The organism is Streptomyces sp. NPDC023157 (genome assembly GCF_055560575.1).
On sequence record NZ_JBVHIL010000006.1, the window covers coordinates 291,586 to 349,256 of the forward strand.

Sequence of the window (57,671 nt, forward strand, 5' to 3'; positions counted from 1 at the left end):
CGCCGCCCCCCCCCCCCCCCCCCCCCCGCCGCGGGGGGCGGGGGGGGGGGGGGGGGGGGCCCCCCCCCCCCCCCCCCCCCCCCCCCCCCGCCCGGGTCGTGCTGGGGATGCGGAGGATCAGCCGTTGGCCGACTCGACCTGCGGGGCCTTCTCCTTCTTCATCGCGGTGATGGTGTCCAGCATGCCCTGGTGGAACTCCTGCCGGGTCATGTCGGTCCCGTACTTCTTGAACATCTCGACGCCCTGGCGGACGCTGACGATGTCACCGATGTCGGTCTCACCGACGAAGAACTGGGAGCCGGGAATCGCCGCCTGGGCGCCACCCTCCAGGTATCCCTGCTCGAACCCTTCCGCCATGCCCACGAACCCGTAGTGCACGTTCGACCAGACGTCGTAGAAGGCCTCGTCCTCGCCGCCGGGGACCGTGAAGTAGTAGTCCGACGACGTCGACAGGTTCATCATGTCCTTGAGCTTGGGCTTGTGGTCCCAGTCGGCGCCGGCGTGGACCTTGTACGCCCACATGGTCGAGGCCTTGGCCATGGAGAACGGGAGCCAGCTCTCGTTCGCGTCCTTGATCCGCTGGAAGTCCCCGGACCGCAGGTTCCGCATGATCTCGTCGTACATGTAGTCCTCGGCGATCTTCCAGCGCGCCGGGCCCAGGGGACGTGAGGCGGCCTTCTCCTTGGCCACGCGCACGGCCTTGTGGGCCGCGTTCCACGCCTTCTTCGCCTCCGACATGTGGTTGGGACCCGAGCCCTCACGACGCGGGGTGCGGTTCCAGACACCCGCGGCGTCCGCGGCTTCCTCCATCTGCTGCGCGTGTCCGGCGCAGTAGTCCCAGATGCAGTTGTTGGAGTTGTCGCCGATGACACCGTCGGTGTCGCCGCCGACTCCCGCGCAGACTCCGTCCTTGCCGCCGCCGGGCGAGCCGTGCAGGCACTGCCGGCCGTCCGGGTCGGAGTTGGTCACGGGGTTGTTGTCCGCGTACGCGTAGCCGTTCCAGCTCTGCGGGTCGGCGCTGTTGAACAGCGGGTCGGTGCTGATGAACCGGCCCGCGGTGGGCAGGTACTGGCGAGCGCCGAGGTTGGTCAGGCCCGTCGTGGTGTCCTTGGTGCCGCCCACGAAGCCCTTGTCGCCGGCCCACGCCGACGGCTGGCTACCGCGTGCGTTGCCGAACGGGTCGGTGGAGCGCCGGGTGGCCGCCAGCGTCGACAGGTCGATGCTGAGACCGTTGGTTCCGTGGTGGTCGGCGATCTGGACGACGAACGCCCCGGCGGCGGTGCCCGCCCCGGTGCGGACGATGGTCATGCCGCCGGGCACGGGGTAGTAGCGGGTGCCGGTCTGCGTCTTGTTGACGGAGGCGGTGTCCACGGTCAGCTCGTCGGTGCCGAGGCTGATCGTGGTCTTGCCCGGGTTGCGGCGGACCAGCTGGTTGCCGTCCGCGTCGTAGACGTAGCTCGTCCTGGTGTCGGGGACGGTCCACTTCTGTCCGGCGGGCACCGTGGTGGCGCAGTCGCCGAGGACGAGGTCGGTGCCGTCGGTGGTGACGTCGCCGGGGACGGCGAGGCAGCGGCCGGAGGCGGGGTTGTAGAAGGTGGAGTCGGTGCGGGCCGTCCAGGTCTGGGCGCCGCCGCCGTCACAGGGCTGGATCTGGATCGGGGAGCCGGCCGCGGTTCCCATGGCCTGCAGGCACTTGTCGGCGTTCGACAGCCGGTCGCCGGCGGTGGCGAACCGCTGGCCCGCGCCGGTGTTGCAGGTGTAGATCTGCACCGGGTTGCCGTTGGTGGAGCTGCCGCCCTGCATGTCCATGCACTTGCCGCCGATGCCCTTGATCTGGGTGGCGGTGGTCAGCGAGGTCAGCTTGCCCTCGCTGTTCCAGTTCAGGCTGCTGGTGCCGGCCTTGCCGGCGCGGAAGGACGTGGTGTTGCCGACCGCGTCGTACTGGAAGGTGTCGTTGTTGGTCGTCGTGCCCGTCTTGGCGGTCGCCGTGAGCAGGGCGTGCGGTCCGCCCGTGCCGCCGCCCGTGGTGGGCGCGTTGGAGGGCGTGTTGACGGTGCCGGGAGCGTTGAACGTCTGGGTGGTGGTCACGTCCTTGGTGGTGTCCCCGGCCGGGTCGTGGCTGACCTGACGGGTGCGGTTGCCGGTGAGGTCGTAGCCGTAGTCCTGCCAGTACGGTGCCGGGCCGCCGATGTTCGCGGTGGTCGGCGTGGTCGTGGCGCAGCCGCCCTGGTCCTGGGTCTGTCCGCTCTCCGGGCCGGTCAGGGCGCCGTTGTCGGTCCAGGCGGTGGTGAGCCGGCCGAGCGCGTCGTAGGTGAAGCACTGGCGGTCGGTCTGGGACGGGATGTTGTCGGCGACGTCGGTGATCGAGGTGACCTGCCCGGCGTCGTTGTAGGTGTAGCCGGTCTGCTGGACGGAGCCCGTGGTGGACGTCTGCTTGTCGATGAACTGGCGCTTGACGCGGCCGGTGGCCTGGTCGAAGTCCGTGGTGGAGACGACTTGCGTGGCCCACGGGTTGACGGTCGAGCGGATCGGACGTCCGAAGGCGTCGTACTCGGTCTGGGTGTCGTACGTCGTCGCGCCCGCGTACTTGAACATCTGGCCGTAGTCGTTGTACGAGTACACGACGTCGTCCATGGGCAGGCCGCCGAGCGCCGGGAGCACCGTCTCCTTGGGGCTGCCGGTGATCTTGTCGTAGACGGTGCTGGTCGTGTACGAGAAGGTGCCCGAGGCCAGTCCGGCGTCCGTGCCGGGGATGCTCACCGTGGATCCGGTGACGCGGTAGCCGTCGTCGTACCCCTTGATCGTCGTGGTGTACGCCTGGCCGCCGGTGCCGCCGACGTAGCGCGTCGACGAGGCGGGCTTGCCCTTGCCGGCCGTCGCGGTGTCGAAGGTCCACGCCGCGAGCTGCTTGTCGGCGGTGGTGGCGGCGCCGTCGAACATGCCGGCCTTCCGGCCGAGCAGGTCGTAGGTGAAGCTGACCTTCTGGCCCTTGCCGTTGGTGGTGCTGCTGAGCCGTCCGGCGATGTCCCACGTCTGTGTGCTCGTGCCGGTGTCGGGGTCGGTCGCGGTGACCTGGTGCCCGCGCTGGTCGTAGCCGTACGACCAGGTGTTGCCCGCCGCGTCCTTACGGGTGAGCGGGCTGCCGTCCGCCGTGTAGGAGTAGCGGGTGATGGTGGCGTCGGCCGCCAGGCCGGTCACCGTGGGGGTCGTGTACTGCCACAGCTCCGTGGTCTGGCCGCGGGCGTCGGTGAGGCTCGTGGTCGGTGCGGCGCCCTTCGGGGGCACGACGTCCGTCCGGTCGACGCCCTTGAAGTCGGTCGTGGTCCGGGACTGCTCCACACCCAGCGACCAGGAGGCGGTGACCACCGCGCGGCCCAGGCCGTCGTACGTGGTGCGGGTCTGCGACGGGATCGTGCTCTCCGCCGAGGGCAGCAGCGTTCCGGTCGGACCCGACACGTCGTTGTACCAGGGCGCGTTGGCCGTCCGGGTGCGGCCCTGCGAGTCGAGCAGCGTGTCGGAGACCAGCCGGCCGGTGTAGGCGGGGTTGGCCGGTGACGTCTGCGTCTGCCGTGCCCGGGCGAAGCCGTCGAGGATGTCGACGCTCTTCACGTAGACCGGCGTCTCGCCGTCCTTCGTCAGCTTGTTGGTGGTCGTCGTCGACGGGACGCCGGCCTGGTCGGACACGGCGTACCCGAAGGTCATGTTGGCGTTCGGGTTGGCCACGGGGGTGCGGCCGGGCAGCCACACGGCGGTGAGACGGCCGAGCGCGTCGTACGTCTCCGTGGTCGTCTTGAGGTTCTGGTCCTTGACGGTCAGCGGCAGATTGCGCCGGACGTCCATCGTCGTGACGCTGTCCCAGGTGCCGGTCGCCCCGGGCACGGGGGCGGCGACCGTCAGGGTGGACGGCAGCTCACCGGTCGCCGCGGGCGTGTAGGTCGTCGTGGTGACGGCCCCGTCCGGGTGCTGGGTGTCCTTGCCGTTCGGGTCCTTCACCGAGGTGGCCCGGCCGTAGGCGTCGTAGGTCGTGATCGCGGTCGGCACGAAGAAGGGCGTGCCGTCTGGCTCGTAGCGCTCCAGGACCTCCGCCTTCGTCGCGTCGCCGGTGGCGGCCGCCTGTCCGTTCGGCAGGTTGTCGTAGGAGGTACGGGTCCGGCTGACCGTGTTGGCGGCCACCGCGCCGGCGGTGCAGGCGCCCGTGCCGGAGACGACGGTCTGCTCGGCCACCAGGGAGCTCACCTGGGGGTCGGGGCCCGTGGCGTAGCCCACGCGGGTGCACAGGTCCGGGAGGCCCTCGGCCTGTTCCAGGGTGGAGACGGCCCGGTTGTTGTGCGCCGGGTCGGTCGTGGTGGTGGTGACGGTGGACCGCCAGGTGCCGTCGGCCTTCTTGCCCTCGGCCGTGACGGTGCTGGTGGTGGCCGGGTAGCGGGCGACGAGGTCCGGCAGGCCGGAGCCGCGCGCGTGGGTCGCGGTCGTCACCTCGCCCGAGGCGGCGGACACGCTGCGGCTCACGACGCCGCCGCCCGCCTGGTCGTACGTCTCGGTCTGGAGCGTCTGGCCGCTGAGCCAGTCGTTGTCGGTGACGGACCGTCCGAGGACGTCGGTGAGCTGGACGCCGCGGGCGGAGCCGTTCTTGCGGACGTCACCGTTCATGCCCTGCCGGTAGGTGGTGCGGGTCTGCGACTTGGGGCCGTCGTTGCCGCTGCCGGTGGTGGCGGTCACGGTGGCGAAGCCGCGGAACTCGCCCCAGGTACGGGACTTGGGGTCGGTGAACTCGCTGTCGTCCCGGTGCCAGCCGGCCGCGCCGTAGGTGTAGCTGCTGATCTGCTGCGGCGCGTCGGTCGTGGTGTCGTTCTGGGTGAGCGAGGCGACGGTGTAGTGGTTGAACCAGTCGAGGACGGGATCCGAACCGGCGACCGAGCCGGGCGGGGCCCAGCGAACCGGGTAGCAGGCCAAGGTGTTGTCGTCCTCGGCGGACGGCATCACGTGGTTGAGGCGCGAGCAGGCCGGCAGGTTGTAGTCGACGTTGAGGACGCCGCCCGTCTCGTTCTTGATCTGCTGGATGCGCGGCCGGTCCATCAGCGGCGGCGCGGGGACGAGGTCGGTGCCGTCGACCCGGTTCGCGAGCATCACGGGGACGAAGGTCACCGGGGGCAGCTTGACCTCCGGGGTGCCGGTCCGGCCGGTGCGCTGGACCGAGTCCAGCCACAGGGCCTTCTGGCTGGTGGCGTCCTTGGGGTCGGGGAACGAGTGCTTCAGGACGTAGTAGTCCACGTCCTGCCACGCGTTGTTCACCCGGACCTGGGTGAGGACGGAGGCCAGCCTGCGGGTGGTGAAGAAGGTCGGTGCGAGGCCGGTGCACGTACCGGAGCTCTTGCACTCCTGGTCGACCGGGACGTCGGGCCAGTTGTTCTTGTTCGCCGCGGTGCGCTGCGACGGGTCGCAGACGGCCGTGTCGACGCAGCGCTCGGCGGTTCCGAGCGTCACGCGGACGGCGGGCTGGAGACCGCCCTTGGCCGCGACCTGATCGGACAGGCGCTGCCCGTACGCGACCGAGGCCAGCGTGTTGGCGCGGGTGTACGCGGTGAGCGTGCCGGCGCCCGGGTTCTGGCCGCCGCCCCGCGTGTAGTAGTTGGTCTCGGGAGCCCAGGTGTACGTCGTCAGGTTGCCGTGGGCATCGACGACGTAGTCCAGCTGGAGACGCTGCCACATCGTGCACCAGGAGGCGTTGCCCTTGGACGAGTCGTAGCACGGGTCGCCGGACTTGGGGGAGTACACCGGCACGCCGGATACCGAGTTCGTCGCCGCATCGCTCTTGTCGCCGCCGGGCAGGTGGTTGACACCGAAGTGGTAGACGGTGCCGGCGGAGTCGGTGACCTTCGCGTAGGCCCCGTCCTGGACACCGTTGGCGGCACCGGAGCCGAACTCGATCTTCGTGCCGTCGTCGTTCTTCAGTCGCCACGTGCCGGTCGCCGCGTCCGTGCCGGCCGCACCGGTCGCGACCCGGACGAGCGGTCCGGAGTGGCTGCCGAGGGAGAGGCTCGCGTTGTAGCCGCTCCAGCACAGGTCACCGGAGTTGCTGATGCCCGCCTTGTCGCACGGCTTGTAGGTGCGCTCGATGAAGCCGGGGTTGAGATCCCAGCCGTCGCCGATCCAGGACGCCTGGGCGTTGGTGGCGGAGGTGCGGCCGTCCACGGAGGAGGAGTCGTAGCCGAGCGCCAGTGACGGCGCCTGGCCGCCGAGGGGCGGCGGCAGCTGGAACGGGTAGCTGTACGTCAGCGCGCCGGAGGAGCCACCCGCCGCCCATGCCGAGGACGGGCTGAGGGAGGACGCCTTGTAGTCGCCGCCGCCGCCCGAGGAGCCGGTCTCGGCGGCGAGCAGCATCGGGGTGCCGCCCAGGGCCTTCGCGCCGCTCACCGCCGTGAGCAGCGGCGACCGGGTCGAGCCGCCGGTGACCCGGGCGGGGGCGGGCGCGACGGCCGGGACGGCGAGGTCGGCCGTCAGCCGCCCGGTGGCCTTGTCGTAGTGGGCGGCCAGCGGGGTGCGGACCCGGCAGGACGCCAGCTCGGGAGCGGTCGCGGCGCACGCGGGGAGCGCCACCAGGCGGCCGCGCGCGGTGAACTGGCCACCGGTGGCGCGCTGGAGCTCCGCCAGGTCGAGGCCGACCTTGACCGGTACCGTGCCGTGGGCGTCCCGGGCGGTCGCCGCGCCGACCGCGGCGACCGAGAACAGGAGGCCGTGCACGCCGGCGGCGCGGGCGGCCTTGCCGTCGTTGCGTACGACGGTCACCGCGGGCAGCGGGGCCTTGGGCGCCTTCGTGGCGGGACCCACCCACACGGGGAGGGCGCCGGCGCGGGCCGGGGCCGTGGTCGGCAGCGCGGTGCCGCTCAGGGCGGTGACGTCCGGCAGGGCGGGGGCCGCCGTGGCCCGCTTCGGCACCACGCGGGGCGGGGCCACGGGACCGCGCTTTCTGGCCGGGGTCCCGGATATCGGAGTGGTGTGCGGCAGCGGCGTACGCGGCGGCTGCCAGATCTTGTCGAAGTCCGGCGTGACCGGTGCGGCCTGGACCGCCGGCGCTGCCAGAAGAGACGCCGTCAGGGCCACGATCAGCGGGACGGTCGCCCGTGTCCGTGAAAGTCGCCCGGATCGGCGCATGCCAAAGCGAGGCATCGCTCATCCCCCGTTTGAAAGGTGAAAGTGGTGAGGGCCGTCGGTCGAAGTGATCAACGGCAGAATCGGACGGGAAGGTAGCAGTCGCCACAACCGCCCGTATCCCATGAGTTGTTCAAATTCGGACGTGTTCTAGATCACAGTGTGTGCAATTCGTGCAGGCTGCGCACAAGATGGACACGGCATCGCGTGGCGCATTTTGATCGGTAGCCATGCCCCTGCCAAAGTGCCCCCGATCTCTGCGCGCCACGCGCCGCGACCACGCACATGCATGGGGGAGTACACGAGCATGTCCACTGCACCAAGATCCGGACTGCGACGGCCGATCGCGGCCGCCGCGGTCCTGGCGATGTCGGCCGCGCTGCTGGCCACCGCGCCCTACTCGGCACTGGCCGCACCGTCGCCCCGGCCGGATCCGTCGGCCTCCCCGGCCGCTCCCGCCCCCTCCAGGGGCGGCACCGGGCGCCCGAAGCCCACGGCGGCTCGCCTCGCCGCGGAGAAGGCGAAGCAGAAGGCCCGGGCGACCGGAAAGGACGTCCAAGTCCCCGAACTCACCGATGAGTTCAGCACCACCGTCGTCACGCCCCAGGGCAAGCTGCGCACCGAACGCAGCCTCGAATCCCAGCGCATGAAGGGCAAGGGCGGCGGCTGGGTCCCCCTCGACGACACCCTGATCACCCGCGCGGACGGCACCGTGGCCCCGAAGGCCGCCGACTCCGCCCTCGTGCTCTCCGGCGGCGGCAGCGGCCCGCTGGCCACCATGACCACCGAGGACGGCCAACAGCTGTCCGTGTCATCGCCGTTCCCCGGCGCGCTGCCCAAGCCCGTCCTCAGCGGCAACGGCGCGCTCTTCGAGAACGTGGCGCCCGACACCGACCTCAAGGTCACCGCCACCAAGTGGGGCGGCTACGCCACCGTCGTGATCCTGCGCAGCCCGGCCGCCGCCGCCAACCCGGCGGTACGGGACCTGGTGTTCCCCGCGGAGACCAAAGGCCTCACGCTCGCCAAGGACAAGGAAGGCAACCTCACCGCGGGCGACGGCCGTGACACCGTCTTCCGCGCGCCCGCCCCGATCATGTGGTCGGCGAAGGAGGCCCGGAAGCCGGGCGCACGCGGCGGCAAGTACGCCGACATGGACGCCACGGCGCCCGTCGACAAGGCCAACGGCGCCATCGACGGACTGAGCAGCCCCGAAGGGCCCGGCGCCCGCGCCACGATCGCCAAGATCCCCGTCACGCGGGCGAAGGCGACCGCCGCCGCGGGCAAGGGACGTGGCGCCATCGCCCTGGCCCCCACCATGGACCTGCTCGACGGCCCGGACACGAGCTACCCCGTCTACATCGACCCGGACTGGTCGCGCGACTCCCGCGGCAAGCAGCACCACGCCTGGGTCATGCAGGCATGGACCGGCACCGGCAACTTCGACCGCTCCGGCTCCAACGACCGGGACCACCCCGGCTCCGGCTTCCAGGGCTGGGAGTCCCCGTACGGGATCGAGCGCGCCCTGTTCGAGTTCGACATCAACGGGTACTACGGCTCGACGATCAACTACGCCAACCTGCGCGTCAACCAGTACATCTCCTCCGACTGGTCCTGCTCGACGACCTACCCCGTGAACGTCTACCGGGCCCGCGAGTTCGACGGCTCGGTGTCCTGGAACAACCACGAGGTCCGGGAGTGGCTGGACGGCAAGTGGGTGCCCGGCAACGGCACCAACTCCGCCTGCTACAACGACGTACCCGTCGACTTCAACGTCACCGGCGCCATGCGGGACGCGATCCGCGACACCAGCAAGCCGCTCGCCTTCGTCCTGCGCGGGAACGAGGGCTCCGGCGACAAGATGGGCTTCAAGCGGTTCAACTACAACGCCACCCTCAGCACCGAGTACGACTTCCCGCCCAACACCCCCGACAACCTGCGCGCCAACCCGGTCCCGCGCCGCGTCGTCGCCGGCGACACCCAGGCGTGCGGAGGCGTTCCCGCCTCCTCGTACGGCTGGGTCACCGACACCCACACCGACCTGATCTCCAGGGTCAGCAGCCCCAACCAGGGCCAGCTCACCGAGTGGGTCGACGTCTGGGACGAGACGGCGGGCGCGACCGCGCACCAGGGCTGGTCCGGCTTCGTCCCGAACTGGTCCGAGGCCACGTACTCGCTGCCGGTCGGCCTCCTGCAGAACGGCCACAACTACGCCTGGGCCACCCACGGCGACGACGGCCTGCTGCGCGGCCCGTCCAGCACCACCTGCCACTTCGCCGTCGACATGACCCCGCCGGTCATGGCCTTCGGACAGTTCAGCAACCCCAACACCCAGTACCCCCCGGCGGGGAACGGCCAGATCACCAACCTGCGTCTCGGCGACACCGGCTCCATCCCGATCGCGGCCTCCGACCCGAGCCCGGGCGCCGGACTCCGTTCCTCGGGCCTGGCCTGCGTCCAGTGGGGCTTCGACCCGCAGCTGGCCGGCGCCCAGCAGACCTGCGGCAGCCCGCTGTCCGTGAGCGGCATCAGCGTCAAGCCCACCCACTGGGGCACCAACATCGTGTACGCGCGGGCGCTCGACGAGGCCGGCAACGCCTCGCAGACCCAGTCGTACGCCTTCTACGTCCCGTGGAAGGACGGCCCGGTGGCCTTCGGCGACACCACCGGTGACGCCCGGCCCGACATCCTCATCCCGGACAACGCCGGCAACCTGGTCACCCACGGCCGCGCCACCGACGGCAGCAGCATCAGCACGCTGCCCAGTGGAACCGCCGCGACCGCCCTCCAGGCACCCGAGGTGACCTCCAACCGCACCTGGAAGGACTACCGGATCGCCCACCGAGGGTCCCTCGACCCCGGCCGCAACGTCGACGACCTCTTCGTCCACCGCGAGCCCGCCACCGTCGGAGCCACCGGCGGAAGCGACCTGTTCGCCTACGACAACACCCTGTCCAATCCCGGGGTGTTCACCCTCGGGACCAAGCACACCGTCGACAAGCCGGACTGTGACCCCGCGTACGGGAGCTCCTGCCCCGGCTACCACAACGTGGGGACCTGGCAGTACTCCAGCCAGGTCACTCCCACCGGCCCGTCCCGCACCTCGCGCACACCGAGCCGCAAGGTGTCCGACGCGACCGGTCTGCTCGCCGTGGAGTCCGGCAACCTGTGGTTCTACCCGGTCAAGTCGAACCAGACGCTCGCCGCGCCGGCTCTGGTGTCGGGCACCGGCGACTGGGACGACAAGGACCTGATGGTCCCCGGCAACACCCTGGACCTGTCCACCGCCACCACGGCGGACACGGCCCCGGCCCTGTGGGTGCGCAACCGCACCAGCGGCGACATCTTCCAGTACCGCCTGGCCACCGCCACCCGCACCGACGACCTCGGTCTCACGTACACCGTGTTCACCGGCGTCACGGCCCAGCCGGCGACCCGCATCGGCTGGGGCATCACCGGCTCCGGCTATCCGCGCGTCGGCTCCGACGGTGACGTCACCGACGACGGGGTCCCGGACTTCTGGGCCCTCGACACCGCCGGCACCCTGCACTCCTGGGCGGCCACGGTGAACGCCGGCGCGGTGAACGGCTTCGACGGGTACCACGTGCGCGGCAACACCCAGGCACCGACCGTGCAGTGGCGCCTGGACAACAAGAAGTCCGTCCCCGCCGGCAACGACGGCACCGAGGCGAACATCAGCTACGCCCCGGACACCGTCGACGCCCGCCCCGCCACCGTCGCCGTCTTCAGCGACACCCTGAAGTCCAGCCTCACCGCACCGGACAAGATCGTCGACACGCGGCAGAGCTTCACCCTCAGCACCTGGGCGAAGATGGACAAGCCCGACGGCGTGATCGTCAGCCAGGACACCGCCCACGGCAGCGCGTTCATGCTGTGGGCCGACTCCGGCAACTGGCGCTTCGCCCTCGCCCGCGGTGACGACGACGGCTGGCCGTACGACTTCAACGCCACGGTCAGCCCGGCCAACACGTTCCAGGCCGGCGTCTGGACCCAGCTGACGGCCACGTACAACGCGACCACGGGCGCCATGAGCCTGTACGTCAACGGCCGGCTGGCCTCCAGCGGGTACCACGCGGCGAGCAGCAGCCCGGCGCCGAGCGGCAAGCTGGTCATGGGGCGGTACAAGTACCAGAGCCAGCCCAGCAACTGGCTGGCCGGCCGGGTCAGCAACCTCGCCGTCTACCAGGGCTACACCCCGCAGGCCACCACGTCCGGCACCCCGATCCGCTTCGCCCCCTCGCCGGACATCTGCGTGGACGCGCCGAACAACAACAGCGGCAACGGCATGCACCCCCAGCTGTGGGGCTGCAACGGCAGCGACGCGCAGAAGCTCAGCGTCAACGCCAACGGCACCCTGACCCAGCAGGGCCAGTGCGTCGCGGTCACGGGCAACCAGACCACGTCGCAGAGTGCCGTGCTCTTCTGGCAGTGCCTGGGCGAGGGCGGCCAGCAGTGGCTGCCGCGCGCCGACGGCTCGATCTACAACCCGCAGTCGGGCCGCTGCCTCGACGTGCCCTGGGCCAACCGCAACTGGGGCACCGTGTTCCAGCTGTTCGACTGCAACGGCACCCCGGCACAGCAGTGGAGCGTCCCCGTGATCTTCACACCCGCGCTGCCGGTCAACCCGTAACACCACGGCGGCCTCGGCAGCCGACGAACGCCCCGTCCCTCGCGGACGGGGCGTTCGCGTGCCCCCCCCGCTGGGACGGTCAGGACCTCGTGTCCATGCCGCCTCCCTGGAAGCGGACCCGGACGGTCAGCCCGCCGCCCCGCGGATTCGCCGCCGCCGTGGCCCTTGCCCCGTGGGCCCGGGCGATCGAGTCGACGATCGACAGGCCGAGGCCGACGCCTTCGTCGGGCGCGTGGGTGCGGGCGGCCGAGCGGCGGAAGGGTTCGAAGAGGAGCGGCACGGTCTCGGGCGGCACGGTCGGGCCGGTGTTCGTCACCGTGATGCCGTCCGGGCCGGTCCGGACCTCCACCCGGCCGCCCTCGGGGACGTTGTGGCGCACGCCGTTCGCGACCAGGTTGTGCAGCAGCCGTTCCAGCAGCACCGGATCCCCCTCGACGGTCAGCGGCCCGGGCCGTACGACGACGGCCACCCCGCGCTCGGCCGCCTCCCCCGCGAGAGCGGCCGCCGTCTCCCGGGCGACCTCGTTCAGGGCGACCCGGCGCCGGTCCTGAAGCCCCTGGTCGGAGGCGGCCAGCAGGAGCAGCCCCTCGATGATCCGCTCGCTGCTGCCGGCGACCTCGATGAGCTTCGAACGGATCCGGGCGACCCGCTCGGGCGAGGGGTCCCCGGCGAGTCCGATCTCCGCCGCCGCGCGCTGCACGGCGACCGGGGTGCGCAGCTCGTGCGCGGCGTTCGCGGCGAACCGCTGCTGGGCGGAGACCAGCTGCTCCATCCGCCCCAGCATGCCGTCGAAGGTGTCGGCGAGCCGCTTGAGCTCGCCGGGCGGCGCGTCGAGGGCGATCCTCTCGTGGAGGTTGGCGCCGGACAGCCGGCGGGCCGTGTCGGTGATGACGGCGATCGGCCGGAGCACCCGCCCGGCCGCCCACCAGGCGAGCGCGACCGAGAGGACCGCGTAGCAGGCGAGGACGGCCACGGAGACCGTGAGGAGGCGGTCCAGGGCGGCGGACTCGGCGGCGTCGCTGACCGACCGGGTGATCGCGAGGGTCTGGGGCGGGATCAGGCCCGGGCCCGGGCTCGGGCCGGGGCTCGCGAAGGCCGCGCTCGGGAGCGGGGTGGCGGGCAGGAGGCTCTGCGAGGCGTCCGGCAGGTGCTCCAGCCGCTGGGCCGGCACGGCGGTGGTGACGGCCATGCGGATCGACGAGTACAGGCCCTCCTGCACGAGCACGTACACGACCCCGGTGAGCACGGCACCGGCGAGCACGAGGAGCCCGGCGTACAGGGCGGTGAGCCGGGCACGCTCCCCGCCGAGCCGGACGCGCGCCGACAGGCGACGGCTCACGACGCGATCCGGTAGCCGGCGCCGGGCACCGTCTCCACCACGGGCGGCTCGCCCAGCTTGGCCCGCAGCTTGCTCAGGGTGACCCGTACCGCGTTGGTGCGGTAGCTGGTGTGCTCCTCCCAGACCTGCTCGATCAGGTCCTCGCCGCTGACCACCGCACCCTCCGCCCGCAGCAGCGCCTCCAGGACGCCGAACTCCTTGCGCGACAGGTGCAGGTGCCGGCCGTCCCGGCTGGCCTGGCGGCGGGCGGTGTCCAGCACGATCCCGCGGCGTTCGAGGACGGGCGGCAGGGCCGGCCTGGCGCGCCGGCCCAGCGCGAGCACCCGGGCGAGGAGCTCGTCGTAGGCGAAGGGCTTGGTGAGGTAGTCGTCGGCGCCCAGACCGAGGCCCTCGACCCGGTCCCGTACCGTGCCGGCCGCCGTCAGCATCAGCACCCGGGTCATCAGCCGCTGTTCGACCACGCGGCGGCACACGTCGTCGCCGTGTATCCCGGGTAGGTCGCGATCGAGGACGAGGACGTCGTACTCCCCGAGCTGGAGCTTCCGCAGCGCTTCGAGGCCGTCGGCCGCCACGTCCACGGCGAGCGCGTCGCGGCGCAGCCCTTCGGCGATCATCTCGGCGAGGAACGCCTCGTCCTCCACCAGTAGTACGCGCATGCCCCCTGTGTATCCGAAAGGGACCTTTCGCCGGTGTAAACGAAACCGCTGAGAGAAGCGAAACATCCCTTCGCGGCACCGTCACCGCCATGACGATTCGACGTATGACCCGCGTGGCCGCCGCCGGTTCCCTGGCCGCGGTCCTCGCCCTGTCCGCCGCCGCGTGCTCGGGTTCCACCCCGGGCGGAGGGGACGACGGCGGCGTGAGCGAAGAGGGCAAGAAGGCCGACCAGGCCTTCGAGCACCGCAAGTGCCTGCGCGAGCACGGCCTCGACGTACCCGAGCCCAAGCCGGGGGAGAAGGGCGTCGGACTCACCGTCGGCGGCGACGGCATGTCCAAGGAGAAGATCGAGCAGGCGTTCAAGGCCTGCCAGGGCAAGGCCGGCGGCGCCGGCCTCGGCAAGGAGCCGACACAGGCCGACAAGGACAAGGCGCTCGCCTACGCGCGCTGCATGCGGGAGAACGGCTTCAACATGCCGGACCCGAAGTTCGAAGGCGGTGCCCAGCAGGCCCTGCCGATACCGCAGGGGGCGGAGATGCAGAAGTTCGAGAAGGCCGCCAAGGCGTGCGAGGGCGTGGCCCGATGAGCGAGCACAGCGACCGCAGCGAGGGTGAGCGCCCGCTCGGGCGGCGCCGGCTGCTCGTCGCCCTCGGGGCGATCGTCGCCGTCGCGGGCGCCGGAGCCGCCGCCACCGCCCTGAGCGCGGACCGGGACCAGGATCCGCAGACCGCCGCCGGCTCCCGCGGGCTGCCGCCCGCCACCGCCGCGGTCACCCGCGGCGACCTGAGCGACAGCTCCCAGAAGGACGGCACCCTCGGTCACCTCGGCGAGCGGAAGATCAACGCCGGCGGCGCCGGCGGCACCCTCACCTGGATCGCCCCGACCGGCTCGGTCGTCGAGCGGGACGGACGCCTCTACGAGGTGGACGGCGAGCCGGTCCGGCTGATGTACGGCGACGAGCCCATGTACCGGACGCTCAAGACCGGCGACAAGGGCAAGGACGTACGGCAGCTGGAGGAGAACCTGGCCGCGCTCGGCTTCACCGGCTTCGACGTCGACGAGGAGTTCACGGCGAAGACCGCCGCCGCCGTCAAACGCTGGCAGAAGTCCCACGACATGAAGCAGACCGGCACGGTCGGCCCGGACCGGATCGCCTTCGCGGGCAGCGCGATACGCGTCAAGGAGGCGGGCGGCGGCTCGGGGAGCGGCGGCGGCTCCGGTGAGGGCGGGCTCGCGCCCGGCGACCGGATCACCCCCGGCAGCCCGGTGCTCACGGTGACCGGCTCCGAGCGGGTGGTCCGCTTCGAACTGTCCGTCGCCGAGGCCGAGTCGGCGAAGACCGGCACCCGTGTGAAGGTCCGGCTGCCGGACGGCACGGAACAGCCGGGGAAGGTGTCCGCGGTCGGCAGGACCGCGTCGGCGGGCGAGGACCCGCAGGACAAGACCCCGAAGATCGAGATCACCGTCTCCTTCGACGAGCCGGCCAAGGTGAAGGGCGTCGACCAGTCCCCGGTCACGATCGAACTCACCGGCCGCACCCGCCAGGACGTCCTGTCCGTCCCCGTCAACGCGCTGCTGGCGCTCCCCGGCGGCGGCTTCGGCGTGCAGGTCGTGGAGCAGGGCCGGACCCGAGACGTCCGCGTCGAACTCGGCCTGTTCGGCCAGGGCCGGGTCGAGATCACCGGCGCGGGACTGCGCGAGGGAATGAAGGTCGGGGTGCCGAACGCATGAGTGGCGAGGGGAACGGTGAGGCGTACGGCGCCGGGCTCAGCGGTGGCGGCTCCCCGGTGAAGCGCGTCGTGGACCTCAAGGGCGTCGTCAAGGAGTACGCGGGCGGGGTACGCGCCCTCGACGGCATCGATCTGGCCGTCGGGGAGGGCGAGTTGGTCGGCATCGTCGGCCCCTCGGGCTCCGGCAAGTCGACCCTGCTGCACATCGTCGGGACCCTCGACCGGCCCACCGCCGGAACCGTGGCGATCGCCGGGCACGACGTCGCCGCGCTCACCGACCGGAAGGTCTCCGCGCTGCGTGCCCGGCACATCGGCTTCGTCTTCCAGGCCTTCCACCTGGTGCCGGGCGTCGCCGCCGTCGACAACGTCGCGGAAGGCCTGCTGTACTCCGGCCTGCCCCGCGCCCGCCGCCGCCGGATGGCCGCGGACGCCCTGGCCCGGGTGGGGCTCGCCGACCGCATGCGGCACCGCCCGCACGAGCTCTCCGGCGGGCAGAAGCAGCGCGTGGCCATCGCCCGGGCGGTCGTCGGGGAGCCCGCGCTGCTGCTCGCCGACGAGCCGACCGGCGCGCTGGACTCGGCGTCCGGCGAGGCGGTGATGGAGCTGCTGCACACGTTGAACGGGGAGGGCGCCACGATCGCGGTCATCACGCACGACACGGAGATCGCGGGACGGTTGCCGCGGCAGGTCCGGATCCGTGACGGCCGGGTCGTCGCGGACACGGCACGGGGAAAGGTCGTCGTCCGATGAGGCGCGGGACCGACCCCGGAACCGCTCGTGGGACCGGTGCCGCATCCGCCCGTCGGACAGGGCTGAAGGCCGCTCGGCTCGGTCCGCGCGACGTCCTGCACGTCGGCTCGGCCGGGCTGCGCAGCCGCCCCGTCCGCGTGGTGCTGTCCGCGCTCGGGATCGCCATCGGCATCGCGACGATGATCGCGGTGGTGGGCATCTCGGCCTCCAGCCAGGCCCAGTTGCTGCGGCAGCTCGACGCACTGGGCACGAACATGCTGGTCGCCAAGGCGGGCGAGGGGATGTTCAGCGGGCAGGAGGTCAAGCTGCCCAAGGACGCGGTGGGTACGGTCTCCCGTATCGAGGGCGTCGAAAAGGCCGGTGCGACCGGTGACCTCGCGCGCTCGGTGCGGCGCTCGGAGAAGATCCCGGAGGCCGAGACCGGTGGCATCGCGGTGAAGGCCGCCACCGAGGGCCTGCTCGACGTGCTGCGCGGCCAGACGGCCTCCGGAACGTGGCTCAATGCCGCGAACGGCCGCTATCCGGCCGTGGTGCTGGGGCATGTCGCCGCGGAGCGCCTGGGCATCGACCGGCCCGGACGGCAGGTCTGGATCGACGACCGCTACTTCACCGTCGTCGGCATCCTCGACCCCCTGCCGCTCGCCCCGGAGATCGAGCGCTCGGCGCTGGTCGGCTGGGACGCGGCCCAAAGGATGCTCGGCTTCGACGGACATCCGACAGCGGTGTACGAGCGCTCCACGGACGCGTCGGTACGCGAGGTCCAGCGGCTGCTCGCCCCGACGATCGACCCGCGCAACCCGCAGAACGTGTCGGTCGGCGACCCGTCCTCGGCGCTCAAGGCGAAGGCCGCCACGGAGGGCGCCTTCTCCACGCTGCTGCTGGGCCTGGGCGGCATCGCCCTGCTCGTCGGCGGCGTCGGGGTCGCGAACACCATGATCATCTCGGTCCTTGAGCGGCGCCACGAGATCGGCCTGCGCCGCTCACTGGGCGCCACCCGGGGCCAGATCCGGATCCAGTTCGTGACCGAGTCCCTGATGCTCTCGGGCCTCGGCGGCCTGGCCGGAGTGGCCCTGGGAGCGGCCGCCGTGGCCGCGTACGCCACCGCCGGCGGGCTGCCCTGGGTGGTCCCGCCCTGGTCGGCCGCGGGCGGTTTCGCGGCGACGCTGGCGATCGGCACGGTGGCGGGCCTCTACCCGGCGGTACGGGCCTCCCGACTGTCACCGACGCTGGCGCTGGCGGCGGGGTAGAGGCGCGAGGAACGCCGCGCGGGCCGGGGATGATCCCCGGCCCGCGCAACGCTCCCGCTCCCGCGCAACGCTCCCGCTCTCGCAGCCGCAGCCGCAGCCGAAGCCGCTCCCGCAGCCCGGCCAGCGGCCGCCTGGCGTGTTCCTACGGCCGGTCGAAGGCCTCGGCCGCCGGAGCCGTGACGACCTTGGGGAGGGCACCCGGGTGCTCCCGCACGAGCCAGCCGACGAGTTCCTCCCGGACGGCGCAACGGGTCGTCCACAGGTCGTCGGCGTCCTTGGCGGTGACGATCGCCCGCACCGTGATGCCGGTCGGCGAGGTGTCCGTGACGGCGAGGTCCCAGCCCCGCCCGTCCCACGTGCCGCACGTGGTGAGGAACTCCCGGAGATGGGCCCGTACGAGCGGGACCGGCGTCGTGTGGTCGCAGTGGAGGAACACCGACCCCGTCATCTCCGCGCCGCCGCGCGACCAGTTCTCGAACGGCCGCGAGGTGAAGTAGGAGACGGGGAGCGTGACACGGCGCTCGTCCCAGGTCCGTACCGTGAGGAAGGTGAGGGTCACCTCCTCCACGACACCCCATTCGCCGTCCACCACGACGGTGTCACCGATGCGGACCATGTCACCGAAGGCGATCTGGAAGCCGGCGAAGAGGTTGCTCAGCGTCGACTGGGCCGCCACGCCGGCCACGATGCCGATGATGCCGGCCGAGGCGAGCAGGGAGGTGCCGAGGGTACGGAAGGAGGGGAAGGTGACGAGGGCCGCGGCAGCGGCGAGCACCCCGACGGCGACGGACACCCCCCGCATGATCAGCGTCACCTGGGTACGGACGCGGCGGAGCCGTGCGGCATCGCGTGAGCGTCCGGCGTACCGCGCGTACGAGGACTCGACGACCGCCGCGACCATCCGGATCGCCAGCCAGGCCCCGCCGCCGATCAGGCACAGCAGCAGGACGCGGCTCACCGCCTCCGCATGGTCTTCGAGCGGCCCGTGACCTGGCGACGCCACCGGGTAGATCCATCTGAGCAGGGCGGCCAGCACGACGACGTACAGCGGCGTGCGACAGCGGCGCAGCAGCCCCCACAGCGGGGTTTCCGGATGCCGCGCGTCGGCGAACCGTGCCAGCAGGTCCGCCGTGCGGCAGACGACGAAGGCCGCCAGCGCCGAGCCGCCGACGGAGATCGCCAGCCGAATAAGGCTCTCCATGTACTCCCCAGTCGATGAAGCGAACAACCCTCACCTACGCCTCACCGCCGGTGAGCACGCCAAACATCGACCCGACGGCCCTGGCGTCACAGGGAGCGGACCCGCACCGGCACAGGGCCCCCACGCGAAATCACCCAGCGTTAGGCGACCGGACCACTGTTACTGTCAAGGGAGTTGAGGCAGGTGGGGGTACGGACCGGGGGGTCCCCGCGCGGAGCGCGGCCTCCACCTCCGCACGGACTCATTCGGGGAGGGACCCTTCTTTTGCGACAGATACGAACGCGCCGCCGTGCGCGTATCGCGGCGATCGGCGTCGCGCTGACCGCGGCGCTCGTCACGGTGTCACCGCTCGGCGCGGGCACGGCGAACGCGGCACCCTCGGCGCCGGCGGAGCTGGTGATTCCGGCCGAGCGGAACGCGGCGCCGGACGCCGGGCGTCTGCAGGTGGCCGGTGCCACCGGCTTCCTCAGGGGTGACCGGGAGACGGGGCTCAAGTGGGTCCCGTACAACGGTGGGACGGTCATCCCGTACGCGAACCCCGACGGGGGCCGGCTCTTCGGCACCGGACGCGACGTGATCGCCCGGCTGAGCGGCGCGCAGGACAAGGTCGAGTTCACCGACGTCCATGGCGAGACCACGACGACCGTCGCCATCCCCTCGGGCCAGCGGTTCGCGGCGGTGATGGGGACCGAGGTCGTCACCCACGAGTACAAGGACGGCGTGGTCGTCGCGGTCCACGCCCTGTCCGTCGTCGACGGAGTCGCCAAGGACCGCACGGTCTGGGGTTTCCGGCCCGGCACCACCGACATCTCGGTGTGGAGCGGGGACAACCCGAAGGGCTTCTTCCTCTCCTACCAGTTGGACGGGGTGAAGCGGACCGCCTGGATCAGGGCCGAGACGCTCGGCCTGTGGACGCTGGAGAACGCGCGGAGTGTGAGCGCGGCGGGCGGCTACGTCTTCATCGTCACGCCGGAGAAGCGGCTCCAGGTCTGGGGCGCCGACGTCTTCGGCGGCCAGGGCCCCCTCCGCGAACTCGACTGGCCGGAGGACGCGACCCCGATCGGCATGGTCGGCAACAACGTCATCACCCGCTCGGCCTACGACCCCGACGAGGCCACGCTGACCGCGTACTCCGCGGACGGCGGACCGGGACGCGTCGTCCTCACCCAGGTGCGCGGGGACACCCGGGTCACCCCGGACGGGCGCCTGCTGGCCGTCCGGTTCGGCGGCGAGGGCATCCGTACCGTCCACGCGCTGCGGAACGACATCAACGGGGGTGAGCTGCGCGTCGACACGGTCCACCAGATTCCGCTCGTCCCCACCTCCCGCCACCGCATCGCGGTCGCCCAGGGCGAGCTGAGCTCCGTGGACCAGATCCCGTGGGAGCAGCCCCGTCTGCGCGGCACCCGGCTCTCCGCCACCGAGCCGGTCACGGCCCAGCCCGTGCAGGACCGGGGCACCGGCGCCGACTTCGGCGCCCGATGCGCGCAGGAGTCCGACTGCCCCACGCTCGTGCCGACGGGCGACGGGCGGGTCGTCTACCAGAACTCCCGGCAGAACCTGGTCCTCCTCGACGCCGGCAAGCAGCTTCCCGGCACCACCGTCGTCGAAGGGGGCGTCGTCGGCGACGTCGAGGCATCGGGCCGGTACGTCTCCTTCCTCTCGCTGAACAGCACGCAGAAGGTCCTGGACCTGGACACCGGCAAGATCGTCCTCGGCCGCGGCGGTTTCGTCGGCCAGGCGACCTCGCTCGAGGGCGGGACCCTGTGGTCGGAGAGCGCGACCGCCGGCACCATCGACGCCCTCGACGTCCGCACCGGCACGAGCCTGCGCTCGGTGAAGGTCGCCGACTGCTCCCTGAAGGACCTTCAGGTACGGGGCAGCTCGGTGTACTGGAAGTGTGACGCCGCCTCCGGCGTCACCGATCTCGACGCGAAGACCACCATCAGCCTGCCCGGCCACGACACCGCGGTCCTCGGGGAGGGGTACGTGGCCCACGCCCAGGCCGGCACCCTGTCGCTGACCCCGCTCCGCGGCGACGACAGAGCGACCCGGACCATCGGCCGGCCTGCCGATGCCCGGCCCGGCTTCGGCTGGGCCGTGGACCGCTTCGGCGGCCATCTGGCCTGGGTGGACGACCTTCAGCGCACGCACGTGACGCCGAGCGGCGTCCGGACACCGGACGTCACCGTCGTCGACTCCGTACAGCCCACCGGGCTCCTGGACCGCAAGGCGACCGCACCGCAGACGTGGTCGGCGAAGTGGTGGTTCTCGAAGCCGGTACGTCGCTGGAGCGTCACCTTCGTGAGCGAGTCGGGCGCCCAGCGCACTCTGCAGGGCTGGGAGCAGATCCGCGGCGCGCTGGAGGTGACCTGGGACGGCACGGACTCGGCCGGGCAGCCGATGCCCGACGGCCTGTACGCGTGGACGCTGTCCGCCGAGCCCGAGGACGAGCTCGTAGGCATTGAGCTGCGCCAGTACGGCGAAGTGGCACTGACCCGCCTGACCTCGCTGGCCTCCGGCCGCTACCAGCCGGTCACGCCGGCCCGGATGATGGACACCCGCAACGGCACCGGCGTCGCCAAGGCGAAGATCGGCCCGGGCGGGACGGTCACCCTCCAGGTCACCGGACGCGGCGGAGTCCCGGCGTCGAACGCCGTCTCGGCCGTCGTCCTGAACGTGACGGCGACGAACCCGACGGCGTCGACGTTCGTCTCGGCGTACCCGTACGGGACCACCCGCACCAGCGCCTCCAACCTCAACGTGGTCGCCGGACAGACCGTCCCCAACCTCGTCGTGGTCCCGGTCAAGGACGGCAAGGTCACCTTCTACAACCGCAACGGCTCGCTCGACCTGCTGGCCGACGTCGCCGGCTACTACTGGCCGGGACAGCTGGGCTCGCTGTACGAGCCGGTGACACCGACGCGGCTGATGGACACCCGCTCCGGCGTGGGCGTGCCGAAGGCGAAGCTGGGCGCGGACAAGACGGTCTCCCTGACGGTGGCGGGCCAGGGAGGGGTCCCCGCCGGCGATGTCACGGCCGTGGTCCTGAACGTGACGGCGACGAACCCGACGGCGTCGACGTTCGTGTCGGTGTACCCGTACGGGACCACTCGCACGAGCGCGTCGAACCTGAACGTGGTGGCCGGGCAGACGGTCCCGAACCTGGTCGTGGTGCCGGTGAAGGACGGCAAGGTCACCTTCTACAACCGCAGTGGCAGCATCGACCTGCTGGCCGATGTCGCCGGGTACTTCACCAGTGGCACTTCGGGGTCGATGTACGAGCCGGTGACCCCGGCCCGGCTGATGGACACGCGCAACGGCATCGGTGTGCCGAAGGCTCAGATCGGCGCGGACAAGACCGTCACCCTGACGGTGGCGGGCCAGGGCGGCGTCCCCGCTGAGGGCGTGACGGCTGTGGTCCTGAATGTGACGGCGACGAATCCGACGGCGTCGACGTTCGTGTCGGTGTACCCGTACGGGACGACCCGGACCAGCGCGTCGAACCTGAACGTGGTGGCGGGGCAGACGGTCCCGAACCTGGTGGTGGTGCCGGTGAAGGACGGCAAGGTCACCTTCTACAACCGCAGTGGCAGCATCGACCTGCTGGCCGACGTCGCCGGGTACTACAGCCCCTGACCGACCGGACCGCAGGAAAGCCCGAGGACCGGGTGCACACCGTGAGGTGCGCACCCGGCCCTCGGCCGTTCTGTGAGGCCGCCCGGCGCGGGGTGATCAGGGCAGAGGTGTGCGGTGCAGGCTGATCAGCAGGCGCCAGACTCGTTCGGTGACCTCGGCCGGGGTGGCCTCGATCAGGCCGTGCAGCCAGTCGGCGAGTACCCCGGCGAAGGTCGCGGCCACGGCCGAAGCGACCAGTTCGGGCTCCGGCGCGCCGGCGAGCGTGCGCTCGGCCTGGCTGCGGGCGCGCAGGTCCCGGTGGAGGACCTGCCCGAGCGGACCGCCGCCGCCGGGGCTGAGCAACGCGCCGTAGAGCGCGCGGTGCTGGGGGAGCCGCTCGAAGAAGTCGACCAGCGCGGGCGGCGGGCTCGCCGGGTCCGGTGCTCCCCGCCAGGCGTGCAGGGCGTCGACCGCCTCGCGGACGATCTCGGCGCACGCGTCGACGGCGAGCGCTTCCAGGTCGGCGTAGTGCACGTAGAACGTGGCCCGGCCGACTCCGGCCCGGCGCACGAGCGCGGCGACGCCGACCTTGTCCAGCGGGCCGCTCGCGCACTCCTCCAGCAGGGCCGCGCGCAGCCGGGCGCGGGTCCGCTCGCTCCGAGGGTCCTCGGGCACGGCGGTCACCCGGCCAGCAGGACGGCGCCGAGCGCCAGGGCGCCGGGCAGGGCCTGGGCGAGGAGGATCCGGCGGTTGGCGGTGAAGCCGCCGTAGACCCCGGCGACCACGACGCAGCCGAGGAAGAACACCTTGACCTGGAAGGCGATCGGGTCGCCGGCGAAAAGACCCCAGATCAGGCCCGCCGCGAGGAAGCCGTTGTAGAGCCCCTGGTTCGCCGCGAGCGGGGCGGTGGCGCGTGCCAGGTCCGCGTCGAAGCCGGACAGTTTGCGCCCGGGCGCGCGCTCCCACAGGAACATCTCCAGCACCAAGATGTACACGTGCAGTACGGCCACCAGGCTCACCAGCACGGTCCCGGTCGTCTCCATCGGCGTTCTCATTCCCTCGTGACTAACTGGACAGCTGTCTCGAATATATGGACACCTGTCCAGGAAGTCAATGTAGTCGGGCTGCCCCCGGCCGAGGTGGCCTCGGGCGTCGGCTTTGACGAGGCCTGCCGGACGCTTGCGGAGGCGTACGACGCCCGGCATCGCCCCTGGGCGAGCTGGGGCGACTACGACCGCCGCCAATTCGACCGCCAGTGCCAGGCCACCCGCACGCCGTATCCCTTCGGTCGGCCGGTGGAGCACGGGCACACCAACGCCAAGGCCGTGTTCACGGAGGCGTACGGGCTGCGCAAGCGGCCCGGCATGGCGGGCGCACTGAAGATCGCCGGGCTGCCCCTGGAGGGGCGCCACCACCGGGGCGAGGACGACGCGTGGAACATCGCCGCCCTCGTCCTCGACTTGGTGGACCGCGAGGCCTGGCCGCGCCGATAGCCACGGGAAGTCGGCGTGGTCGATCAGGCTCGACCCGGCCGGTTCACCGGCGCCCGAGACCTGCCTCCGGCCGGACCGCTCACCGCCTGCTACTCCTCGCTAGACCGCTCGGCCCGTCGGGTGGAAGTTGATGCGTTCCCTGACCACGGGGAACCCGGCCTTGGCGAAGTTCGCGGCCATGGGGAAATTGCCCTGGTCCGTCGCTCCGGTGACGAACTCCGCGCCCTGCTCGACGAGGAGGTGGGTGCACTCCGCGAGGAGGTCGTAGGCGTAGCCGTGGCCGCGCTGTTCGGGGACGACTCCGATGAAGCCGATGGTCGGGCCGGAGGGGTTGTGGGCCGGGATGTGGATGCCGGCCAGGTCGCCCTCCGGCGTGCGTGCGATCTGCCACCACTCCCGTGGGGAGGGGCACCAGTGGAAGAAGTCGACTTCCTCCTGGGCGGCCTGGTCGAGGCCGCCCTCCTCGATGGCCCTGAGCGCGTGGGCGTCCAGGGTGACGGAGTGGATGCGGCGCAACGCGTCGAAGAACACGCTGTCGTCGGGTTCGGCGCTGAAGCGCAGGCGTCCGGGCCGCTCGGGCAGACCTCGCTCCGGGGTCCAGCGGTACAGGAAGCGTTCCACCAGGCGTTCGTACCCGGCGGCTCGCGCGGCGGCGAAGCGCGCCTCGGCACCGGCGCGCAGGTCGGTCTTCTCCCGCCAGTCGCCGGGCAGGTTGATCTCCAGTTCGACCTGCCAGGGAGCGGAGCGCAGGAGTTCGGCCCCGGCCTCCTCCTCGCCCTCGGCCACGTCGAACCAGTTGATGTTGACGGGCTCCGAGTCGTCGGGGCCGCCCCACCACGCGCCGCGTGCGACGACCTCGCCGTCGCGGAGGGCGACGCGCTTCCAGTCGGGGCGGAACCGGGTACGCCGATGGCCTTCACGGGCGCCAAGGGGGTCGGGGAGTGCGTCGAAGAGATGAGCGTCGCTCGCGGAGAGCGTACGGATGACCGGACTGGTCATGGATTCCTCCGGGATACAGGCTGCTTGGAGCGCTCCCGGTCAGAACTGAGGAACCACGCCGGGACAGCGGAAGAGGGAGCGCTGGAAAAGTGTGAACTGCACGGCACTCGCCTCCTTCCATCCATCTCAGAGCGTGGAGCCACACCGTACGTGATCTTCCGCGGGCCCGTCCACGGATTTCCGCGTCCCTGGGGGGAGGGGGCGCGGGGGCGCTGGGCGCGCCTGCGGCAGACCGTCGGTCGGCTCGGGCTGAGGTGATCGACGCCTGGGCCTCTCCCGGTCGCCTGCCCGACGCATAGGCCGTTGCCCGCTGTTGAGCCTCCGTGAGAGCATCGAGGATCAATGGTCTGTCTCCTTTCGTTCACGTGTCGCAACGCGAGCGGAGGAAGGCGGGCCGTTGCCATGTTCACGGCGTTGAGCAATCCATCAAGGTCTGCGATTGGCGGGTACCGTCTGATGTACGCAACAGAGTGGGCAGAGGCCTCGATCGAGGAAGCGGGCAACATCTTGGTCGCGCCTTCGCTGTTGCGGGACCACGAACTGATCGGGGACTTCTTCGGGTCCGTGATCACGCCGGAGGAGCTTGCTTCCGGTTCGTACGATCTCGCGCGGAAGACCGTCTATCTGTGTGGCGACGTGTCGGGGTTCAGCGGGTCCCAACTGCACGCGGCCGCCCGGGTGTTCGTGGTGCGTGAGCTGTCCCGTGGCTACCGCGAGGGCGTCCACACACCTTGGACTCTCGTCGGCCTCGGGCGAGTTCCCGTCCGCGTACACGGCGTCGGTGTGTACTACCGCCAGTTCTTCGATGTCGGCGCTGATCACTTCGGACGGATCCAGGCGGAGCACGTGTTCCAGTCCCTGACGGAGTCCACCAAGCCTGGAACGGCCCATCGCAGCGGAATCTATCTGACGCCCGTCACGCCGGAAGGCGACGAGTTGCATTTCCGCCTGCTCCGCTGCTCCACGAACCTCTCGGGCCCGACCGAGGGCTTCGGCCCGACCGACACGCACATCGTCGACGACCTGAACCGCGAGGCAGCCGTCGTCTTTCGGAACCAGGCGCCGCTCAATCACGTCCTCGCCCAGATCTACCGCAATACTCTTGCCACGGCCGAGCGCAAGCAGTCCAAGGCCAAGATCTCGTCGCACGCAGACAAGACCAAGGACATGCCCGTCAACGGCGTCATGGCCTTCTGCACCTTCTACGACGGGCTCGACAAGCTGGAGCCGCTGGCTGAAGACGCCTTCGACTACGGCGTCAAGGGCGTCAGCGGGCTGACCCGACTCCACTTTCGCCTCAAGGAGGCGCCCGAGGAGCGCGACGGGGTCGCTCTCCCCGCGCAGTTCACTCTGACTCTCCATCCCGGCTCCGTTTTCTTCATGCCGCTGTCCACCAACCGTCTGTATACGCACGAAATCCGGCCCTCCGCGTTGGACGCGGAGCTGCTCCCGACCCGTCTGGGATACGTGGTGCGCTGTTCGAGCGCCGAAGCCGTTCACAAGAACGGCCACACGTTCCTCAGAAGGGCGGGAGATCTGGTGAAGCTGGAGCAGCCGACGTCGGCCGGCATGGACGATCTGCGCAGGTTGTACGCCGAGGAGAACAGGACATCATCCTTCATTGATTACGGCGATGATTTTCTCTTCAGTATGAACACGGGAGATTACCTTGAGCCCCGAGTCTAGGATCCCGGATGAGATCCTCTCGTATGTCTTGTCGGTCGAGGAGAATCTCTTTGCGGAGCTGTCCGCGTCGACCCGTTTGGAAGAGGTAGGGAAGGGTCGACGAGGCGCTGTGCTTTCCAAGATCGATGAAGCGGGTGGTGTGCCTCTCGTGCGTACCACCACTCAATACGAGAGCCCGGCGCAGTGTTTCCAGGCCGTGCATGAACGGCTGGCGCGACAGATTGAAGAGCGTGCGGCGATTTCGGTCGGCTTCAACAACGCGCTCGTCGAGACGTACACGAACGCTTACACGAGGATGGGAAGCCACTCCGATCAAGCTCTGGACCTGGCCGACGATTCGTTTATAGCCGTCTTCTCCTGCTATCGACATCCCGAGGTGATCCCCCCGAGGAAGCTGGTCTTCGAATCGAAGGGGGCCGGTGCTGAGGCGTTTGAAATTCCCCTGGACCACAATAGCTTCGTCGCGTTTTCCGTCGGTTCGAATCGGCGGTTCAGGCATAAAATCGTATTGGATGATCCGGGTCGGAGGGCGGACAATCAATGGCTGGGCGTGACGTTTCGAACGTCCAAGACCCTCGTGCGGTTCCGCGACGGAAACGCATACCTCCCGCAGGGCCCGCGCCTCGTGTCGGCCGACGATGAGCAGCGGCGTGAGTTCTACCGACTTCGGCGCCGCGAGAACAACGAAACGGACTTCACGTACCCCCTGCTGACGTGCACCCTCAGTGAGAGTGATCTGATGCCGCCCATCTGATCGCGGAGGGTGAACGGCTCAATGCGGCGCCTCCCACGAAACCGCGCCACCACTCGGCGGCGTCGTAGGAGCCCCGTTCCGGTGTGGCGAAACCGGAATCGCGAATCGCATAATTCGGACATGGAGCCGGTGAGGCCCGGGCCGGAGCGGCCGGCCGCTCTTCCCCCTACCGGTGACGACCGTGAGCGCGCCGCACATCTCTGACCCGCGCGTCAGTGCGGGATCCGGGCTGACCGGCGGCGACCCGACGGACGCCTCCCGGTTGGGTCCGAGGTCTCGAGGTTGAAGGCAGCAGGCCGTGACGGCTCTTCCCGACCGCGAGGACGGTGCGGCGAGTGCTCGGTTCGGGCTCGGCGACGTACTGGGAGCAGCCGAGCGTGCCGCGCCCGTGCGCTCTCTCGATGTCGTGGCGCGCGATCTGCGCGACCGGTTCGACGCCCGGTACGTGTCGTTCCTGTTCGTCGACATCGTCGACATCGTCGGCCGACGCCTGCTGAGGGTCCACGACACCGCCGCAGAGCCGGGCGAGGAGCCTGCCGAACAAGTCCCTCTCGCGGGCAGCGGTGTCTACGACGACGTTCTGCTCAGCCAGAACGTCGTCGTGGCGGCAGACGGCGAGGACGGGCATCGGGTGCTGGCCCCGGTCACCAGCCGCGGCGACACCCTCGGCGTCCTGGAGGTCTTCCTCACCCAGGTGACGCCCGGCGTACGCGCCCAGGTCCAAGACGCCGCGCACGCGCTGGCGTACATCATCGTCACCGACCGGCGCTTCACCGACCTCTACCACTGGGGCAACCGCACCACCCCGGTCAGCCTCTCCGCGGAGATCCAGCGCCAGCTCCTGCCCTCCGCCTCCTGCTGTGAAGCACCCGAGTTCACCCTGGCCGGCGCCCTGGTCCCGGCCGCCGACATCGCCGGGGACACCTACGACTACAGCCTCGACACCCACACCCTGCGCCTGTCGATCACCGACGCCATGGGCCACGACGTCAGCGCCTCCCTCATGGCGACGCTCCTGGTCAACGCCTCCCGCGGCGCGCGCCGAGCCGGCGCCGGCCTCGCCGAGCAGGCTCGCCAGACCCATCAGGCCCTCCGCGACCACGGACGTCACAGCATCGCCACCGGCCAACTGCTGCGGATCGCCCTTGACGGCAGCGGCTGCCGGCTCGTCAACGCCGGCCACCCCTGGCCGTACCTCCTGCGCGACGGCACGGTCACCGAACTGCAACTGGCCGTCAACCTGCCCTTCGGGATGGCCTCGCAAGGCGACTACCAGGTCCAGGAACTCGACCTGCGCCCCGGTGACCGCCTCCTGCTCGAACGCCCCGACGCTAGCGCCGCCCAGAAGCCGAGACACCGCCGTGAACCGCGGTGTGAAGCCGGAACGGTACGGTTTTCACCCGACCGGGAGGGGCGCGCGGACCCCCTCGCGTACGCGGCGGCGCGACCACGGGGCGATTCCGCCCAGGAGCACGAGGTCCGCTTCGGTCACCTCAACGGCGGTCAGGTGGACTCAGATCTCCTCGGCTGTGTCCGCCGTGCGCAGCCAGACCTCCTCGGCCGGATCGAACTCGCTGGTCGTCATCCGGGCGGCGCGCCAGCCGAAGCCGCAGATCGCCAGCGGGCCCTCGGTCAGCGGGTCCAGGCCGAAGCCGTGCTCGATGTCGATCTCGTTGATCGCCGAGGTCACGAAGGCGCCGAGGCCGAGCTCGGTCGCGCTCAGGTACAAGGTCTGGGACAGGTGCCCGCTGTCGAGCACCAGGGCGCGGTAGGCCTTGGCGTGCTGACGGTACTTCCAGAAACTGCGCGCGTAACGCGGCGCCAGGACCGCCAGCACGGGTGCGTCGGAGAACCAGTGCTGACCGGCCAGGGCGCGGCGTGCGAACTGCTCCAGCGGTTCGTCCGGGGCGGGCAGGCGCTCCAGGGCGTGATCGACCGCGTGGTAGTGGTACAGCCCGGGTACGAGACCGTCGACGTTCTGCACGATCAGGTAGGCCTCGGTCGGATGCAGACCGCCTCCGGAAGGCGTGTGCTTCTTCAGGAACACGGTGTCGTCGTCGATGCGCACCTGCGAGTGCGCGGCGAACACGCGTTGCAGCATGTGCGCGCACAACGCCAGCGGCAGCGCCCGCTCCCCGTCGAAGTTACGGCAGGTCGTGCGCCGCGCCAGCAGGGCGTCGAACTCGTTGCCCGCAATGCGCGGCAGCGGCACCCGGTCCGCGACGTCCCCGCGCGCGAGCGCATGCGTGGGCGGCGGGCCCAGCTTGCGCCGCAGGTCGGCGGCGGTGGTCATCTCGTTGGCTTCCATACTGCTGACGCTGTCCAGGCCCTCCCACCGCGCGAGCCGGTGCATCATCGCGGCGGGCGGCCACCAGTGGGTGGCGCGCAGTGCGTCGTCGCGTTCACGATGAGCGGTAGGGCGTTCGTCGTCGGCGATCACCAGACCGCTGTCGATCAGCTCCGCCACCAGGGCTGACTCTTCGGCGTCCAATGAGTCGGACTCGCGCCATTCGCCGGGGCTCAGCCGGCCGAGCAACTCGCGCTGTGGCGCGTCGACTTCGACCTCCGCGTCGAGATGCGCGGCCAAGGCCAGCCAGCGCCGGGTGCGGCTCAGACCGGCACCCCCGGTCAGCAGCGAGTCCAGGTCGAAGTCCACCTCTTCGCGAGGCTCCAGAAACAGCACGGCGCAACGACGAATACGCATCGGGATCCGTTCGGCGGTTGGCGGATGGTGCGGATCCGGCGTGCGGGATCCGGTCTCGATGGCGCCACGGAAAGGGTCCCGTGTCACACGATGGTCGGCTATGGTTTTTATCATGCAGATTCAGGTACTGGGGAACGAGAAGCTGCACCTTCCGGCCGACGTCATCGATCGTCTGCTCGACCTGTTGAGCACCGACGACCGCTTCCGCGAACTGTTCACGCGGAACCGCCACGCGGCCTTGGTCGAGGCCGGTTGCGAGCTGTCCGAAGAGCAGCTGCGCGCGGCCTCGCCGCTCCGCTGTCTGACCGTGGAACGGCTGGCCGACAAGGAAACCATCGCTGCCGCTCGCGAAGAACTGCGCGCGCACCTCCTGGCCGACGCGGCATACAGCAATCCGCACGCCCTGGAGTCCGGGGCGATGCACGCGGTACTGCGCCAGAACTGACCCGCTGCATGTACGCCAGCCGCGACCGAGCCCTGTCCAGGGAGCGCCGCCCTGCTCCTAATCCGACGGCAAGGCCTGCGCCGGGATGCGCGGCGGCCTGCCGAAGCGGACAGGGACGCCCGGGGAGTAGAGCACGCTGACCGGGCCGCCGGGCGGACGCGTCAGGCCCGCCGCGGCCAGGAGCTCCTCATCGTACGAGAGCAACTCGGCGCGGTGCAGAGGCCAGCGGGGGTGGGCGTTCGGCAGATAGAGGGGACGGTCGAGGAATGAGCTGTGCATGCCCCAGCGGGCGGTGAGGAAGTGCTCCAGCGCGGTCGGCTCCTCGATGCGCTCCCCGATCCGTACGGAGATCGCGCTGCGCGCGCCCCGCGGCCCCGGCCACCGCCGTCGGCTGGTGTACGTGAGGGTGTCACCGGCACGCCGGACGGCCATCTTCGACCAGACGTACGGGATCCGGAACGCCCAGCGGCCGAACGCCACCGGGATCAGACGGGAGGCGTCGAGCGAGCGGAAGACCACGCCCCGGCGCCCGTGTCCGTCCACCGAGTAGAGCCGGACGTTCGTCTCCGGGAAGCTGCCGAAGTACGGAATGCCCGGGAGGCGGAACCACCCCACCCGGTGCATCCGGAACGCGACCAGGCCGACGTACGTCACGCCTTCGAAGGTGTCGGGCAGCGTCCCGGGCGGCAGCAGCGGCGCCACGTCCGCGGGGTCCATGGGCCAGTGCAGAAACGCCAGATCGAGCCACGACTGGGTCAGCAGGGCGGGGCGCGCCCCATGCGGCGGGTCGACCGATATGGGCTCGGGAACGGGCCCGGAGCCTGGCTCGGACGGCAGGGCGCGCGGGGGCAGCGGCATCCCAGCAGTATGACAACCGCCCCGGCCTCGCGTCACCACCGGTAACCCGCCACCGGGTCTCACGTCTCCCGCGCCGGCGGCACATGGGGCGGAGGAACGTGCGGGGGCATGCACAGCGCGCCGGGGAGGAGACCCCGCACGAGCGCGGCCCGCTCACCCCGCACGAGCGCGGCCCGCTCACCCCGCCCGTGCTCAGCCCGGGATCCCCGCCCCCGCGAGCCCGCTGAGTGCCGCCGCCGCCAAGGCGCCGATGGCGGCCGGCAGGGCCGTGCGTGGGTCGGGGGCGAAGAGCGGGGAGTGGTTGGGCGGGAGCCGGCCCGCCGAGGCGGCCCACTGGCGGGGGCTCGCGGTGCCGACCATCCAGTAGACGAGGGGGACGTCCTTCTCGCCGTGCAGCGCGGCGCCCGCGCCGCCGTACAGCGGGAAGTCCTCCGAGGCCAGCGACGGCGGCCAGTCGGTGACCCGGGCGGATCCGTAGAGCGCCGTGTGGGCGTCCCGGACCGCGCGGGTCGCCGCAGGGTCGCCCCACAGGGCGGGGGTGCGCGAGACCGGCGTGATCTCGGGATCGCGCGGGCAGGCGGAGGCGGCGCACTCGGCGCGGACGATGCGGTCCACCGCCGCGAGCGCGCGGTCCAGGGACGAGTCCGTGAGTGCCCGCAGGCCGATGCCCATCTCCGCCGTGTCCGGCACCACGTTCACCGCCGTGCCCGCGCGCAGCGTGCCGACGGTGAGCGTCAGCTGATCGGCGGGGGCGCTCTCGCGGGAGACGATCGTCTGCAGACGGGTGATGACGGCCGCTGCCGTCACCACCGGGTCCACGGCCAGGTGGGGGGTCCCGGCGTGACCGCCGAGGCCGTGCAGGACGACGTCGAGCGCGATGCTCGCCGCGGTCATCGGAGCGTGCGGGGCGCCGTGCGCGATCATGCCGGACGGCAGCGGCGCCGCGTGCTGGGCGAGGACGACGTCCGGCCTGCCGAAACGTGCGTACAGGCCGTCCTCCAGCATCGCGCGCGCACCCGTCAGCGTCTCCTCGGCGGGCTGGCCGAGGATCACGAGGGTGCCCCGCCAGTGGGCGGCCGCGCGGGCGAGGACCTCCGCCGCACCGACCGCGGCCGCGAGGTGGAGATCGTGGCCGCAGGCGTGCATGGCGCCGTTCCCGCTCGCGTACGGCAGCCCGGTCCGCTCCTCCAGGGGGAGGGCGTCGAGTTCGGCCCGCAGGTACACCCGGGGGCCCTCGCCGTTGCGCAGGACGCCGACGACACCGTGGCCGCCGATGCCCCGGGTGACGTCGAGGCCCAGGGCCGACAGCCGGTCGGCGAACAGTGCGGCCGTGCGGCGTTCCTCCCCGGACAGCTCCGGGCTCCGGTGGACGTCGAGATAGAGGGTGAGGGCGGGACGCAGCGCCTCGCCGGCGGAGGCGAGGGCGGGGTGCGGGGGCTCGGGCCGGCTCGTCGTGGCGGGGCCGAGAGGTTCGGGCGGGTTCACGGGACTCCAAGGGGGCGTCGGCGCACCGCTGGCGTCGCGCGCCAGCGATGTGCGTGCGGGACACATGCCGAACGGTGAGCGGGCAGCGGTGGAATGAGTACGTACACACCCCCGGGCGGCCCCGTTCGGGACCGTGGTCAAGAGGAGGCGCCATGAACAAGGACCTGAGCACGCTCGCCGACGAGATCCTCGAGCTCGAGGCCGAGACCTTCGAGATCTCCGACTACTCGGACGCCAGCGAGGTCGTCCTGGCCGGTTCCACGAGCACCAGCTCCACCTCGACCTGTAGCTCCACCACCAGCACCACCTCCTGCTCGGCCTGATCGACGTCCCACCGGTCGGATCGCGGCCGGAGGCGCGCCCGGTATCCGTCCCTCGGATACCGGGCGTCGCCCGTTCCGCTCTCCCCGCGGCCCTTCGGCTACGGGAAGGGGTGCGGGACCATGCGGATCTCGGCGTCGCTCAGATCCGTCGCCCGGTGGCCGCCCCGGCGCAGGGCGGTCCGCAGCCGGGGCAGCAGCGGCGCCCGCTGCCGGTTCCAGCCGAAGTCGATCGGCAGCAGACCGGGTACGAGGGTGCTCACCGTGCACAGCCCCATCCGCTCCTGTTCGGAGGTGGTCTGGTCGACGACGACGACGTCGTGGCCCGCCCCCGCGAGCAGGTCCGTCACGGCCCGGACGTCGTCGCGGAGATCGTCCGTCCGGGGCCGTCCGGTCGTCTCCCAGTCCCGGTAGACCTCCTCGAAGGGGCGTACAGCCAGTGGCTCCAGGTAGCCCCGGGCGTGCACCGCCATCCGCGGCAGCCCGTACAGCTGCGCGTGGTCCTTGAGGTGGCGGACGAGGCCGAAGTCATCGGCCATGGCCTCCAGTTCGGCCCTGCGCTCCCGTGTCTGGCGGGAGAGGTGCGGGATGTAGGTGAGCACCTCCGACAGCGCCCCCTCCACGGCGGCCCGCGGGTCGAGCGAGGCCGCCGCCGCGAAGGAGAGGGTGCCGGGGCCGCCGTCCCGGCGTACGGCCACCGCGGTGACGACGGGGACCGGCAGGTCGATACGGTTGTCCAGGACGTGGACGTCGTATCCCTGGAGTGCCGCACGTTCCGCCATGGCTGCGGACGTCCCGCCGCCGACGGTGGCCAGGTCGATGCCGGTGAGCCGGGCGTCGCCGTACCAGGCGTTCAGGAAGGCGTCCCGCTCGACGAGTTCGAGCAGCCCGCCCAGGACCGCCTCTTCGAGGCTGCCGCCGATGGCGCAGCCGTTGGAGCACTCGAAGACGAAGTTGTCCGCCGCGAGCCCCGCGCTGTAGTACACGAGCCGCGAGGGGACGAGGACCGGGCGTTCGTCGCGGAGCGACCAGCCCCATTCCCAGGGGATCGCGCGGTCCGGGTCGAAGGGGTCGACCAGCGGATCGTCGCGGTAGGTGCGCGGATCGTAGAAGCCGCAGGTGGCGGGGTCGACGGCGTCGTCCCGGAGTGCGTTCCAGGAGCCGGTCACGGGGGTGCGCCGGCCACGCCGGTGGGTTCCCGCGTACCGTTCGAGGCCTTCCAGGAAGGCGAGTGTGCGGCTGGTGGAGAAGGTGTTCTCCTGGCCGCTCCAGGTGACGTCGTTGAGACCGGCGTAGCCGCGGACGAAGACGCTCCCGGCGACCGGCGCCGTCGTCGGCGAGGTGACGCTGATCCAGGTGCCGGCGCCGAGCGCGCCGCAGACCGGGTTGGCGAGCGCCTCGGAAGGGAGGGGATACGAGGACGCGGCGCGCAGCCGGTACGTGCCCGGGTCCGGCTTCAGGCGCTCGACGAGGGCCATCGGGCGCGGCCCGGCCGGAACAGGGTCGGGGGCGCAGTCGGGGCAGAGCGGATCGGCGAGGAGCGGGTACGTACGGATCGCGAGCGTCGTCAGGTCGATGCGGGACACCTGCGGAAGCGCCCGGTCCGCGGGGTCGGACGCGGCGGGCTCGGCGTCGGGCCGGCCGTCGAGCACCGCCTGGTGGAGGGCGGCGACCGCGTCGTACACATGGGTGGTGAGCAGCGGCCACACCCCGGCCGGGCGCGGCCCGTCCGGACCGCCGGTCTCCAGCGCGTCGCGCTCGCTGCGGCTGCGTAACCGCTGCCAGCGCAGGGCGAGGCAGCGGCCGCAGGCGGGCGCGGTGCCGTCGCCGCCCCAGGGGCCGACGAGCACCGCGGAGGCGGTGAGGTGGACGCGGGCGCCGGCGCGTTCCGCCGCCCAAGGGTCCGGGGCTCCCCGGCCGCCGAGCGGCGCGCCGGCGTCCGTGACGCCGACCGGGACGACGGGTACGTCCCGTCCGAGGCGGACGGCGAGCGCGGCCCGCAGTCCGGCCCTCGCCTCGTCCATCGGCAGCGGCAGGGCCCGCGCGGGCAGGACCGGCGTGCTCCCGGCGGCGCTCACGAGGACCGGGTCCAGCGGAAGGTCTTCACCGCGACCGCGCCGAAGACGAGGGCGAACACGAGCAGTCCGACGCAGCCCACCCACACGTCGGAGGAGTCGCCCCGGCCGGCGAGCGCGTGGGACACGGCGTCGTTGAGATAGCGCAGCGGCATGGCGAGCGAGACGTTCCGCAGCCAGGAGGGCATCGAGTCGAGCGGGAAGAAGGACCCGGAGAGGAACGCCATCGGCAGCATCAGGAAGTTGGCGACGGCGGCGACCGACTCGGGCGTGTTGGCGAACGACCCGATGATCACCCCGAGGAGCAGGAAGGTGGTGATGCCCAGGATGAGCACCGGGATCAACAGCGGCCAGCCGGAGGCCGGTTCGAGGCCGAACACCGGCAGCATCGCCACCCCCACGAACAGCAGCGACTGCACGGCGCCGACGACCAGCGCGATCACGTAGCGGGAGCCGATGACGGCGGAGAGCGGGGCCGGGGACATGCGGATCAGCCGCAGGATGTCATCGGTCCGCCACTGCATGAGGGTGAACGCGATGCCGAACACGGCGGCGTTCGCCACACCCCAGGACAGCACCCCGGACGCGGTGTACGAGAGATAGGACAGGCCGCTCTCCTCCACATCCTGGCCGCGGAAGATCAGCCCGAAGACGACGAGGAAGAGGAGGGGGAAGGCGAACGTGAAGAAGAGGGTGGTCTTGTCGCGGACCTGGGCCCGGTAACCCGCCCCGGTCAGTGCGGTGTAGGCGCTCATGGTCAGGACTCCGTGGTCTCGGCGTGCGGGTGGGCGGGCCGTCCGGCACCGGCGAGGCGGGCGGTCAGGTCGAGGTAGACGTCTTCGAGACTGGCGGAGCGGGTCTGGACGCCGTCCAGACCGACCAGCTTGTCCACGGCGGACAGGACCCGCCCGGACGCGTGGGTCTCCAGGACCAGCGAGCCGCCCTCGACGGTGACCCGTTCGACGCCCTCGATCGCCGCCGCCCGTCCCTCGTCGAGGCGGCCCAGGGGAAGCAGGAGACGGCTCGGCGCCCGGGAGGCGCCGACCAGGTTGTGCGGGGAGTCGGTGACGGCGATCCGGCCGTCCACCAGGATGGCGATCCGGTCGCAGAGCGCCTCCGCCTCGTCGAGGTGGTGGGTGGTGTGCACGATGGTGCGCCCCTCCGCCTTCAGTCCGCGGAGCACCTCCCACAGGGCGCGGCGCGCCTGCGGGTCGAGGGCGGCGGTCGGCTCGTCGAGGAAGATCAGCTCGGGACCGTGGACGAGCGCGGAGGCGATGGCCAGCCGCTGCCGCTGACCACCGGAGAGGTTCTCGACCTGGACTCCCCGCTGCTCGGTGAGGCCCACGGACTCCAGGGTGGCCTCGACGGCGCTCCGGGGCGCTCCGTACAGCGCGGCGACGGTCCGCAGATGTTCGTGCGCGGTCTGCCGTACGAAGAACGCCGAGCTCTGGGTCTGCACACCGATGCGGGGGAGCAGCGCGGTGTCGCGGGGCCAGGGCGACCGGCCGAAGACCGCGACGGTGCCCGCGTCGGCCCGGCGCAGTCCCTCCATGATCTCGATCAGGGTGGACTTGCCCGCGCCGTTGGGGCCGAGCAGACCGAAGAACTCGCCCCGGTGGATCTCCAGGGAGACGTCGTCCACGGCTTGGCGGTCCCCGTACCGCTTGGAGATTCCCTGGACCTGGACGGCGGCGGTCGGCGAACCGTCCGCGGCGGATGTGGTTGACATGGCCTGTACCTCACTCATGTGGTGCGTGGTTCCTTCGGGTCAGCCGAGCAGGTGGAGGACGAACATGAGGGTGGCCGCCGCGGCGAGGAGGACCAGGGCGGTCGAGCCGAGCGCGTACGCCGTGTAGATCCGCCGGGCCCGTCCCGAATAGCCGGCCAGGGCCTCGGCCCCTTCGGCGCCCCGGCGCCGCAGGGCCAGGTACGTCCGGGTCTCGGGGGCGAGGTGATCGGCTCCGAGCGCGTGCCCGAGCATCCGGTACCCGTCGAGCGGCGGCAGCGGTACGAGGTTGCTCAGCGCCTGGATCGTGCCGAGCACCAGGAGGCCCGAGAGCGGGGGACGCTCCGGCGCTGCCACGGGGAGCAGCGCCCACCAGACGCCGAACGGCAGCAGGAGCAGCATGTTGAGGTAGGCGCCGGCGCCGGCGATGATCAGTTTGGCCCTCCGGCCGGGCAGGAACAGGTAGTTGTCCACCCTGCAGTAGAGGAGGGCGGCGGGGAACCGCCAGCGGAGTCCGATCTCGGTGACGTGCCCCCCGTAGTGCTGGGCGGCGATGCCGTGCGCCAGCTCGTGGAGCGTGATGCTGGCCCAGAGGAACAGGGCGATGCCCAGCAGCGCGAACGGTTGCCGGACCACTTCGGCGGTGCCGTCGAGCAGCGCCCCCGCCCGCCACGTCAGCACGCCGAGGAGGAGGAAGACGGCGGCGAGGAGGGGGAGTTGGACGGCCGGGTGGAGGAGGGGGCGGAGGGTGCGATGGAGCCGGGCGGTGGTCGCGTCGGCGTCGGCGACCATCGGACGGGTGCCGCGCCACAGGGAGTTGGGTCGCTCTGGGGCGGAGGGCCGGGGTGCCGGGTCGGGCGCGCCGACGAGGAGGCCCCGGGTGCCGAGAAGGCCGAGGAGCCGGTTCCAGTGCCCCTCGCCGAGTCGGCGGCCGAACTCTTCCGCGTACGCGGGTGCGAGATCGTCCAGGTTCCGCGTCCCGTCGAGACGCGACATGAGGAAGTGCTCCTTGATCCCGACCTCGAAGGCGTCCCCGGTGACCGGATGTCTGACGAGGTGGACGGTCCGGGGGCCGCGCAGGAGGGGCGGGCTGAGGAGCACGCCGGGCCGGAGGGCGGGGCGATAGGCCCGCGCGGCGGTGGCGGTCACGCGTCCCCCGCCGGGGCGTGCGGGCCTCTGAGGACCTGGCCGAGGACGAAGGACAGATAGGCCTCGTCGCGGATCGTCACATGCAGCCGGTTGTTGGTCATGTGCATGTACGGGGAGAGGAGCCGGGGGAGGACCGACGGCAGATGCGTGAGCGGGGCCGTCGGGACGGCCTCCGCCGGTTCCACGCGCACCTGCCCGGTGTCCTCACGGGCGGGACCCTCCTGGAGCGGAAAGAGAAGCTCGCCCCTCCCGGTCAACTCCTCTATACGGCGCCGCAGTTCGAGGCAGTGTTCCGCCCATCCCCGCAGGAACGAAGGAAGCCGCCCGAGCTCGCCGCTCGCGATCGCGGCCCGGACGGCGGCGAACCGGCGGCCCAGGGCGGGCGCCATCTCGGCGTAGTTCCGCTCGTACTCCTTCGAGCCGATGAACCCGGTCCCCGGGAACGCGCGGTGCCAGAACGCGTAGTAGCCGTCCAGGTAGTCGGCGAGCCGGTCCTCCTCCGGCAGGAAACAGCTCGCCATCACCATCATCAGCTGCGCGGACGTGCCGAGCAGCACGGTGCGCAGGTGGAGGTTCATGGTGCGGAAGGCGTCGACGACCAGCTCGCTGGAGTGACGGAAGTGCCACTCGGCGAGCTCGACACCGGCCGGGCCGCCGTACTTGGCGTACTCGGGGGCGTACGGCTCCTCGCTGAACGAGTTGTTCGGCCGCAGCCGCATCCGGCCGTCCTCGCCCATGTACCGCCCCCGGTCCTCCCCGGGGAACTCTATGTCGAACAGGGCGTTGTAGAAGTCCTTGAGGAAGCCGGAGTCGACCTCGTACAGCGCGGGCCGGCTCCTGAGGAAGGAGGTGAGCGCCTCGTCGGCCCGGCGTCTCACCTCGGGCGCCGCGGCCGGGCTCGCGGGGCGCAGCCGCAGCCGTACGTGCGGGCCCTCCAGCCAGTAGTTGATGAAGAAGTGGCCCGAGAGCAGACCCTCCTCGGTGAGCCGGGCGACGAGCGGCCGGACGCAGTCCACCAGCATCGGGCGGGGGCTGGCGGCGTAGAAGACGTGCAGAGCGATCCACTCTCCCGGTTCCTGTGCCGGGCAGCCGGCGGCGCCCACCCCCGGCCGAGGCGTGACGCGGGGCGTGGGGACGGGGTGGGGGGAGATCAGTTCCGGCATGTCGGGCCGTCCTCCGTGCGGTGGCGGGAAGTGAAGGTCTCCACGGCCAGTTCGGCCACGTGCCGGCCCTGGGCGGACGTCAGATGCAGCGCGTCCTCGGCCGGGAGCATCTCGCGCAGCGCCACCCCGGAGCCTGGCTCCCGATCGACCAGGGCGTCGAACGAGGTCAGCGACAGCGGACTCTCGAAGTCCATGTACACGGGCTTGGCGCCCAGCGCCCGGCGGCCCTCGCGCAGCACCGTGGCGAAGACCTGGTCGGGCAGGCCGTGCCGGCGCTGCCAGCGCCGCCACTCCAGGTACCACGCCGCCTCGTCCGTGCCGGGGCGGCGGACCGGCAGCACGGCGGCGTCCGCCGTCCAGCCGCGACGGCTCAGCACGATGTCGCCGTGGACCACCCGAGGCCTGCGCGTGACACCGTCGACGGCCGGGCCCTCCGGGATGCCGCCCCAGATCTCGACCGGCGTCATGGAGCTCGGCGAGAGCAGCAGCAGGGTGCGGGGGATCTCCGGCAGGGCCACCGGCACGAGGTAGCCGAGGTAGACCGGCACGACCTCGCGGCCGAGTCGGCGCGAACGCAGGACGAGGCGGTCGGTCTCCTCGTCGTGCTCCAACGAGAGGTCGGACAGGTCCAGTCGGGCCTCCTCCGGAACCGTGGAGGTCTCGCCCGGACACACGATCTGGTAGTCCGTCAGCCTGCCGTGCAGGTTCAGGTTGCTGGTGACGGGACCGCCGGTCAGCTCGGCGAACACCGCTCCCCGGGGCTGACGGGCACGCAGCTCGTCGCGCAGCCGCTCCGACAGCCCGGCTCCGCCGGACGGCCCGGACCCCGTCACCCCGTCGTAGACGTGGGTGAAACGGCTGAAGGGGAAGGCGAGCCCACCGTACGAGCGATTGAGGACCACCCGTGCGGGCCCCTCCCCGTCCGGGGCGGGCACGGCCACCTGGAGGTGATGGCTCCGGGGGACGAAGTCGCCGACCAGCGGATCCAGCCGACCCGACACCTCGGCCAGCAGATCGGCGGGCAGCCGCAGTTCCTCCTCCGTGCCGTGCCGCTCCCACAGTTCGCGCATGCCCGCGACGAAGTGGCGGCGGGCGTCGTCCAGGCCGCGCAGCGCGGACTGACCGAGCCAGTTCTCCTCGGGGACGTACTCCCCGTTCCCGTCGAACGTCGTGCGCTTCGCGGCGAAGGACACGTACTGGTCGAAGAAGTCCTCGTGGAAGTCGTGCACGAGGCCGAGCAGGTCGTCGCAGCGGCCGCCGCGCCCGTAACGGGCCAGGAAGAAGCCGTGCAGGGTGATGCGGTGGGGCAGCGTGAGGTCGAACATCGGCAGGACGCCCTCGATCGCCCGCAGGGCCTGTTCCATAGCGCCCGCCAGCGGCCCCGTTCCGCAGGGCAGGTCGTCTCCCGCGCTGACGTCCTCGTAGAGGAGCGTGCGCGGCAGCGTGGGTTCCGCCGCTCCCAGCTCCCGCTGGACATCGAGGAGTTGCTCGCGGAGGGTCCGCAGGAGGGCGCGCCGTTCGATGAGCCCGGCGGCGGGGTACGCGGCCAGGCAGGCGGCCGGGCCGTCCAGGGCGTCGGCCACCGCATCGGCCCACGGGGCCGCGAGGCCGCGCAGGGCGAGCTGGAACGACCGCAGCGGGTCGGGGCTGTGCACATCGGTGCGCAGGCACGGCACTTGGACCATGCCGAGCTGCAGCAGCGCGGCGGCGTACCGCTCGCACGCGGCGGGGTCGGCGCCGTGCTCGGTCCCGAGCCACTCGACCAGGTCGCGGTGGCGCAGCCCCGTACGCTCGTCGAGGAAGGCCAGCAGGCGTTCCAGGGTGCCGCTGCCGCGAAGGTAGAACAGCCGGTCGCGGACGGAGTCGAAGGTGACGGCCGCGTCGTCGTCGCCGCTCGTCACCCACTGACGCACGTAGCGGATCCGGTCCTCGTCACGCCCCCAGCCCGGGGACAGCACGACGGGCAGGTCCTGGCGGCGCACGGGGTCGGCGAGGATCAGCTCGGCGAGCCGCCCCAGGGCGACGACATTGAGCCGCACATGACCGGTCCAGGCGTCCGGCCCGCCGACGCGCAGCGCGGACCGCTCGTCCGCCGCCGCGTCGAAGACCCCGGTCGCGACCGGGGTGAGCGTGCTGAACGGGCTGGTCTTGCACGCCGTGCGGTAGAGATACGCGAGCGCCGAGCGTTCGACCTTGCGCATCCGCTTGCCCGCGTCGTCACGGGTGTCGCCCAGATAGGCGTCGAGCCGGCTGTCGAGCACCGGCGAGGCCAGGAGCAGGCCCCGGCGCAACGGCTCCTGAGCGAGCGCGGTCCGCAACTCGGCCCGTGCGGTGCGCAGTTCCCCGGCGAGGAGCGCAGGGCCCTCGCCGAGGAGTTCGCCGTACGCGAGGCGGGAGTCCAGCCACGCGGCGACCTGGGCACCGGCCGACTCGTCGAGCCCGGTCACGAGTCGTACGGCCGCCGCCGGATCGGCCGGCACGCGGTTGTTGAAGATCTGGCGGCGCAGGGCGAGGAGCGCCCGGCGGGCCCCGTCGCCGACCGCGTCGGCCGCCTCGACCAGGGCATGGAGCCGCTCGCTCAGGGCGGCCCCGCCCTCGGCGAGCCCTTGTTCGCGGGTCAGGACCTCGTCGGACCAGGCACGCGTCCGCGGACAGCGCAGCCCGTGCACGGTCTCCACGGGCAGACCGGCGGCACGCAGAAGGAAGCGGCGGCCCATCTCCCACGTGGCCGGACGCGGGGGCGCCGTATCGGTGCCGGTGCCGGTGCCGGGGTCGGGATCGACGCCAGCGTTGGTATTGGCACTGGCACTGGCACTGGCGTCGGCATTGGCATTGGTCAGCAGTGTCATCGTCGGTCCCCCTCAGGCGATCTCGTGACGGAAGTCGGCGGGGCCCGGGCGCTCGTGGCCGAGGGCCATGATCAGCAGGGGCGCCTCCGCGGTGCCCTCCAGCCCGAGCTTCTCGACGAACGACACGTTGTCGAAGCCCAGCGCCACCCCCGCGCCGAGCGACAGGGCGGACGCCGCCAGATAGAACGTCTGCGCCACGGCGCCCGCCGTACCCACGGCGAGCCGGTAGCCGCGGTCCCCGACCGCGTCCAGGACGGCCGTCGTCCGCACCGTCGGCACGAGGACGACGCCGGCCTGCTCCAGGTTGTAGTTGGCCAGGAAGTAGTTCTCCTGGAGGAAAGCCCCCTGGGGGCCGGGGACGACGAGCGCGAGATCGCCCGCGTCGGGGTCGTGGACGTACGCGCCGGGCGCCATGCCCGTGACGTGGTTGACGAAGGCGTACAGGCGGACCTGCCGGAGCGTGCCGTCAGGGTCGGCCTCCCCGCCCAGGGAGGTCGCCGCACAGGCCGCGAGCACGGACGACAGCTGACCGGGGGTGACGGGGCGGGCCGCGTCGAAGCGGCCGAAGCTGCTGCGCCGGGCCCGCAGGACGCGGCGCACCGGCATCTCGGGGAAGTCGGGCGCGGGCAGCGGGACCCGGGTGCCGCCCTCGGGGACGGGCCGGGCGGCCGCCGGGGCGAGCGCTCCGGGGGCGGGCCGGTCGGCGGCGCCGGCCGAGGCCGCCGCGTGCATCGCGAGCATCGTGGGGAACTCGATGACGGTACGGGAGCGCTCGGCCTCCCGGTGCCGCACCGCCGGGTCGGGGCCGTCCACCACCGCGGTACGCGGCGCGGTGTCGTCGCCGTCCCAGCGCAGGGGCACGACGGCGAAGACGCCCTCCTCCTCGCCGAGTGTGCCGAGCAGGCCGTTCAGCCGGGGCTCGTCGAACCACAGGACGGGCGCGGTCCGCAGCCCGTGGGCGGCGGACCAGATCCGCCAGGTCTGCACGAGCGTCCCGACGTCGGTGCAGACCACGTGGTAGCCGAAGCTGTTGTACTTGAAGGCCGTCTGCCAGTACTTGACGCCGAGGATCAGGTACTGGTCGGTCGCCAGTGCCTCGGCGGGGGCGTCCGGCCCCAGCGCCTCGCGCACCCGCGCCGTCACGTCCCCCGTCAACAGCCGCTGCACGGCGTGCCGGTGGACGTCGTAGTAGTGGATGCCGGGCGTGAGCGGGCCCGAAGGACCGGAGGCCCAATAGATGCCGACCGGGTAGAGACCGCCGCCGCCCGCCGTGCCGCGGGACCAGTTGGCGTGGGTGTAGAACGGCAGCCCCGACAGGTCGCTGTTGGCCTGGATGCCGAGACGGCGTCCGGTCAGCCCGTACGAGTCCTTGAGCATGGCCGACAGCAGGGGAAGCGTGAAGCCGCCGGACGCGCCGGGCGCACCGGACGGATCCGCGGCCGAGGACCTGCCGCCGGACCGGGGGAGGAGGCCGGCCCTCGCGGGCGCGTCGGCCAGGTCGTCCCCGTCGGGCAGGGCGTAGGAGTCCACACCGGGGTAGAACTTCCCCCTGCGCGGCCCGTCGGGCCAGTCGGGGACGAAGTCGGCGGGTTCCATCGGAACGCGGCCGCGGTGCAGGACGGCATCGGCGTACTCATGGGCGTACCCCATGGGGTCGGCCTCCTTTCGGACGTGTGCGGGACGGATGCCGCTACGGGAAGGGATGGGGTGCGGGGTGGAGACCTGCGGCGCCCAGGGCCGCGCGCATCCGGGGCATGTGACGGGCCCGCTGCCGCGACCAGCCGAAGTCGATGGGCAGGAGACCGGGCACCAGGACCTTGACGGTGTGCAGCCCCAGCGCGCGCTGCTCGGGCAGGGTCTGGTCGACCACCACCACGTCGAAACCGGCCGCCGTGACCGCGCCCACCGCGCGCAGCAGGTCCTGGCGCAGGTCCATGGCGCCGGTGGAGCCGTCGGTGTCCGGCCACGCGAGGTCGGCGACGGCGAGGGGCGGGCCAGGGTCCGGCCGGCGCAGCAGGAAGTCGGCGTGCCGGCCCATCTCGGGCACGCCGTAGACCAGCGGATGGTCGTGGAGCGTGGTGACCCGGTCGAAGTCGGCGACCATCGCCCACAGCCGGGCCTCGTCGCGCCGGGTCCGGCCGACGAGGTTGACGGCGTCGGTGGCGATCTCGCAGAGCGCCGAGTCCAGGGCCGACTCGGGGTCGAGTCCCGCGCCCGCGCCGAAGCACATGCGGCCCACACCCCCGTCGAACCGTTCGGCACACGCGGTGACCACCGGGACCGGGAGGTCGGCGCGGGTGTCGAAGAAGCGCGCCCGGTAGCCGTACATGGCCAGGCGGTCCACCATGTGCCGCGTGCTCGGCCGGGAGCTGGTCGCCGGGTCGATCTCGCGCAGGGGCACCTGCCCGTACCAGGCGAGCAGGAAGGCGTCCCGCTCGATGACCTCCATCAGGCCGAAGTAGACGGCCTCCTCCATACTGCCGCCGGACGCGCACCCGTTGGAGCTCTCCTGCACGAACCGGTTCTCCAGACCCGGCGCGTGGTAGTACGCCAGAATCTCCGGCACCGCGCGCGGCGCCGCGTCGCGCAGCGACCAGCCCCACACCCAGGGGATCTCCCGGTCCGGCGTGAAGGGCCGCACCCGGGGGTTGTCGCGGTGGAACGCGTCCGCGTACAGGCCGGTCTCGCGCGGGTCCACGGCCACCGGGCCGAGGTCCTCCAGCGAGGCCCGGAGACGGGCGGGCCGGGTCCGGGCACGCATGCCCGCGTAGCGCTCCAGCCCTTCGAGCACCCCGATGCGCCGGCTGTGATCGTACGTGTCGGCATGCCCGCCCCAGAACGTCTCGCGCAGGTACTCCCCGGAGCGGGACGAGAAGCAGCCGACGGTGGCCGAGGTGGTGGTCGAGGCGACGTCGAAGACGACGGACGGGCCGATCGCGCCCCAATGGGGGTTGGCGAACGCGTCCACGGGAAGCCCGTAGTCCTCGATCCGGCGGACCCGGAACACACCCGGCCGGTACTTCGGCGCCGGACGCAGCGTCAGGGTGGCGGCCTCGGCGGTGTCCTCCTCGGGCGTACCGCAGGAGGGACACTCCGGGTCGGGCACCAGCGGATGGCTCCGTACGGTCATGGCGTCGAGGTCGAGCAGATGGACCCGCGGGTACGGGCCGGCCTCCGGCCCCTGTTCCGCCAGCCCCGCGACCAGGGCGGCGACGGCGGTGGCGGCGAAGGAGACCCCGTACGGCCACTCGCCCGCGGCCCGGGTCTCCGACCCGAGCTCAAGCCCCTCGCGCAGGGGCACGGAGCGAACTCCCTGCCAGCGACGCCGCAGACAGGTCGCGCAGCCGGCCCGGGCGGTCCCGGACGCTGCGGGCCACGGACCGACGATGACCTGACGGCCATAGAGATGCACGGGGACCAGGCGGTCGGCGTCGGCGGGGTCGGGGCGGGTCCCCTGCCCGTCGGCGGGGGTCGCGAACGCGTCCTGGACACCGAGAGCGGCGACGGTTACGGCGGGTGCGGGTGCGGCGGGTCCGCTTGATTCGGCTCCGATCTCGTCGAGCGCCGTGCGCAGGGCGACGGCGAACCGGGACGCGGATGCGGCGCGAGCGAGCGCGCCGGGGGCAGCGGCGCCAGCGGAGGTACGGGCGCCAGCGGAGGTACGGGCGGCACCAGCGGCACCAGCGGTACCGGCAGCACCGTCGGTACCGGAGTCCGGCCGAGGCACGGCCCTGACCTCCGTCGGGGCCGCGGTCTCCGCTCTCATCGGAGGCCCCTGGTCAGCAGGACCCGCACGGTGTGGATCCCCGCCGTCGGCAGGTCGGTGGCGTGTGTCGGGACGACGAAGGCGTCCCGGCCCGTGGCGGCGAGGCGTTCCAGGACGTGGGGCCACTCCACGGGGTCGCCCGGCGACCGCGCCGGCTCGTTCCGGGTGACCGGCACGAGGGACGCGGCCAGGTCACGCAGCAGCGGGTCGCCCTCGTCCGTGGGCCGCTCCTCCCCGGCGAGCTGGACCTCTCCGAGGAGGTCCCGGACCGCGTCGACGGCGGCCGAGGTCAGGTCGAGGGCGGCGCCGACGGCCCAGCGGCCGGGCGCCGCGCCGTCGGCCACCGTCCTCGCCAGGACGACCGATGCGCCGGAGTGCGCCCGTTCGCCGAGGTCGAGCAGCTCGACGGTGAGGCCGAGCAGCGCGGCCGACCGGAGCAGGAACGTGGTCTCCGGGTCCGCGCCGAAGACCTCGGGTGCGATCAGGGCGGTGTCACCGGAGCCTGTGACGGCCCGGCGCAGGGCGTCGTGGGCGAGGACCGACAGCAGTCCCGCGACCGCCGCCTCAGGGAGGTCCGACCCCGCCCCGGCTCCGGCCCGGGTCGGCTCGAAGCGACGGTCGGCGTTGTCCGGGCCGAAGGGACGCACGGCGCCGGTGGGCACCCGTACGACCTCCTTGGTGAGGAGCGAGGTGGCCGGGGTCCAGGTCGTCGTACCGCCGGAGCCGCCGGTGCCCGAGGCGATGGTGAGGGTGTCGGGGACCACCGGGGGCAGGGCGTCCAGGGGCTCGGTGAAGGCGGCGGACGGGACGACGTGTTCGGCGTAGACCACCGCCGCCGCGTTCAGCGCCCGCAGGCGGGCGCCGGCGGTGTGGTGCACGTCGAAGGCCGTGATCGTACGGGTGCCCCGGGGGCCCAGACCGAGGACGACCGAGCCCACCTTGAGGGGTGTCTGGGTCAGCGGCTCGTCGGCGTACGAGGTGAAGACCCCCGTGAAGGGGCGGACGAGCGCCGAGCGCCGCTCCAGTTCGGCGAGCGGTCCCTGGGCGGCGTCGTCGTCGGGCGCGGTGGCGACCGTCGGCAGGAAGGCGGGACGCGCCGGCGCCGACGCCACGTCGACCGGCTCGGGCAGGCCCGCCGGGGGCGAGCAGAACGGGCAGCGCGGGTGGGGGAGGAGGGGCTCCGACGCGACGTCGAGGCTGGCCATGGACTGGATGAGCACCCGGCCCCGGGTCTCGGCCGGCAGGGCCTCGGTGACCAGTCGGAACACCTCGTACCCCAGCAGGTTCCCGAGCATCGCCGCGAGCGGCCCGGCCGGCCGGCTCCCGGGCGTGCCGGTGCCGAGGGCGACACCGCTCCACAGCTCGGCGGCGTCCGACGCGGCGCCGCCGCCGGCCGAGCCGAGCCGGAGCGCGGCGCAGGACCAGCAGGACGACGAGTCCGGGGTCGCAGCAGGGCCGACGACGGCCGAGCCGCCGAACGTCCAGGCGGGCAGCAGCGTACGACCCGGCGGAACGCCCTCCCGCAGCAGCGGCAGCACCAGCCCCGGGACGTCGGGGCCGGCGGCGGCCACCACCACGTCGTAGCCCTCGTACGCGGACCAGGCTCCCCGGCCGTGGACGGCCTCCCGCCCCGGCAGCAGCGGCAGTTCGACGGGACAGCCCTCCGCGGCGAGGGCGGCGGCCTCAGCGCGGACGGCCGCGAACTCCTCCGGCGTCACTCCGCCGGTCCCCTCGGCGAGGGAGCGGTCGACACCGACGGTGGCACAGCCGTTCCGGACGAGGGAGAGCACGCACCAGCGGGCCACCGGACCGTCGCCGACGACCGCGACCCGGGTCTCCCGGTAGCGCGCGAAGCGGCTCGCGGCGGCGTCGGCGTAGTGGTCGATGTACGCGATCTGCGGGGCGAAGCGGGCCGCGGCCTCCGGAGAGGGGGCGGGCGCGGCGGGCGTCTCGTCCGGCGCCGGTACGGGGCGGGCGAAGCCCCGCCCGTAGAGCGCCTGCACCAGCTCGCCCACCATGGCCTTCTGCGTGTCGCCGAACCCCGCGCAGATCTCCTCGACCGCTCTGCTGCCGTCCAGGTACGGCATGAGGAGCGTGGCGAAGCGGTAGCCGGACTTCGCGGTGAGCTGGAATCCGCCGTCGGCGTTGTGGAAGATCACGCCGTTGGGGGTCTGGGTGAACAGGACATCTCGACGGACTCGAGGCCGGGTTCCGGCGATCTCCGCGTACGACGTAAGGGTCATGCGTGCGTCACACCTCTCGTTTCGGGGCGGCGAGATGGAGCCGGGGTGGTGGGCCGACTGCACTGCGGGGGAGCGGGACGTACTTGGGGTACGGGGCGGGCGGGGCGGCTAGGGCGCGCGGGGTGCAAGGGGTGCAAGGGGTGCAAGGGGTGCAGGGGGTGCATGGCGGTGCATGGGGGTGCGTGGGGCCTGCTGGGTCCGGCGAACGAAGGCGAGGCCCGGTCGTCACCTCAGGGCGGCCGGCCTGGTCCCGTCCAGCTGTGGCAACTCTCCGTGCCGGGGCGGGCGCAGCAGCGCGGGGGCGTGGCCGGCGGAGGAACCCGCCGCACGCCGGGCGTGCGCCCGCAGCAGATCGTGCGTCCAGAACGCGCCGGGCTGCCCCTCCTCCAGGAGACCGGCGTCGAGGAGGTGCTCGATGACCTGCTCCGCCGCGTCCTCCGGGAGGCCGAGAAGCCCGGCCGCCCCGGCGGTGGTGAACGAGCCGTGGAGCGACGAGGCGAGGCGGAGATGAGCCTCGGCGAGCGAGGGAGGGAGCCGCCTCAGTGCCTCGTCGAGCCGCTGCGACACCGACATGCGCGGATCGTCGGCGAGGCTGAGCCGGCCGACGGGGTCGTGCCGGAGCCAGTCGGCGTAGTCGGCGAGGCGCAGCCGGGGCCGGGTGAGCAGCCGGGCGGCCGCGATGCGGAGGGCGAGTGGGTGGTGGCCGCAGGCGGTCGCGAGGGGGAGTGCCGCGGTGGGCTCGGTGGCCATCCGCTCCCGGCCGAGGACGGCGGTGAGCAGCGCCTGCGACTGCTCGGGGTCGAGGGCTCCGAGCCGGTGCACGGTGCCACCGTGGGTGGCGACGAGCGCGGCGAGCCCCATCCGGCTGGTGACGATCGCCCCGCCGCAGGCGTACGTGGTCAGCAGCGGGCGGACCTGATCGGGGTGGACGACGTCGTCGAGGAGGAGCAGGACGCGGCCCGGGCCGGCTCCGGCGGGCAACGCGTGGCGGAGCTCGTCGGCGGCCTCCTCCGCCGGGCGGGGACTGCCGTCCGGACAGGTCAGCGGTAACAGGAGACAGCCGTCCGGGAAGTGACCGCTCACCAGGTGGGCGACGTGCAGTGCGAGCGCGGTCTTGCCGATGCCGGGAGCTCCGGAGAGGACGGCGAACGGAGCCCGGTCGAAGCCGCCGTCGGGTCTCGGGGCAGTCAACAGGCCCACCAGACGGTCGACTTCGTGCTCCCGTCCGATGAATCCGGGGATGGTCGGGATCGGCGGGAGCGGAGACGAGATCCGAGACGGAGGCAGGAGCGGAGACGGAGGCGGCCCGGGGACGACACGCTCGACCAGGGCGGCCGGCGGCGGGGTAAGGGACGGAACGACGGCGACCGGCGCCGTCGCCAGCGGGGCCCGTCTTCGCGCCACCTCGACGCGGCCGAGGTCCTCGCCCCGCAGGATCGCCAGTTCCAGACGCTGGAGTTCGGCCCGCGGATCGACACCGAGCCGTTCGCGCAGATGCTCCTTGATCCTGCGGTACTCCGCGAGGGCCTCGGTCTGCCGGCCCGTCCGGTACAGGGCCACGATGAGCTGCTCGGCGAACCGCTCGTGGGCCGGGTATACGCGCGTAACCTCCCAAAGATCAACGAGCGCTTCGCGGCAACGGCCGTGCTCCAGTTCGATGTCGCAGACGCGTTCCAGCACCGTCAGCCGCTCCTCCGCGAGGCGGGGCACCTCGTCCCGGTGCAGCAGGTCGGAGGGGACGTTGGAGAGCAGGCCTCCCTGCCACAGGGCGAGCGCGCTGCGCAGCGTGTACAGCTCGGATTCGTTCCCGGACGCGGTGGCCCGCTCGACGAGCCGGCGGAAGTGGAGCAGGTCGAGCGTCTCGGCGTCGGCGTCGATCCGGTAGCCGCCGGCCACGGCGACGACGGCCTGGTTCTCGATCCCGTACTTGGCGAACAGCCGCCGTAGGCGCAGGACGCAGCTCTGCAGGGCGGTCTTGGCCGTCGGGGGGTGCTCCTCGCCCCAGACGATGTCGCGCAGGCGGTCCGTCGACACGATGGAACCCGACCGGAGGAGCAGCGCGGCGAGCAACGCCGTCGGTTTGGAGGGCGGGAGCATCACCACGTCCCGCCCGTCGGTGACGCTCAAAGGCCCGAGTAACTGGAATCGCACCGTCGTGTTCGCCTTCCTCGTCCGCGTCCGCTGGTGCAAAGGGGTCCCTAGGAGTGGCCGGAGTCGTACGGCCGGGTGCGGGAGGTCGGGGGCCGGGCAGGTGCAGCGGGCATGGCGAACCACCTGGGAAGGCAGAGGGGGGTACGGGGGGGAGGTGCGGCGCGCTGGGCTGCTGAGGCCGCCGGAGCGGCCTGGGTGGGGAAGAAAGCACGAACAACGCCGGTCGGCGTCAGGGTCAGGAGGAAGGTACAGCGGCGATGCCGGGGACGGACCGGGGCAGGACCCCTTCCAGACATCCACCGGTGCGCGGTTGACACGCGGTGCGGGGCGCGCAGCGGTGCGGGGACGAGGGTGCCGGGACACGTGATGATGAGGTCATGACACCGTCCGCCCGCTATCCGGACGACCGTCGGGAACGAGCCGTCATCCTCGGGAGATCGTCGGCGAGGTAGGCCAGAGGCAAAGAATGGCCACTTTCCCACCGTCCGACATCGGCCCCCATGGCCGTAAATACTGGCGGCCCCGAGGCCCCCCGAGGCTTGGCTCCCACCCCGCAGCCCGTGACCAGCATGAACGACGCATCTCGACGAAACGACCCATAAGCGAACAGAGAACGATCCGGGACTCGTCACCGCCAAAGGCCCCGAAACGTCACCGCCCACACGGCGACCCTGACGACTTCAGGCCAACGCGTCCGGCGACCGCAGGGCGCTGCCGACCCACAGACCGGGGCGCGACCGGGCGGAGCGCTTGTAGGGGCGGCACGGCTGCCGCCCCTACGACATCCGACTTTTGGACGAATGATCGAATAGCTGGGCTCTGGGTGGGGTAGGACGAACGCCGGGCCCCTCCGGCAGCGGAGGGCCCTCTATGTCACCCGCCGGGGCACCCGGCAAGAATCGAAGGATACGCAGCATGGCCAGCGGCACCGTGAAGTGGTTCAACGCCGAAAAGGGCTTCGGTTTCATCGCCCAGGACGGCGGCCCGGACGTCTTCGCCCACTACTCCAACATCACCGGTAACGGGTACCGGGAGCTGGTCGAGGGAGAGACGGTCACCTTCGACGTCACCCAGGGCCAGAAGGGTCCGCAGGCCGAGAACATCGTCCGCGGCTGACCCGATACAAGAATCTCTGCTCCTCGCGTGTAAGGTGGCATCACCGACGCGGGGTGGAGCAGCTCGGTAGCTCGCTGGGCTCATAACCCAGAGGTCGCAGGTTCAAATCCTGTCCCCGCTACGAAAGGCAGGGGCCCAGCACGCTGGGCCCCTGTCGCGTTTTCGTCCCACGGTCGGGCTGTACCACTCGGGGAGGCCGCGCGCTTCTCCAGGGGGAGGTCTCGTCGGGTTCTGGTCCACAGTGCCCCCGGGCAACAGCCGGAAGGGGAGGTAGTCGACCTCCTGGACCAGGACTCTGCCACGCTCGTCCGTGATCAGGACGCTCGTGCCGGCCCACAGAGCAGCCACGCGCGCAGTTCTCCGTACTGCTGGTCGGTCAGGCGCGTCGTGGGCGGCTGGTCGTCGGTGCGTGCCGTCATCGCTTCTCCGATCGGTGAGGTGTGGCAGAGGGCGGACCGGATGTCTGGGTGAGGAGGTGGGTGGATGAAGAGGTGAAGTACCGGTCGAGGAGCTGGGGGAGGAAGTCCGCCGTCGGGGCGAGGCTCCCGGCAAGGGCTGGTGAGGGCACGAAGGAGAGCTGGTCGAGCTCCGGTTCGGTGCCGGAACCGGAGTGCGCAGCGGCCAGTTCCGCGTGGAGTCGCAGAACTCGATCGCTGCGCTGGGGCGGGCAGAGAAAGTGGAAGCCGAGGCTGCCGAACCGGCGCCCACGGGTGAGGGCCCACGGCCGCAGTTCCCCGGCGTCGACGCTGACGCCGGTCTCCTCGACCAGCTCGCGGGCAGCCTGCCGACCCAGCTCCGCCCTGTCCAGGGCCTGTCCGGCCCGGGGTGGCTCGACCGCGCCGCCGGGAAGCGCCCAGAAGCCGGGGTGCGCCGTGCAGGGTGATCCGCGACCGATGAGGAGCCCCCTCTCCGTCGGTACGAGGACGGTGACGAACAGCGCGCCGGGGACCCGATCGAGCGGGCGCAGGCGCCGAAGAGCCCGGCTCCGGTAGGTCGTCGCCGCCCAGCGGACGACCGGCGGACCGGTGCGAGGCTGGTCGACGCCAAGCGCGGCGGCGATCGGCCCGTCGAACGCCGCAGGGTTGCGCGCCTGGGTCTCCCGCCAGATGCGGTCCACCTCGACCCGCTCCCGCGAGGTGAGGCCCGGAAACGGGTGCTCCGCGAACATGATCTCGGTGTCGTCGAGGAACTCGACGGCAGACAGCCCGGGCAATGGCTCACCTTCCGTGGAGGCAGACGGCCGGGCAGCGCCCATCCCGCGCGCTGCTCGGGTGTGTCGTACGCGACGTGGACGTCGGCGAAGTCGGTCATCGTGCCCAGCCTAACTCCGTGTAGGACTGCCCGGCCTGGATGCCTTCGATGGCCGCGCGTGTGTACGGCACGATCCGCTCCGGCAGACCCTTGGCAGCGAACCACTCCCAGCCAGTGCACTTGTCCGGCTCGCGCACCTCCGGCGTGCCCTCCCAGCGGCGTGCGCGGAAGAAGAGCCCGATGCGGGGCCGGTCACCCGGCGCGTCGATCGTATGGACGGTGTGGACGAGGCGGAGGTCGGCCGGGTCGATGACCAGCCCCGCCTCCTCATGGGCCTCGCGCACCAGACAGTCGGTCGCTGCCTCGTACTCGCAATGGCCCGCGAGGACGTGCCAAGTGTGCGCGGCGTAGGTCGAGTTCGCGTGGCGGAGCCCCAGCAGCACCTTTCCCGCGTGCTCCAGGTAGAGGTGGACGCCGACGATGTGGAGTTCGGTCCCCGCGGGCGCGACAGCCTGCGTGGGTGACCTCGGTGCCAGGCCGGTGTCGGCGGCGGGGTGTTCGTCCGCATGGTGCTGGAGCAGGGCCCGCGTGGAGGGCATCATGGTCAGGTAGGGCAGCTGCTCCGGGCGGAACCAGGCGAGCAGGACGCCCTCGGTCAAGGGCAGCGCCGCCGGGTCCCCGCGCCACTCGCCGCTGAACAGCTGGATCGGCACGTGCGTCCCGTCGGCCCCGGTGACGTGGCCGCTCTTGTACGGTCGGAGGTCGGTCAGGGTGAGGCCGGCCTCCTCACGGAGCTCACGGGTGACCGTGTCGCGCAGGGTCGCGTCCTGAGGCTCGCGACCTCCGCCGATCAGGTCCCAGCATCCCGGGGCCCAGATCCCCGGCTTGTTCGCGTCCCGCAGGTGCAGCAGGTACCGCCCGTGGCCGTCGTGGATCACCGCCGACGCGTTCACCGGGGTGATCGTGCCGTCCAAGGCGGCGTCCCGCAGCTTCGCGCGCAGAGTCGGCGATCGGACCTCGTCCTGGGGCAGCCAGACCGCCCCCGCGATCTCCTCCTCCTGAAGGGAAAGGCCCGGGGCGTCGGGCGTCAGGCGGAAGACGAACCGGAAGTCGTAGTGCTGATGGGCGGGTTCGCCCTTCGACGGGCGGGCTTCGATGCCGTGGACGCCGATGTCGAAAGGTGCCCCTCCGAACTCGGGTGTGAGAGCGAGGCAGGCCGCCGGGAGGCCGGTTTCCTCCTGGACTTCTCGCAGTGCGGCGGCGAGCAGTGTGTCGTCACCGCTGTCGACGTGCCCGCCAGGGGGGAGCAGCAGTCCGCTGGCCCTGTGCGCGACGTGCAGGACGCGCCGATCGCGGTCGAGGACGACAGCACTGCAGGTGATGTGTCCGGGCAGCGTGGCGCGGCTGGTCGCGTCACTCCCGGCGTCGAGAGCGGACAGGAGTCCGGAGAGGGCGCTGCGTTCGGAGGGATGCCGGTCGAGGTAGTCGGCGACCGTACAACGGATGTGGTCCACGGATGGCGGCATGTCGGCACCTCGTCAGGGGCGGGACGAAAAGCTGGGCTGTCGTGTGGCTCAACGACGCGGGTCCGTGGTTCGAGGACAGCGAATTCGGACGCTGTTCGAACCCCGGAATCAGGCGAAAATGAGTTCGTGTGGCGTGCATCGATCCGTGTGGGGCAAGCCTGGACGTCGACGCGGCGTATGGCCGAAACGCCGACAGGGAAGTGGAGGGAGTGGGCCGACAGCGCCTCCGGGTGCCGTGCCGTCTCACGCGTACGCCTGACTCGTCGGCAGCGACGACAAATCGTGCGAAGTTCTCCTTTGCGGTCATGTCATCATCGATGCCATGAGTGAAACCGCCGTCGAGATCGTCCCGCTGGAACTGGTCCACCTCCACGACGTCCTCGACCTCGGCCACCGGGTCTACGACGTCAAGGCGATGCCGTACACCTCGTGGGCGCTGTCCTCGGTCGCGGCGCACTGGGACGCCCAGCCGGACGCCTGCTGGGTCGCCCGGGACGAGGAGGGGCTGCTCGGCTTCGTCCTCGGCTCCCTCTCGTACGACGAGCGAGAGGACTGGGGCTACCTGGAGTGGATCGCCCTGGAGGAGCGGGCCCGCGGCCGCGGCGTGGCGAGCGCGCTGGTGGAGCACTGCTGTGACGCCCTCTTCGCGGCGGGCGCCTCACGCATCATCACCGACGTGGAGAGCAGCAACGAGGCGTCCGCCGCGATGATGCGGCGCAACGGCTTCACCGAGGGCGTCTCCGTCACCCTCTTCGTCCGCCGCGCCCCCAACGACCACCCCGCGCCGTCCATCCGCCCCGCCCAGGACCCGGCCCGCGCCCGCCTCCGCCGCGCCGCCCGCGCGAGCTGACCCTTGGCGCCTCGACCGAGCCGGCCCCGCCGGCCGCGGCGCCCCCCGCCGGCGCGGTCACGACAGTCACGCCAGCCCGGCGGCGATCGCCCGGCGCACGGCATCCGCCCGGTCACGGATGCCGGCCTTGGCGAACAGGTTGTTGATGTGCGTCTTGACCGTGGCCTCGCTGATGAAGAGCCGCTCGGCGATCGCCCGGTTCGGCAGTCCCTCCCCGATGAGAGCCAGCACCTCGCGCTCGCGCGGGGTCAGGTCGGCGGGCAGGGGTTCACGCGGCGCGGAGCGCTGTGCCCCGGTCACGGCGGCGAGCAGGCGGTTGCGCACTTCGTGGTCCAGGACCGACTGGCCGGCCGCGGCGGCGCGGATCGCGCGGGCGATGTCCTCACGGCCCGCGTTCTTCGTCAGATAGCCACGGGCACCCGCGGCGAGCGCCGTCATGATCGAGTCGTCGTCGGCGAACGTCGTGAGGACGACCACGGCCACGTCCGGGTGGGCTTCGCCCAGCCGGCGTGTCGCCTCGGTCCCGTCCATCTCGGGCATGCGGAGGTCCATCAGTACGACGTCGACGGGCTTCTCGGCGACGATGTCCAGCACTTCACGTCCGTTGGTGGCGGTCGCGACGACGCTGATGTCCCCGGCCAGTGCGAGGACCATCGCGAGCGGCTCGCGCACGGCGGCCTGGTCGTCGGCGATGACGACGTTGATCGGGGGAGAGGGCGTTGCCGACCCGGTCATGCCGGAATCACCACTTCGACCTTCCAGGACCCCCGCTGAGGGCCTGACGGCACGGGACCCGTCGTCACCGTCCCGTCCATGAGAGCGACGCGCTCGCGGATACCGATCAGCCCCATCCCGCTTCCCGTACCCGCGGACACCGGCAGGGTCGCCGGCCCGTTGAGAATGCTCAAGGTGGTCGTCTTCTCCTCGTACGACACCGTCACGTGCACCGTGCCTCCAGGCGCGTGGCGGGTCGCGTTGGTCAAGGCCTCCTGCGCGATCCGGAGGAGGTTGTGCGCGGTCTGCGTCGGCAGCTCACGCACCGTTCCGGTCACCGTGAGGGCCTGACGATGCCCGGACGATTCCAGCATGGCGGTGAGACTCTCCAGGAGGGGCAGATCCTCCTCGCGCAGCGCACGCACCGTCCACTGCGCCTGCTTCAGGCTTTCCCTCACGAGGCTCTGCGCCCGGGCGGTCGCCTGCCGTGCCTTGTCCGCCTCACCGACCTCGATGAGCGCGTCCGCCAGTTCGAGCTGCATGTTGATGCCGGCCAGGGAGTGCGCGAGTACGTCGTGGACGTCTCGTGCCACCTTGCTTCGTTCGGTCAGCACCAACGTCCGGGCCTCGGCGCGGGCGGCACGCTCGGCCGCTGCGGAGGCTGCGATCGCGGCTTCGACGGCCTGGGCCCGGCTCCGCCCCGACATTCCCGCCAGGACCAGGGCGCCGGTCGACAGCCCGGCCATGAGGGACAGCCCCTGCTGGCCCGGGTCGGCACGGAACGCCAGAGCGGCGCCGCACAGCAGGCTCAGCGCCACCGCGAGAGCCGTGGCCGGCTTGACGCTCAGCCGGTAGCCGATGAAGGCGGCGAGGAAGAAGGCGAACAGCGACGCCGTCCCCGTGTCCGCGACGGCCAGCAAGCCCGCCGCCGCCGCGACCCCGACCACCATCGTAGGAAGAAGAAGGCGGTCGGGGAGCAGCCTCCTGGGCACGAGCCGCAGCGCGAAGATGCCGAAGTTGACGCCGAAGAGCAGCGCCACGGCGAGGCCACGGCCACTGAGGCCCAGGGGCCGAAGGGTGAGAACCTGGGCGACGAAGAGAACCGCCGCCCATACCCACGGAGCAACCCGGCTACGCTCCGTAAGGCCGGGCCCGGCTCCCTCGACACCGCCGGGAGTCCTCGGGGTCCTCAGTGACATGCTGTGACGATACGCCATGATCACTTGAGCCGACCGGTGAGCGGCGTGCTCGGCGTCCCGGGCTGGGGCGTACCCGTCGCACGAGCCACCATCTGACTGCGTACGAAGATCGTGGCCAGACGGGTGACGACCTCGGCGACCGCCATCAGCAGAAGGGCGGTGACCCACGCCTGCTGGCCGGTGATCCGGTGCGCGACGCTGAACCTGCCGACGTCACCGGCGCCCCCGTGGTCGACCCACAGCTGGAAGGCCAGCCGGGAGCCCATGCCGAGCACCCACAGGACCGCCGAGATCGCCCCGGCCTTGATCATCAGATCGCCGTTCAGTACGCGGATCCGGGTGAACACGCCACCGGCGATGCCGAGCGCCGCGCCCACACCGGCCGTCACGCCGATGAGGAGCAGATCGTTGCCCTGCGTAGGTATGCCGTCCAGGTACTGGGAGGCGAAGAACGCCACGATCCCCAGAGGGATCAGGTAGGACTTGGGCCCCAGTCGTCCTTCCCGCAGCTGCCGGAAGACGACGAGGATGAGCGCGATGTCGACGAGCCAGTCGGTGAGAGTCATGGATCCAGCATGTTGAAGACCGCCTCCTGACACCTGCACCCACGGGTGGAGGTACGGGTGGAGATGCGCACCGAGGAGCACCCAGGCCGATCCGGACCGGTCCGGACCGATCCGGACCGATCCGGACCGATCCAGGCCGATCCGGACCGACGGGCGAACGGGGGAGCCGCCGCCAATTCCCTTTCATTGAAAGCTCTTTGACCTCTTTTGATCACCCGCTTCCCCTGGCATGAACTGATCCTGA

Annotated in this window: 37 protein-coding genes, 1 tRNA gene and 2 pseudogenes; 15 read left to right on the forward strand and 25 right to left on the reverse strand. The window is 71.9% G+C overall.

What is annotated here, in order from left to right; all coding sequences use genetic code 11:
* Positions 1-117: 117 nt before the first annotated feature.
* A complete protein-coding gene (locus tag ACZ3ZE_RS23170) occupies positions 118-7,101 on the reverse strand; it encodes a ricin-type beta-trefoil lectin domain protein (protein WP_467260480.1) in 6,984 nt (2,327 codons plus the stop codon).
* Between the two features lie 355 nt (positions 7,102-7,456).
* On the opposite strand from ACZ3ZE_RS23170, the gene ACZ3ZE_RS23175 reads away from it, so the two are divergent.
* On the forward strand, positions 7,457-11,797 hold the full coding sequence (locus ACZ3ZE_RS23175; protein ID WP_467260482.1) for a ricin-type beta-trefoil lectin domain protein: 4,341 nt from the start codon (positions 7,457-7,459) through the stop codon (positions 11,795-11,797).
* Positions 11,798-11,876: 79 nt separating this feature from the next.
* Here ACZ3ZE_RS23175 and ACZ3ZE_RS23180 read toward each other — a convergent pair whose 3' ends face one another.
* Both ACZ3ZE_RS23180 and ACZ3ZE_RS23185 read right to left on the reverse strand, forming a co-directional pair.
* Positions 11,877-13,136, reverse strand: a complete 1,260-nt coding sequence (locus ACZ3ZE_RS23180) for an ATP-binding protein (protein ID WP_467260485.1) — start codon at positions 13,134-13,136, stop codon at positions 11,877-11,879.
* Complete coding sequence (locus ACZ3ZE_RS23185) at positions 13,133-13,792, reverse strand: response regulator transcription factor (RefSeq protein ID WP_329427574.1); 660 nt, start codon at positions 13,790-13,792, stop codon at positions 13,133-13,135. The genes ACZ3ZE_RS23180 and ACZ3ZE_RS23185 overlap by 4 nt, the downstream gene beginning before the upstream one ends.
* Before the next feature lie 89 nt (positions 13,793-13,881).
* Here ACZ3ZE_RS23185 and ACZ3ZE_RS23190 point away from each other — a divergent pair, with 89 nt between their 5' ends.
* The 4 genes from ACZ3ZE_RS23190 to ACZ3ZE_RS23205 are packed head-to-tail and all read left to right on the forward strand — an operon-like array spanning position 13,882 to position 17,520.
* The gene (locus ACZ3ZE_RS23190; protein WP_329427576.1) at positions 13,882-14,379 is read left to right on the forward strand and encodes a hypothetical protein; all 498 of its coding nucleotides are present in this window, start codon (positions 13,882-13,884) and stop codon (positions 14,377-14,379) included.
* Positions 14,376-15,524, forward strand: coding sequence for a peptidoglycan-binding protein (locus ACZ3ZE_RS23195; RefSeq protein ID WP_467260486.1), 1,149 nt, complete (start codon positions 14,376-14,378; stop codon positions 15,522-15,524). The genes ACZ3ZE_RS23190 and ACZ3ZE_RS23195 overlap by 4 nt, the downstream gene beginning before the upstream one ends.
* Positions 15,521-16,273, forward strand: a complete 753-nt coding sequence (locus tag ACZ3ZE_RS23200; RefSeq protein ID WP_467260488.1) for an ABC transporter ATP-binding protein — start codon at positions 15,521-15,523, stop codon at positions 16,271-16,273. The genes ACZ3ZE_RS23195 and ACZ3ZE_RS23200 overlap by 4 nt, the downstream gene beginning before the upstream one ends.
* Entirely contained in the window at positions 16,270-17,520 is a 1,251-nt protein-coding gene (locus ACZ3ZE_RS23205) for an ABC transporter permease (protein WP_467260490.1), read from the forward strand. The genes ACZ3ZE_RS23200 and ACZ3ZE_RS23205 overlap by 4 nt, the downstream gene beginning before the upstream one ends.
* A gap of 142 nt (positions 17,521-17,662) precedes the next feature.
* Here ACZ3ZE_RS23205 and ACZ3ZE_RS23210 read toward each other — a convergent pair whose 3' ends face one another.
* Positions 17,663-18,721, reverse strand: coding sequence for a mechanosensitive ion channel family protein (locus ACZ3ZE_RS23210; protein ID WP_361172791.1), 1,059 nt, complete (start codon positions 18,719-18,721; stop codon positions 17,663-17,665).
* Positions 18,722-18,985: 264 nt separating this feature from the next.
* Between ACZ3ZE_RS23210 and ACZ3ZE_RS23215 the strand changes: the two genes are divergently transcribed.
* A complete protein-coding gene (locus ACZ3ZE_RS23215) occupies positions 18,986-22,360 on the forward strand; it encodes a FlgD immunoglobulin-like domain containing protein (RefSeq protein WP_361172794.1) in 3,375 nt (1,124 codons plus the stop codon).
* A gap of 96 nt (positions 22,361-22,456) precedes the next feature.
* On the opposite strand, the gene ACZ3ZE_RS23220 is transcribed toward ACZ3ZE_RS23215, so the two are convergent.
* Both ACZ3ZE_RS23220 and ACZ3ZE_RS23225 read right to left on the reverse strand, forming a co-directional pair.
* Positions 22,457-23,023, reverse strand: coding sequence for a TetR/AcrR family transcriptional regulator (locus ACZ3ZE_RS23220; protein ID WP_361172797.1), 567 nt, complete (start codon positions 23,021-23,023; stop codon positions 22,457-22,459).
* Positions 23,020-23,382 carry a DUF1304 domain-containing protein gene (locus tag ACZ3ZE_RS23225; protein WP_361172800.1) on the reverse strand — a complete coding sequence of 121 codons (363 nt, stop codon included), beginning with the start codon at positions 23,380-23,382 and terminating at the stop codon, positions 23,020-23,022. The genes ACZ3ZE_RS23220 and ACZ3ZE_RS23225 overlap by 4 nt, the downstream gene beginning before the upstream one ends.
* A 72-nt stretch (positions 23,383-23,454) precedes the next feature.
* Here ACZ3ZE_RS23225 and ACZ3ZE_RS23230 point away from each other — a divergent pair.
* Positions 23,455-23,832: pseudogene (locus tag ACZ3ZE_RS23230) on the forward strand (3'-5' exonuclease); the annotation flags it as partial.
* Positions 23,833-23,931: 99 nt separating this feature from the next.
* Here ACZ3ZE_RS23230 and ACZ3ZE_RS23235 read toward each other — a convergent pair.
* A complete protein-coding gene (locus ACZ3ZE_RS23235) occupies positions 23,932-24,831 on the reverse strand; it encodes a GNAT family N-acetyltransferase (RefSeq protein ID WP_467260492.1) in 900 nt (299 codons plus the stop codon).
* Between the two features lie 456 nt (positions 24,832-25,287).
* Between ACZ3ZE_RS23235 and ACZ3ZE_RS23240 the strand changes: the two genes are divergently transcribed.
* The 3 genes and pseudogenes from ACZ3ZE_RS23240 to ACZ3ZE_RS23250 form a co-directional block, all read left to right on the forward strand.
* Positions 25,288-26,517 carry a hypothetical protein gene (locus tag ACZ3ZE_RS23240; RefSeq protein WP_361172806.1) on the forward strand — a complete coding sequence of 410 codons (1,230 nt, stop codon included), beginning with the start codon at positions 25,288-25,290 and terminating at the stop codon, positions 26,515-26,517.
* A complete protein-coding gene (locus ACZ3ZE_RS23245) occupies positions 26,501-27,271 on the forward strand; it encodes an alpha-ketoglutarate-dependent dioxygenase AlkB (protein WP_361172809.1) in 771 nt (256 codons plus the stop codon). Before ACZ3ZE_RS23240 ends, ACZ3ZE_RS23245 begins: the two co-directional genes overlap by 17 nt.
* 298 nt (positions 27,272-27,569) lie before the next feature.
* Positions 27,570-28,601: pseudogene (locus ACZ3ZE_RS23250) on the forward strand (PP2C family protein-serine/threonine phosphatase); the annotation flags it as partial.
* A 183-nt stretch (positions 28,602-28,784) separates the two neighbouring features.
* Here the strand turns inward: ACZ3ZE_RS23250 and ACZ3ZE_RS23255 are convergent.
* On the reverse strand, positions 28,785-30,089 hold the full coding sequence (locus tag ACZ3ZE_RS23255; protein ID WP_467260495.1) for a putative peptide maturation dehydrogenase: 1,305 nt from the start codon (positions 30,087-30,089) through the stop codon (positions 28,785-28,787).
* Here ACZ3ZE_RS23255 and ACZ3ZE_RS23260 point away from each other — a divergent pair.
* Entirely contained in the window at positions 30,088-30,420 is a 333-nt protein-coding gene (locus ACZ3ZE_RS23260) for an NHLP-related RiPP peptide (protein ID WP_442304742.1), read from the forward strand. The two genes, ACZ3ZE_RS23255 and ACZ3ZE_RS23260, sit on opposite strands and share 2 nt — an antisense overlap.
* A 57-nt stretch (positions 30,421-30,477) precedes the next feature.
* On the opposite strand, the gene ACZ3ZE_RS23265 is transcribed toward ACZ3ZE_RS23260, so the two are convergent.
* Positions 30,478-31,278: a YqjF family protein gene (locus ACZ3ZE_RS23265; protein WP_467260497.1), complete on the reverse strand. Its 801-nt coding sequence runs from the start codon at positions 31,276-31,278 to the stop codon at positions 30,478-30,480.
* Between the two features lie 192 nt (positions 31,279-31,470).
* On the reverse strand, positions 31,471-32,763 hold the full coding sequence (locus ACZ3ZE_RS23270; protein WP_467260500.1) for an amidohydrolase: 1,293 nt from the start codon (positions 32,761-32,763) through the stop codon (positions 31,471-31,473).
* A gap of 152 nt (positions 32,764-32,915) precedes the next feature.
* On the opposite strand from ACZ3ZE_RS23270, the gene ACZ3ZE_RS23275 reads away from it, so the two are divergent.
* Positions 32,916-33,086: a thiazolylpeptide-type bacteriocin gene (locus ACZ3ZE_RS23275; RefSeq protein WP_030757923.1), complete on the forward strand. Its 171-nt coding sequence runs from the start codon at positions 32,916-32,918 to the stop codon at positions 33,084-33,086.
* A gap of 98 nt (positions 33,087-33,184) precedes the next feature.
* On the opposite strand, the gene ACZ3ZE_RS23280 is transcribed toward ACZ3ZE_RS23275, so the two are convergent.
* The 10 genes from ACZ3ZE_RS23280 to ACZ3ZE_RS23325 form a co-directional block, all read right to left on the reverse strand.
* Positions 33,185-35,107 (reverse strand): TOMM precursor leader peptide-binding protein, encoded by a 1,923-nt coding sequence (locus ACZ3ZE_RS23280; protein WP_467260724.1) that lies wholly within the window; start codon positions 35,105-35,107, stop codon positions 33,185-33,187.
* 50 nt (positions 35,108-35,157) lie between these two features.
* Positions 35,158-35,913: an ABC transporter permease gene (locus ACZ3ZE_RS23285; protein ID WP_363290618.1), complete on the reverse strand. Its 756-nt coding sequence runs from the start codon at positions 35,911-35,913 to the stop codon at positions 35,158-35,160.
* Between the two features lie 2 nt (positions 35,914-35,915).
* Complete coding sequence (locus ACZ3ZE_RS23290; RefSeq protein WP_467260501.1) at positions 35,916-36,887, reverse strand: ABC transporter ATP-binding protein; 972 nt, start codon at positions 36,885-36,887, stop codon at positions 35,916-35,918.
* Positions 36,888-36,926: 39 nt separating this feature from the next.
* Positions 36,927-38,033 (reverse strand): metalloprotease, encoded by a 1,107-nt coding sequence (locus ACZ3ZE_RS23295; RefSeq protein ID WP_467260503.1) that lies wholly within the window; start codon positions 38,031-38,033, stop codon positions 36,927-36,929.
* Entirely contained in the window at positions 38,030-39,196 is a 1,167-nt protein-coding gene (locus ACZ3ZE_RS23300; RefSeq protein ID WP_363290615.1) for a lantibiotic dehydratase C-terminal domain-containing protein, read from the reverse strand. Before ACZ3ZE_RS23300 ends, ACZ3ZE_RS23295 begins: the two co-directional genes overlap by 4 nt.
* On the reverse strand, positions 39,184-41,913 hold the full coding sequence (locus tag ACZ3ZE_RS23305; RefSeq protein WP_467260727.1) for a lantibiotic dehydratase: 2,730 nt from the start codon (positions 41,911-41,913) through the stop codon (positions 39,184-39,186). Before ACZ3ZE_RS23305 ends, ACZ3ZE_RS23300 begins: the two co-directional genes overlap by 13 nt.
* Before the next feature lie 144 nt (positions 41,914-42,057).
* Entirely contained in the window at positions 42,058-43,695 is a 1,638-nt protein-coding gene (locus ACZ3ZE_RS23310; RefSeq protein WP_467260506.1) for a nitroreductase family protein, read from the reverse strand.
* 40 nt (positions 43,696-43,735) lie between these two features.
* Positions 43,736-45,811, reverse strand: a complete 2,076-nt coding sequence (locus tag ACZ3ZE_RS23315; protein WP_467260508.1) for a TOMM precursor leader peptide-binding protein — start codon at positions 45,809-45,811, stop codon at positions 43,736-43,738.
* On the reverse strand, positions 45,808-48,054 hold the full coding sequence (locus ACZ3ZE_RS23320) for a TOMM precursor leader peptide-binding protein (protein WP_467260510.1): 2,247 nt from the start codon (positions 48,052-48,054) through the stop codon (positions 45,808-45,810). Before ACZ3ZE_RS23320 ends, ACZ3ZE_RS23315 begins: the two co-directional genes overlap by 4 nt.
* 225 nt (positions 48,055-48,279) lie before the next feature.
* Positions 48,280-50,205 carry an AfsR/SARP family transcriptional regulator gene (locus tag ACZ3ZE_RS23325; RefSeq protein ID WP_467260513.1) on the reverse strand — a complete coding sequence of 642 codons (1,926 nt, stop codon included), beginning with the start codon at positions 50,203-50,205 and terminating at the stop codon, positions 48,280-48,282.
* Between the two features lie 915 nt (positions 50,206-51,120).
* On the opposite strand from ACZ3ZE_RS23325, the gene ACZ3ZE_RS23330 reads away from it, so the two are divergent.
* Together ACZ3ZE_RS23330 and ACZ3ZE_RS23335 are read left to right on the forward strand one after the other, a co-directional pair.
* Complete coding sequence (locus tag ACZ3ZE_RS23330; RefSeq protein ID WP_361176501.1) at positions 51,121-51,321, forward strand: cold-shock protein; 201 nt, start codon at positions 51,121-51,123, stop codon at positions 51,319-51,321.
* A gap of 47 nt (positions 51,322-51,368) precedes the next feature.
* Positions 51,369-51,442, forward strand: a tRNA-Met gene (locus ACZ3ZE_RS23335).
* A gap of 294 nt (positions 51,443-51,736) precedes the next feature.
* Here ACZ3ZE_RS23335 and ACZ3ZE_RS23340 read toward each other — a convergent pair.
* A complete protein-coding gene (locus ACZ3ZE_RS23340; RefSeq protein ID WP_363290610.1) occupies positions 51,737-52,534 on the reverse strand; it encodes an NUDIX hydrolase in 798 nt (265 codons plus the stop codon).
* Positions 52,535-52,628: 94 nt separating this feature from the next.
* Complete coding sequence (locus tag ACZ3ZE_RS23345; protein WP_467260515.1) at positions 52,629-54,098, reverse strand: NUDIX domain-containing protein; 1,470 nt, start codon at positions 54,096-54,098, stop codon at positions 52,629-52,631.
* Between the two features lie 322 nt (positions 54,099-54,420).
* Here ACZ3ZE_RS23345 and ACZ3ZE_RS23350 point away from each other — a divergent pair, with 322 nt between their 5' ends.
* On the forward strand, positions 54,421-54,948 hold the full coding sequence (locus ACZ3ZE_RS23350) for a GNAT family N-acetyltransferase (RefSeq protein WP_361176497.1): 528 nt from the start codon (positions 54,421-54,423) through the stop codon (positions 54,946-54,948).
* A gap of 66 nt (positions 54,949-55,014) precedes the next feature.
* Here the strand turns inward: ACZ3ZE_RS23350 and ACZ3ZE_RS23355 are convergent, their stop codons facing one another.
* The 3 genes from ACZ3ZE_RS23355 to ACZ3ZE_RS23365 form a co-directional block, all read right to left on the reverse strand.
* Positions 55,015-55,683 carry a response regulator transcription factor gene (locus ACZ3ZE_RS23355; protein WP_361629456.1) on the reverse strand — a complete coding sequence of 223 codons (669 nt, stop codon included), beginning with the start codon at positions 55,681-55,683 and terminating at the stop codon, positions 55,015-55,017.
* Complete coding sequence (locus tag ACZ3ZE_RS23360) at positions 55,680-56,702, reverse strand: sensor histidine kinase (RefSeq protein ID WP_361176493.1); 1,023 nt, start codon at positions 56,700-56,702, stop codon at positions 55,680-55,682. Before ACZ3ZE_RS23360 ends, ACZ3ZE_RS23355 begins: the two co-directional genes overlap by 4 nt.
* 179 nt (positions 56,703-56,881) lie before the next feature.
* Positions 56,882-57,427, reverse strand: coding sequence for a hypothetical protein (locus ACZ3ZE_RS23365; RefSeq protein WP_361629450.1), 546 nt, complete (start codon positions 57,425-57,427; stop codon positions 56,882-56,884).
* Positions 57,428-57,671 lie beyond the last annotated feature (244 nt).

Excerpts from the sequence above, each read along its gene's own strand:
- ACZ3ZE_RS23175 (WP_467260482.1), top strand. The coding sequence starts at position 7,457 with ATGTCCACTGCACCAAGATCCGGACTGCGACGGCCGATCGCGGCCGCC.
- ACZ3ZE_RS23185 (WP_329427574.1), bottom strand. The coding sequence starts at position 13,792 with ATGCGCGTACTACTGGTGGAGGACGAGGCGTTCCTCGCCGAGATGATC.
- ACZ3ZE_RS23190 (WP_329427576.1), top strand. The coding sequence starts at position 13,882 with ATGACGATTCGACGTATGACCCGCGTGGCCGCCGCCGGTTCCCTGGCC.
- ACZ3ZE_RS23195 (WP_467260486.1), top strand. The coding sequence starts at position 14,376 with ATGAGCGAGCACAGCGACCGCAGCGAGGGTGAGCGCCCGCTCGGGCGG.
- ACZ3ZE_RS23200 (WP_467260488.1), top strand. The coding sequence starts at position 15,521 with ATGAGTGGCGAGGGGAACGGTGAGGCGTACGGCGCCGGGCTCAGCGGT.
- ACZ3ZE_RS23205 (WP_467260490.1), top strand. The coding sequence starts at position 16,270 with ATGAGGCGCGGGACCGACCCCGGAACCGCTCGTGGGACCGGTGCCGCA.
- ACZ3ZE_RS23210 (WP_361172791.1), bottom strand. The coding sequence starts at position 18,721 with ATGGAGAGCCTTATTCGGCTGGCGATCTCCGTCGGCGGCTCGGCGCTG.
- ACZ3ZE_RS23225 (WP_361172800.1), bottom strand. The coding sequence starts at position 23,382 with ATGGAGACGACCGGGACCGTGCTGGTGAGCCTGGTGGCCGTACTGCAC.
- ACZ3ZE_RS23235 (WP_467260492.1), bottom strand. The coding sequence starts at position 24,831 with ATGACCAGTCCGGTCATCCGTACGCTCTCCGCGAGCGACGCTCATCTC.
- ACZ3ZE_RS23240 (WP_361172806.1), top strand. The coding sequence starts at position 25,288 with ATGTACGCAACAGAGTGGGCAGAGGCCTCGATCGAGGAAGCGGGCAAC.
- ACZ3ZE_RS23260 (WP_442304742.1), top strand. The coding sequence starts at position 30,088 with ATGCAGATTCAGGTACTGGGGAACGAGAAGCTGCACCTTCCGGCCGAC.
- ACZ3ZE_RS23255 (WP_467260495.1), bottom strand. The coding sequence starts at position 30,089 with ATGATAAAAACCATAGCCGACCATCGTGTGACACGGGACCCTTTCCGT.
- ACZ3ZE_RS23265 (WP_467260497.1), bottom strand. The coding sequence starts at position 31,278 with ATGCCGCTGCCCCCGCGCGCCCTGCCGTCCGAGCCAGGCTCCGGGCCC.
- ACZ3ZE_RS23275 (WP_030757923.1), top strand. The coding sequence starts at position 32,916 with ATGAACAAGGACCTGAGCACGCTCGCCGACGAGATCCTCGAGCTCGAG.
- ACZ3ZE_RS23280 (WP_467260724.1), bottom strand. The coding sequence starts at position 35,107 with ATGGACGAGGCGAGGGCCGGACTGCGGGCCGCGCTCGCCGTCCGCCTC.
- ACZ3ZE_RS23285 (WP_363290618.1), bottom strand. The coding sequence starts at position 35,913 with ATGAGCGCCTACACCGCACTGACCGGGGCGGGTTACCGGGCCCAGGTC.
- ACZ3ZE_RS23290 (WP_467260501.1), bottom strand. The coding sequence starts at position 36,887 with ATGTCAACCACATCCGCCGCGGACGGTTCGCCGACCGCCGCCGTCCAG.
- ACZ3ZE_RS23300 (WP_363290615.1), bottom strand. The coding sequence starts at position 39,196 with ATGCCGGAACTGATCTCCCCCCACCCCGTCCCCACGCCCCGCGTCACG.
- ACZ3ZE_RS23305 (WP_467260727.1), bottom strand. The coding sequence starts at position 41,913 with ATGGGCCGCCGCTTCCTTCTGCGTGCCGCCGGTCTGCCCGTGGAGACC.
- ACZ3ZE_RS23310 (WP_467260506.1), bottom strand. The coding sequence starts at position 43,695 with ATGGGGTACGCCCATGAGTACGCCGATGCCGTCCTGCACCGCGGCCGC.
- ACZ3ZE_RS23315 (WP_467260508.1), bottom strand. The coding sequence starts at position 45,811 with ATGAGAGCGGAGACCGCGGCCCCGACGGAGGTCAGGGCCGTGCCTCGG.
- ACZ3ZE_RS23320 (WP_467260510.1), bottom strand. The coding sequence starts at position 48,054 with ATGACCCTTACGTCGTACGCGGAGATCGCCGGAACCCGGCCTCGAGTC.
- ACZ3ZE_RS23330 (WP_361176501.1), top strand. The coding sequence starts at position 51,121 with ATGGCCAGCGGCACCGTGAAGTGGTTCAACGCCGAAAAGGGCTTCGGT.
- ACZ3ZE_RS23345 (WP_467260515.1), bottom strand. The coding sequence starts at position 54,098 with ATGCCGCCATCCGTGGACCACATCCGTTGTACGGTCGCCGACTACCTC.
- ACZ3ZE_RS23350 (WP_361176497.1), top strand. The coding sequence starts at position 54,421 with ATGAGTGAAACCGCCGTCGAGATCGTCCCGCTGGAACTGGTCCACCTC.
- ACZ3ZE_RS23355 (WP_361629456.1), bottom strand. The coding sequence starts at position 55,683 with ATGACCGGGTCGGCAACGCCCTCTCCCCCGATCAACGTCGTCATCGCC.
- ACZ3ZE_RS23365 (WP_361629450.1), bottom strand. The coding sequence starts at position 57,427 with ATGACTCTCACCGACTGGCTCGTCGACATCGCGCTCATCCTCGTCGTC.